The 57,358-nt window shown below is 66.9% G+C and carries 48 protein-coding genes and 2 tRNA genes (1 of these 50 cut by a window edge); 25 read left to right on the top strand and 25 right to left on the bottom strand.

The window, feature by feature from the left end:
* The 3 genes from CRM90_RS19940 to CRM90_RS19930 form a co-directional block, all read left to right on the top strand.
* Positions 1-150 carry the final stretch of an SDR family NAD(P)-dependent oxidoreductase gene (locus tag CRM90_RS19940; protein ID WP_102808669.1) on the top strand. Its footprint begins 588 nt before the window's first position, so 150 of the gene's 738 nt are visible here — the last part of the coding sequence; its start codon lies beyond the left edge, outside the window; its stop codon occupies positions 148-150.
* Between the two features lie 83 nt (positions 151-233).
* Entirely contained in the window at positions 234-1,223 is a 990-nt protein-coding gene (locus tag CRM90_RS19935) for an Acg family FMN-binding oxidoreductase (RefSeq protein ID WP_102808668.1), read from the top strand.
* A gap of 20 nt (positions 1,224-1,243) precedes the next feature.
* On the top strand, positions 1,244-2,125 hold the full coding sequence (locus tag CRM90_RS19930) for a universal stress protein (RefSeq protein ID WP_102808715.1): 882 nt from the start codon (positions 1,244-1,246) through the stop codon (positions 2,123-2,125).
* Between the two features lie 26 nt (positions 2,126-2,151).
* Here the strand turns inward: CRM90_RS19930 and CRM90_RS19925 are convergent, their stop codons facing one another.
* From CRM90_RS19925 to CRM90_RS19905, 5 genes are all read right to left on the bottom strand, one after another.
* Complete coding sequence (locus CRM90_RS19925) at positions 2,152-3,888, bottom strand: GAF domain-containing sensor histidine kinase (RefSeq protein WP_102808667.1); 1,737 nt, start codon at positions 3,886-3,888, stop codon at positions 2,152-2,154.
* Positions 3,889-3,914: 26 nt separating this feature from the next.
* A complete protein-coding gene (dosR, locus tag CRM90_RS19920; protein WP_102808666.1) occupies positions 3,915-4,562 on the bottom strand; it encodes a hypoxia response regulator transcription factor DosR/DevR in 648 nt (215 codons plus the stop codon).
* A 33-nt stretch (positions 4,563-4,595) separates the two neighbouring features.
* Positions 4,596-5,465: a universal stress protein gene (locus CRM90_RS19915; protein ID WP_102808665.1), complete on the bottom strand. Its 870-nt coding sequence runs from the start codon at positions 5,463-5,465 to the stop codon at positions 4,596-4,598.
* Between the two features lie 73 nt (positions 5,466-5,538).
* Positions 5,539-5,811 (bottom strand): dsRBD fold-containing protein, encoded by a 273-nt coding sequence (locus CRM90_RS19910; protein ID WP_233209407.1) that lies wholly within the window; start codon positions 5,809-5,811, stop codon positions 5,539-5,541.
* Positions 5,812-5,882: 71 nt separating this feature from the next.
* On the bottom strand, positions 5,883-7,274 hold the full coding sequence (locus CRM90_RS19905; RefSeq protein ID WP_102808663.1) for an acyl-CoA dehydrogenase family protein: 1,392 nt from the start codon (positions 7,272-7,274) through the stop codon (positions 5,883-5,885).
* A gap of 225 nt (positions 7,275-7,499) precedes the next feature.
* Here CRM90_RS19905 and CRM90_RS19900 point away from each other — a divergent pair, with 225 nt between their 5' ends.
* The gene (locus CRM90_RS19900; RefSeq protein WP_102808714.1) at positions 7,500-7,919 is read left to right on the top strand and encodes a ChaB family protein; all 420 of its coding nucleotides are present in this window, start codon (positions 7,500-7,502) and stop codon (positions 7,917-7,919) included.
* Here the strand turns inward: CRM90_RS19900 and CRM90_RS19895 are convergent, their stop codons facing one another.
* The 5 genes from CRM90_RS19895 to CRM90_RS19875 all read right to left on the bottom strand — a co-directional run bounded on the left by CRM90_RS19895 (position 7,920) and on the right by CRM90_RS19875 (position 13,151).
* Entirely contained in the window at positions 7,920-9,215 is a 1,296-nt protein-coding gene (locus CRM90_RS19895; RefSeq protein WP_102808662.1) for an MFS transporter, read from the bottom strand.
* A gap of 65 nt (positions 9,216-9,280) precedes the next feature.
* Entirely contained in the window at positions 9,281-10,081 is an 801-nt protein-coding gene (locus CRM90_RS19890) for an ABC transporter permease (protein ID WP_102808661.1), read from the bottom strand.
* On the bottom strand, positions 10,081-10,932 hold the full coding sequence (locus CRM90_RS19885; protein WP_102808660.1) for an ABC transporter permease: 852 nt from the start codon (positions 10,930-10,932) through the stop codon (positions 10,081-10,083). The genes CRM90_RS19890 and CRM90_RS19885 overlap by 1 nt, the downstream gene beginning before the upstream one ends.
* Positions 10,911-12,104 (bottom strand): ABC transporter substrate-binding protein, encoded by a 1,194-nt coding sequence (locus tag CRM90_RS19880; RefSeq protein ID WP_102808659.1) that lies wholly within the window; start codon positions 12,102-12,104, stop codon positions 10,911-10,913. Before CRM90_RS19880 ends, CRM90_RS19885 begins: the two co-directional genes overlap by 22 nt.
* 15 nt (positions 12,105-12,119) lie before the next feature.
* A complete protein-coding gene (locus CRM90_RS19875) occupies positions 12,120-13,151 on the bottom strand; it encodes an ABC transporter ATP-binding protein (RefSeq protein ID WP_102808658.1) in 1,032 nt (343 codons plus the stop codon).
* Positions 13,152-13,324: 173 nt separating this feature from the next.
* Here CRM90_RS19875 and CRM90_RS19870 point away from each other — a divergent pair, with 173 nt between their 5' ends.
* From CRM90_RS19870 to acpS, 3 genes are all read left to right on the top strand, one after another.
* Positions 13,325-14,068 (top strand): DUF1906 domain-containing protein, encoded by a 744-nt coding sequence (locus CRM90_RS19870; RefSeq protein WP_102808657.1) that lies wholly within the window; start codon positions 13,325-13,327, stop codon positions 14,066-14,068.
* A gap of 480 nt (positions 14,069-14,548) precedes the next feature.
* A complete protein-coding gene (locus CRM90_RS19865; protein ID WP_102808713.1) occupies positions 14,549-23,791 on the top strand; it encodes a type I polyketide synthase in 9,243 nt (3,080 codons plus the stop codon).
* Positions 23,792-23,800: 9 nt separating this feature from the next.
* Entirely contained in the window at positions 23,801-24,193 is a 393-nt protein-coding gene (gene acpS / locus CRM90_RS19860; protein WP_102808656.1) for a holo-ACP synthase AcpS, read from the top strand.
* A gap of 3 nt (positions 24,194-24,196) precedes the next feature.
* Here acpS and CRM90_RS19855 read toward each other — a convergent pair whose 3' ends face one another.
* Together CRM90_RS19855 and CRM90_RS19850 are read right to left on the bottom strand one after the other, a co-directional pair.
* The gene (locus CRM90_RS19855) at positions 24,197-24,586 is read right to left on the bottom strand and encodes a VOC family protein (RefSeq protein WP_102808655.1); all 390 of its coding nucleotides are present in this window, start codon (positions 24,584-24,586) and stop codon (positions 24,197-24,199) included.
* Positions 24,571-24,900, bottom strand: coding sequence for an ArsR/SmtB family transcription factor (locus CRM90_RS19850; protein ID WP_199189965.1), 330 nt, complete (start codon positions 24,898-24,900; stop codon positions 24,571-24,573). The genes CRM90_RS19855 and CRM90_RS19850 overlap by 16 nt, the downstream gene beginning before the upstream one ends.
* 38 nt (positions 24,901-24,938) lie before the next feature.
* Between CRM90_RS19850 and CRM90_RS19845 the strand changes: the two genes are divergently transcribed.
* The gene (locus CRM90_RS19845; protein ID WP_102808653.1) at positions 24,939-26,270 is read left to right on the top strand and encodes a dipeptidase; all 1,332 of its coding nucleotides are present in this window, start codon (positions 24,939-24,941) and stop codon (positions 26,268-26,270) included.
* 315 nt (positions 26,271-26,585) lie between these two features.
* Positions 26,586-27,734 (top strand): hypothetical protein, encoded by a 1,149-nt coding sequence (locus CRM90_RS19840; RefSeq protein ID WP_102808652.1) that lies wholly within the window; start codon positions 26,586-26,588, stop codon positions 27,732-27,734.
* Between the two features lie 28 nt (positions 27,735-27,762).
* Here CRM90_RS19840 and bcp read toward each other — a convergent pair whose 3' ends face one another.
* Positions 27,763-28,236, bottom strand: coding sequence for a thioredoxin-dependent thiol peroxidase (gene bcp / locus CRM90_RS19835; RefSeq protein WP_102808651.1), 474 nt, complete (start codon positions 28,234-28,236; stop codon positions 27,763-27,765).
* A gap of 87 nt (positions 28,237-28,323) precedes the next feature.
* Here bcp and CRM90_RS19830 point away from each other — a divergent pair, with 87 nt between their 5' ends.
* On the top strand, positions 28,324-28,551 hold the full coding sequence (locus CRM90_RS19830) for a DUF3618 domain-containing protein (RefSeq protein ID WP_102808650.1): 228 nt from the start codon (positions 28,324-28,326) through the stop codon (positions 28,549-28,551).
* Between the two features lie 156 nt (positions 28,552-28,707).
* Here the strand turns inward: CRM90_RS19830 and CRM90_RS19825 are convergent, their stop codons facing one another.
* Positions 28,708-29,799 (bottom strand): M42 family metallopeptidase, encoded by a 1,092-nt coding sequence (locus tag CRM90_RS19825; protein WP_102808649.1) that lies wholly within the window; start codon positions 29,797-29,799, stop codon positions 28,708-28,710.
* 136 nt (positions 29,800-29,935) lie between these two features.
* Here CRM90_RS19825 and CRM90_RS19820 point away from each other — a divergent pair, with 136 nt between their 5' ends.
* A complete protein-coding gene (locus tag CRM90_RS19820) occupies positions 29,936-31,663 on the top strand; it encodes an MFS transporter (RefSeq protein ID WP_233209415.1) in 1,728 nt (575 codons plus the stop codon).
* A 428-nt stretch (positions 31,664-32,091) separates the two neighbouring features.
* On the opposite strand, the gene CRM90_RS19815 is transcribed toward CRM90_RS19820, so the two are convergent.
* The 3 genes from CRM90_RS19815 to CRM90_RS19805 form a co-directional block, all read right to left on the bottom strand.
* A complete protein-coding gene (locus CRM90_RS19815; protein ID WP_102808711.1) occupies positions 32,092-33,291 on the bottom strand; it encodes a cytochrome P450 in 1,200 nt (399 codons plus the stop codon).
* Between the two features lie 89 nt (positions 33,292-33,380).
* Entirely contained in the window at positions 33,381-34,766 is a 1,386-nt protein-coding gene (locus tag CRM90_RS19810) for an FAD-binding oxidoreductase (RefSeq protein WP_102808648.1), read from the bottom strand.
* Positions 34,767-34,886: 120 nt separating this feature from the next.
* Positions 34,887-34,962 (bottom strand) — tRNA-Lys (locus tag CRM90_RS19805).
* Between the two features lie 165 nt (positions 34,963-35,127).
* On the opposite strand from CRM90_RS19805, the gene CRM90_RS19800 reads away from it, so the two are divergent.
* Positions 35,128-36,348, top strand: a complete 1,221-nt coding sequence (locus tag CRM90_RS19800) for a L,D-transpeptidase (RefSeq protein ID WP_102808647.1) — start codon at positions 35,128-35,130, stop codon at positions 36,346-36,348.
* Here the strand turns inward: CRM90_RS19800 and CRM90_RS19795 are convergent.
* The 5 genes from CRM90_RS19795 to orn form a co-directional block, all read right to left on the bottom strand.
* Positions 36,345-37,631: a hypothetical protein gene (locus CRM90_RS19795; protein ID WP_102808646.1), complete on the bottom strand. Its 1,287-nt coding sequence runs from the start codon at positions 37,629-37,631 to the stop codon at positions 36,345-36,347. The two genes, CRM90_RS19800 and CRM90_RS19795, sit on opposite strands and share 4 nt — an antisense overlap.
* 221 nt (positions 37,632-37,852) lie before the next feature.
* A complete protein-coding gene (locus tag CRM90_RS19790; protein ID WP_102808645.1) occupies positions 37,853-38,311 on the bottom strand; it encodes a hypothetical protein in 459 nt (152 codons plus the stop codon).
* Positions 38,312-38,602: 291 nt separating this feature from the next.
* Positions 38,603-38,938, bottom strand: a complete 336-nt coding sequence (locus tag CRM90_RS31025) for a hypothetical protein (RefSeq protein ID WP_233209414.1) — start codon at positions 38,936-38,938, stop codon at positions 38,603-38,605.
* Positions 38,939-39,193: 255 nt separating this feature from the next.
* A tRNA-His gene (locus CRM90_RS19780) sits at positions 39,194-39,266 on the bottom strand.
* Positions 39,267-39,309: 43 nt separating this feature from the next.
* Positions 39,310-39,945 (bottom strand): oligoribonuclease, encoded by a 636-nt coding sequence (gene orn, locus CRM90_RS19775; protein WP_199189964.1) that lies wholly within the window; start codon positions 39,943-39,945, stop codon positions 39,310-39,312.
* A 74-nt stretch (positions 39,946-40,019) separates the two neighbouring features.
* On the opposite strand from orn, the gene CRM90_RS19770 reads away from it, so the two are divergent.
* Positions 40,020-41,591 (top strand): helicase HerA-like domain-containing protein, encoded by a 1,572-nt coding sequence (locus tag CRM90_RS19770; protein ID WP_102808644.1) that lies wholly within the window; start codon positions 40,020-40,022, stop codon positions 41,589-41,591.
* A gap of 71 nt (positions 41,592-41,662) precedes the next feature.
* Here the strand turns inward: CRM90_RS19770 and cmrA are convergent, their stop codons facing one another.
* Positions 41,663-42,469, bottom strand: a complete 807-nt coding sequence (gene cmrA, locus CRM90_RS19765; RefSeq protein ID WP_102808643.1) for a mycolate reductase — start codon at positions 42,467-42,469, stop codon at positions 41,663-41,665.
* A 263-nt stretch (positions 42,470-42,732) separates the two neighbouring features.
* On the opposite strand from cmrA, the gene CRM90_RS19760 reads away from it, so the two are divergent.
* Positions 42,733-44,052: an MFS transporter gene (locus tag CRM90_RS19760; RefSeq protein WP_102808642.1), complete on the top strand. Its 1,320-nt coding sequence runs from the start codon at positions 42,733-42,735 to the stop codon at positions 44,050-44,052.
* Here the strand turns inward: CRM90_RS19760 and CRM90_RS19755 are convergent.
* Positions 44,049-44,810 (bottom strand): MmpS family transport accessory protein, encoded by a 762-nt coding sequence (locus CRM90_RS19755; RefSeq protein WP_102808641.1) that lies wholly within the window; start codon positions 44,808-44,810, stop codon positions 44,049-44,051. The two genes, CRM90_RS19760 and CRM90_RS19755, sit on opposite strands and share 4 nt — an antisense overlap.
* Positions 44,811-44,946: 136 nt before the next feature.
* Here CRM90_RS19755 and CRM90_RS19750 point away from each other — a divergent pair, with 136 nt between their 5' ends.
* The 3 genes from CRM90_RS19750 (at position 44,947) to CRM90_RS30735 (ending at position 47,299) form a co-directional block, all read left to right on the top strand.
* A complete protein-coding gene (locus CRM90_RS19750; protein WP_102808640.1) occupies positions 44,947-46,830 on the top strand; it encodes an alpha/beta hydrolase family protein in 1,884 nt (627 codons plus the stop codon).
* A gap of 63 nt (positions 46,831-46,893) precedes the next feature.
* Complete coding sequence (locus CRM90_RS31020; protein WP_102808639.1) at positions 46,894-47,103, top strand: hypothetical protein; 210 nt, start codon at positions 46,894-46,896, stop codon at positions 47,101-47,103.
* A gap of 40 nt (positions 47,104-47,143) precedes the next feature.
* Positions 47,144-47,299, top strand: coding sequence for a DUF6131 family protein (locus CRM90_RS30735; protein ID WP_165760857.1), 156 nt, complete (start codon positions 47,144-47,146; stop codon positions 47,297-47,299).
* Here CRM90_RS30735 and CRM90_RS19740 read toward each other — a convergent pair.
* Positions 47,296-47,919 (bottom strand): SACE_7040 family transcriptional regulator, encoded by a 624-nt coding sequence (locus tag CRM90_RS19740; RefSeq protein WP_102808638.1) that lies wholly within the window; start codon positions 47,917-47,919, stop codon positions 47,296-47,298. The two genes, CRM90_RS30735 and CRM90_RS19740, sit on opposite strands and share 4 nt — an antisense overlap.
* Positions 47,920-48,016: 97 nt before the next feature.
* On the opposite strand from CRM90_RS19740, the gene CRM90_RS19735 reads away from it, so the two are divergent.
* From CRM90_RS19735 to CRM90_RS19700, 8 genes are read left to right on the top strand one after another with little or no spacing between them, the layout of a single operon-like run.
* On the top strand, positions 48,017-49,561 hold the full coding sequence (locus tag CRM90_RS19735; protein ID WP_102808637.1) for a carboxyl transferase domain-containing protein: 1,545 nt from the start codon (positions 48,017-48,019) through the stop codon (positions 49,559-49,561).
* 2 nt (positions 49,562-49,563) lie between these two features.
* Complete coding sequence (locus tag CRM90_RS19730) at positions 49,564-51,537, top strand: acetyl/propionyl/methylcrotonyl-CoA carboxylase subunit alpha (RefSeq protein ID WP_102808636.1); 1,974 nt, start codon at positions 49,564-49,566, stop codon at positions 51,535-51,537.
* Positions 51,534-52,694, top strand: a complete 1,161-nt coding sequence (locus tag CRM90_RS19725) for an acyl-CoA dehydrogenase family protein (RefSeq protein ID WP_102808635.1) — start codon at positions 51,534-51,536, stop codon at positions 52,692-52,694. Before CRM90_RS19730 ends, CRM90_RS19725 begins: the two co-directional genes overlap by 4 nt.
* Complete coding sequence (locus tag CRM90_RS19720; RefSeq protein WP_102808634.1) at positions 52,694-53,182, top strand: MaoC family dehydratase; 489 nt, start codon at positions 52,694-52,696, stop codon at positions 53,180-53,182. Before CRM90_RS19725 ends, CRM90_RS19720 begins: the two co-directional genes overlap by 1 nt.
* Positions 53,182-54,000, top strand: coding sequence for an HpcH/HpaI aldolase/citrate lyase family protein (locus CRM90_RS19715; protein ID WP_102808633.1), 819 nt, complete (start codon positions 53,182-53,184; stop codon positions 53,998-54,000). The genes CRM90_RS19720 and CRM90_RS19715 overlap by 1 nt, the downstream gene beginning before the upstream one ends.
* A gap of 59 nt (positions 54,001-54,059) precedes the next feature.
* Positions 54,060-55,121 (top strand): pyruvate dehydrogenase (acetyl-transferring) E1 component subunit alpha, encoded by a 1,062-nt coding sequence (gene pdhA, locus CRM90_RS19710; RefSeq protein ID WP_102808632.1) that lies wholly within the window; start codon positions 54,060-54,062, stop codon positions 55,119-55,121.
* Complete coding sequence (locus CRM90_RS19705; RefSeq protein WP_102808631.1) at positions 55,118-56,170, top strand: alpha-ketoacid dehydrogenase subunit beta; 1,053 nt, start codon at positions 55,118-55,120, stop codon at positions 56,168-56,170. The genes pdhA and CRM90_RS19705 overlap by 4 nt, the downstream gene beginning before the upstream one ends.
* Positions 56,167-57,261 (top strand): dihydrolipoamide acetyltransferase family protein, encoded by a 1,095-nt coding sequence (locus CRM90_RS19700; protein ID WP_102808630.1) that lies wholly within the window; start codon positions 56,167-56,169, stop codon positions 57,259-57,261. The genes CRM90_RS19705 and CRM90_RS19700 overlap by 4 nt, the downstream gene beginning before the upstream one ends.
* Positions 57,262-57,358 lie beyond the last annotated feature (97 nt).

Below are 57,358 nucleotides of genomic sequence, written 5' to 3'. Positions count from 1 at the left end.
GAGGGTTTCGAGGCGGCCGCGCCGATCGGCAGGCTGGGGAACCCGGACGAGGTCGGCGCGGCGGTGGCGTTCCTGATGTCGCCGAAGGCGTCGTTCATCACCGGAGCCCACCTGGTGGTCGACGGGGGAGTGACCAGCAGACATCCCTGACGCTGGGATCAGCCCACTCAAGTCCCCACAGCTTGGGACTTACGCCCCTGTCAGATCCTGGGTGGCGCGGCGACAGTGGACGTATGAGCGTGCCGTTTCCCGAGCCCGAGACCATTCGGACTGTGCTGAGCCTGGCGATGCGGGCGCCGTCGGTGCACAACTCGCAGCCCTGGCACTGGCGGGTCGGGCCCAGCAGCCTGCATCTGTACGCGGACCCCAGCAGACACCTGCCGAACACCGATCCCGACCGTCGCGACATGCTCGTCAGCTGCGGCGCCGCGTTGCACCATTGCACCGTCGCATTGGCCGCGCTGGGGTGGCAGGCCACGATCCGGCGGTTCCCCGATCCGGCCGACAGCGCTCACCTGGCGTCGATCGAGGTGCAGCCGCTCGCCGCCGGTGAACTCGACGTCACCCTGGCCGCCGCGATCACCCGACGTCGTACCGATCGGCGCACCTTCAGCTCATGGCCGGTACCCGGTGGTGACATCGCGTTGATGGGTGCCCGCGCCGCACGGGCGGGGGTGATGCTGCGCCAGCTGGACCTGCTGCCTCATCTGACGGAGATCGTCGCCCGATCGGTGTCCAGGCACGCCGCTGACGCCGACTATCTCAGTGAGCTCAGCGCCTGGAGCGGCCGGTACGGGTCGCTGGCGGGAGTGCCCGCCCACAACACTCCCGCACCCGATCAGCACGCGACGCTGCCGGCCCGAGTGTTCGCAGGCCCGATCCTGGCGCAGCCGTCGGAAACGCCTGCCGCCGAGGACAACGCCGTCCTGCTCGCGCTCGGAACCGAGACCGACGACGACCTGGCCCGGTTGCGCGCCGGCGAGGCGACCAGCCTGGTGCTGCTGTCGGCCACCGCCATGGGGTTGGCGACGTGCCCGGTCACCGAGCCGCTGGAGATCAGCGAAACACGACAAGCGGTGCGCGAAGACGTCTTCGGTACCAGCGGCTATCCGCAGATGCTGGTGCGTATCGGCTGGGCGGCGGTGAACGCCGACCCACTGCCTGCCACCCCGCGCCGGCCATTCTCCGAAGTGGTCGACGGGCTCGACAGTCGTGTGGCATGACAACCCGGAAGGAATATCAAATGTCAACCTCTGCAACGAAATACGACATCGTCGTTGGTGTGGACGGATCCCCGGAGTCGAAGGTTGCCGTCGACTGGGCGGCACGCGACGCGGCGTTGCGTGGGGCACAGGTGCACCTGGTGCATGTGCTCAGCTCGCCCGTGGTGATGACCTTCCCCGAAGTGCCCGTTCCCAGCGGTTACCTTCAGTGGCAGGAAGATTCGGCTCGTGAGATTCTGGAGAGCGCGACTGAAACCGTCGCAGCGGCCGCCAAGGACGTGAAGGTCACCACCGAGATCGTGAGTGGCTCTCCGATACCGACGCTGGCCGACCTGTCCAAAGACGCCCAGCTGATCGTGGTCGGGTGCCGGGGTCGCGGCGCGCTGGCCCGCAGTCTGCTGGGTTCGGTCAGCACCGGCCTGGTCCACCACGCGCACTGCCCGGTGGCGATCATCCACGACGAGGACACGTTGACGGCCCGCCCGTCGAAGGCCCCGGTGGTCGTCGGCGTCGACGGTTCACCGGCCTCGGAGAAGGCGCTGGAAATCGCATACGAGCAGGCCTCGTTGCGCGGGGTGGAACTGGTCGCCGTGCACGCCTGGAGTGACACCGGGGTGTTCGAATTCCCCGGTCTGGACTGGTCGGCACTGCGGTCGATCGCCGAAGAGACACTGGCCGAGCGGCTGGCCGGCTGGCAGGAGCGCTACCCCGATGTCGTGGTGCACCGGCTGGTGGTGGCCGACCGGCCCGCGCAACAGCTCATCGAGCAGTCGGAGTCGGCGCAGTTGACCGTCCTCGGCAGCCACGGACGGGGTGGATTCGCCGGGATGCTGCTGGGGTCGGTCAGCACCGCGGTGGTGCACGGGTCCCGGCAGCCGGTGATCGTCGCGCGCAGCGGCTAGCCTCAAACGCCTTGGACGCCAAGGCCTTACGGCAGTGGTGCGCTCCAGCGAAGCACCGTACCGCCGCCTTCGGCGTTGTCGACGGTGAAGTCCCCGCCGACCTCGTACGCGCGGCGACGCAGGTTGATCAACCCACTGGGGTTGACCTCGGCCGGCATACCGCGGCCGTCGTCGATCACCTCGATCGCGAGTTCGTCCTCCACCCGCACAGTGACGCTGAGTGACTGGGCGTCAGCGTGGCGCACCGCGTTGCTGACCGCCTCGCGAACCACCGCCTCGGCGTGATCGGCCAGCCCCGCCTCGACGACCGACAACGGTCCGACGTACTGAATGGCGATCCGCGGCCCCGAACCGGCGAACGCATTGACCGCGTCGTCGAGGCGCTGACGCAGCTGTGTGGTGGCGCCCACCGACCCGCCGTGCAGGTCGAAGATCGCGGTGCGGATCTCCTGGATGACCTCCTGCAGGTCGTCCACGCTGCTCGTCAGGCGCTGGCGCACTTCGGGCAGCCGGCTGCGCGGGATCGTGCCCTGCAGGGAAAGGCCGATTGCGAACAACCGTTGGATGACGTGGTCGTGCAGGTCGCGGGCGATCCGGTCGCGGTCGGAGAGCACGTCGAGTTCGCGCAGGTGCCGCTGGGTCGAGGCCAACTGCCAGGCCAGCGTCGCCTGGTCGGCGAAGCCCGCCATCATGTCGAGCTGTTCGTGGCTGAACGTCTGCCTGCCGGTACGCCGCAGGATCACCACCACCCCGGCGGCGGTGTCGGTGGTGCGCAACGGCAGGACCAGCGCGGCGCCGATCCCGGGTATCGCGGGCAGCTCGTCGCTGATGTCGGTGAACCGCTGCGGTGCCTGCGCGGCGAAGGCGTGGCCGATCACGCTGTCCCGCACGGTGATTGGCGGCAATGATTCGGGCTGGCCGACCTTGCCCGCCGTCTCGACCACCAGCAATTCCTCGACCTGGTCGACGGGCAGCTGAATATCGCTGGGCACCGCGACCAGTACCACGTCCGCCGCGGTGAGTTTGAGCGCCTCGTCGGCGATGAGCCGGAACACCTGGGCCGGGTCCGCACCACCCAGCAACTCGGTGCCGATGTCGCGGGTCGCCTCGATCCAGGACTGCCGCGTGCGGGACTGTTCGTAGAGACGGGCGTTGTCGATCGCGATACCCGCCGCGGCGGCCAACGCCTCGACCAGGACTTCGTCGTCCTCGCTGAACGGCTGCCCGTCCGCCTTGTCGGTGAGATATAGGTTGCCGTACACCTCGTCGCGGATCCGCACCGGAACGCCGAGGAAGGTGCGCATGGGCGGGTGATTCGGCGGGAAGCCCACCGATGCCGGGTGCTGCGTGATGTTGTCGAGCCGGATCGGTTTCGGTTCGTCGATCAGGTGGCCGAGGACGCCGCGTCCGGAGGGCAGCGGGCCGATCAGTTCATGGGTTTCGGCGTCGATGCCCTCGTAGATGAACTCGACGAGCTCATGGTCGTGGCCGCGTACGCCCAGCGCTCCGTAGCGGGCGTCGACGAGGTCGATCGCCGTGTGAACGATGGTTTTGAGCGTGACGTCCAATTCCAGACCGGAGGTCACCACCAGCATCGCTTCGACCAGGCCGTCGAGTCGGTCCCGACCTTCGACGATCTGCTCTACCCGGTCCTGGACCTCGGCAAGTAGCTCGCGCAGACGAAGACCCGACAATGTGTCACGCAGCGGCGAACCCGCCTTGCGATTCCCGTTCGGTCCGACAGTGTCGGTCACCGCCCTCATGTTGCCACCAGAAGGCAACGGCCGCTTCAATCTTGGCTACGCTGGTTATGGTCGAGCTTCGAGATGAACACCGCCGCCTGGGTGCGGCGCTCCATCCCAAGTTTTGCCAGCAGACGCGATACGTAGTTTTTCACCGTCTTCTCAGCGAGGAACATTCGCGCGGCGATTTGCTTGTTCGTCAGGCCCTCGCCAAGTAAGCCGAGCAGGACCCGTTCCTGTTCAGTGAGACCCGACAGCGGATCGGAACGCTCAGCGGCACCGCGCAACTTGGCCATCAGCGCCGCGGCGGCACGATGGTCGAGCAGCGACCGGCCCGCGCCGACATCCTTGATCGCCTCGGCGAGCTCCATGCCCTTGATGTCCTTGACCACATAGCCGCTCGCCCCGGCGAGGATGGCGTCCAGCATCGCCTCGTCGGACGTGAACGACGTCAGCATCAGGCACCGGAGGTTGGGCATTCGGGACAGTAAGTCGCGACACAGCTCGATGCCGTTGCCGTCGGGCAGGCGTACGTCGAGCACCGCGACGTCGGGATTCAGCGCCGGAATCTGCGCCAACGCGTGGGCCACCGAACCGGCTTCACCGATGACTTCGAGATCGGGATCGGCGGACAGCAGGTCGATCAGTCCACGGCGAACGACTTCGTGGTCATCGACGAGGAAGACCTTGACCATGCCGCAACGATATCGGGAGTTCGCTGTCGAGTGTCACAACAATCGCTGACGGTCGACGACCAGAACCGAGCAATCGGTGTTGTGCAGGGCCGCCGACCCGGTCGGACCCAGCAGTTCTTCGATGCCCCGGGCGTTGCGCGCGCCCACTACGACGAGCTGGATGGACCCGGCGTGTTTGGCCAGATAGTTCAGCACGCTGCCGTGGATCGCGACCGGTCGGGCGTCCAGATCGGGATATTGGTTCTTCCAATGCGACAGCCGGCGGTCCAGCTGCGCGCGCACCATCCGATTGCCGTCGGAGACGGCGTGGGAGTCGTGGACGTCGGTGTAGCGCGACTGCCACGAGCCGAGAACCCGCAGCGGCGCGCCCCGTAAGCGCGCTTCGGCGACCCCGAACTGCAGGACCGCAGCGCTGTCGGGGGATTCGTCGAGCTCGACGACGATCCAGCCGGGATCATGGCCGGCGATCCGATCCTCGCCCCGCACGATCGCGACCGGGCAATGCGCCGCGGTGACCAGCGCGGTCGCCGTCGACCCGATGCGGTCGGCGTCGAAGTGCTTGAGGCCGACCTCGCCGACGCAGATCATCGCCGCCACCCGGGAGGCCTCCACCAGCGTGGCGATTGGTAGGCCCTGAAGGATCTCGACTTCGAGTTTGACCTGCCGCCCGGTGGCCTCGACCGCGTCCGCCGCGGAGCGGACCGCGAATTCCGCGCCGGCCAACAGGCGCGCTTCCTCCTGCGGGTCCACCGGGTCCGGGCCGGGCGGGTGGATGGCATAGACCAGCCGCAGGGGGATGTCACGGCTGACTGCTTCGTCGATCGCCCACAACGCGGCCCGCACAGCGCCCCGAGAACCATCGACGCCGACCACGATCGACGGCGGTGTGAACGATTCGGGCATCAGGGGCTCCCTGGGACGGCAGACTCCATTGTCGCCGACGGCGACATCAGCGCGCGGTGAAAACGCCAGGCCGCTAGCTGGCCGCGGCGTCGATCTCCGACATCGATGTCGCGAAGAGCTGACTGGCCAGGTTGGACAATGCCCTCGCGACCGCCACCTCGTCGCGCAGTTCCACCGCATGTTCGGTGCCGGCATCCATCCGGGCGGTCCCCGTGCCCACCAGGGCGGTACTCCGCCAGGACAGCAGCGCGGTGGCCCGGGTGCGATCGGCATCCTCGTCGACGGCGATCAACACGGCCGAATGCTTGGTCTGGTCGAGATCGTCCATGACATCCCCCTCAGTCATACCGATCCGACCATGTCGTCCGGTGTCGCTGATAGGGGCTGAAGTCCCATCGGCGTGGGCCGTTCGGCGGCTCAGCGCTTCGGTTTCGGTGGCGCGAGAACCTTCATGACCATCCGCATCGCCGGTTCGGGAACGCGGTCCTTCATGGCGAGGGCGGTTTCGGCGACACGACCGCGCGCCGGGGTGCCGCGGCCGAACAGCCGGTTGAACGGACCGCCTGAGGGTTCCAGCTCGACGTGCATCGGCGGCCCGCCGTCGGCCGCGCCGAGCGCCGAGGAGATCACGATCCGCTGAATCTCGCTGGTGCCCTCGAAGATGGTGTACAGCTTGGCGTCGCGGTACCACTTCTCCACCGGATGGTCGCTGATGTATCCCCAGCCGCCCATGGTCTGGATGGCCCGTTCGGTGGTCTTGACGGCGATCTCGCTGGCGGCCAGCTTCGCCATCGAGCCTTCACCGCGCTCGAACGGGACGTTGTTCGCGGCCATCCAGGACGCGCGCCAGGTCAACAGCCGGGCGGCGTCGATACCGGTGGCCAGGTCGGCCAGTGGGAAGGCGATGCCCTGATTGTCGATGATGGGAGCGCCGAACGCCTCGCGGCGGTTGGCGTAGGCGGTGACGTATTCCAGTGCGGCCCGGGCGATTCCGAGCGCCTGGGCAGCCACCATCGGGCGGGTCTGCTCGAATGTGCCGAGCGTGGCCGATCCGGAGCGCCGCCCGCCGGTGGCCATGGCCTCGCGGGTCTTGGCGAGTTTGTGCTCAAGCTTGTCCTGCCCGCCGAGCAGGTTCGCACCGGGCACCCGCACGCCGTCGAACTTCAGCTCCGCGGTGTGCGAGGCGCGGCACCCCAGCTTGTCGAGCTTGCGCACAAGCTTCAAACCCGGTGTGCCACCGGGCACTACGAACAAAGCCTGTCCGCGGTGGCCCAGCTCCTCGTCGACGACGGCGTTGACGACGTGCACGTTGGCGATGCCGCCGTTGCCGATCCACATCTTGTGTCCGTCGATGATCCAGTCGTCACCGTCGCGCCGGGCTCGGGTCCGCAGGTTGCGCACATCGCTGCCGCCCTCGGGTTCGGAGATCGCCAATGCGGCCAATTTCAGATCCCCCGGGGTGCCGAAGCACTCGGGCGCCCAAGTCAGCATCTGCTCGGGGGTGGCTGCCTGGCCGATGGCCGACAGCGCCAGCGCCGGCATGACCACGGCCAAACCGATTCCCGCGCAACCCCAGAACAGCTCCTCCATGAACATCGGCAGTGACAGGCCGGTCGGATCACCGATCAGGTCGCGATAGAACAGCGGACTATAGAACCCCCGGGCAGCCGCGTCCTCCAATACCGGCCAGGGAAACTCCTGGCGCTTGTCGTAGTCGGCGGCCACCGGCCGGATGCACTGTTCGGCGAATTCGTGTGTGCGGCGAGCGAGATCGTGTTGCGCCGTCGTCGGCGTGAGGTCCAGACCCATCGTGCGTCCCTTCGACGCTTGGGTGATACCTCCGGTACCGGATGATCAAACGTCGGGCCGACGGGCGGAAAAGTTGGAGCCCGGGCTGCCGCGGAGTCGGGTTGCACGGCAGCTCGGGGCTGACTGGGATATCGACCGCCGACCGGTGGGCGTTACCGACCGTTTTCACCGACGTTTTCCGCCCCTGATCGCCGGGTAGCCGACCCCGATACGGAGGTGATGTCGATGCCCAAGACAACCAAGCGCGGCGACGCCAAGAAGAGTGAGTTGCCCAGCACTCTGAAGAAATCCGACGCGAAGGCGCAGCGCACATTCGCCAAGGCGCACGACGCGGCGGCCGAGGAATACGGCGAGGGCGAGCGGGCCCACCGGGTGGCCTACAGCGCGCTCAAGCACAGCTACGAGAAGGTCGGCGACCACTGGGAGGCCAAGAGCTCCACGGGGCCCTCGGATTCCCGGGCCCGCAGCGGTGGTCCCAATCCCAAAGGCAAGAGCGCCGAAGGGGTGGACGCCAATGCGAGCAAGAAGCATCTGCTCGACGTCGCCAGACGGCTCGACATCAGCGGGCGTTCCGCGATGAACAAGGGCGAACTGGTCGACGCCATCATGAAGGCCAATCGCCGCGAGAGCAGCCGCAACCGCTGATCAACGGTCCGGACGAGGGGCGGCCGGCGCCGGCTCGGAGTCGCTGAAGAACTCCAGCAGGTACCGGCTTTCCTCGATCTGGCCGATCGTGCGCCTGGCTTTGCGGCGGGTGATCAGAATGCCTGCGATCGCGAACGCCCACACCGCGTATTGGACGCACCAGGCCACCCGGAACGATTCGAACGAGTAACCGCCGGTCGCACCGATGATCACGCCCATCGCCTGCATGACCAGCAGTGAGGCCAGGAAGCCGCCCATGTTCACCGCGCCCTGTGCGGTGCCCAGCGTCGAGCGCGGATTGAAGGTGCGGGCGAAATCGAAGCCGACCATCGAGCCCGGGCCGCCGAACGAGATCACCACGATCAGGAGCACCAGCAGCCAGCGCGGCGCCGCGGACGGCAACGCCAGCACCACTGTCCAGATGAGCGCATTGCTGATGACGATGCCCAGCACGATCCACGACCGCCGGTGCGGATGCCGCCCGGTGATGATGCCGATCAGCACCCCGAAGACGATCGCGGCGACCACCGAGATGGTCAGCAGCGTTCCTGCCTCGCCGCGCGAAAGATTTTGCGCCACCGTCAGATACGGGACCCCCCACATCAGCGCGAAGACGGTGACCGAGAACTGGGTGCCCATGTGGGTGAAAAAGCCGAGCCGGGTGCCGGGTCGCATCCAGACCGTCTTCACACTGGCCAGCGTCTCGCGAACGCTGGTCACGGGATCGTGGGCGGTCACGCCGCTCGGGGTGTCTTTCACCAGGGCCAGGGTCAGCACCAGGGACAGCACGCCGAACGCCGCGACGGCCAGGTAGGCCCGGGTCCACCCGGACCCGATGAGCAGCGACAGGAACGGCACCGCTGAAAGCACCTGTCCCAGTTGGCCTGAGATACCGGTCAGCTGAGTCACCAACGGGATCTGGCGCGGTGTGAACCAGTGCGGCACCAGCCGTAACACCGAGATGAACGTGAACGCATCGCCGAGCCCGACGACCGCGCGGGCGGCGATCGCGGTGGGCAATGACACAGTTACTGCCAGCACCAGCTGACCCGCGACCATCAGAGTCGCACCGGTCAGGATCATCCGTTTGGACCCGAACCGGTCGAGGAGCAGTCCGGCCGGGATCTGTGCGGACGCATAGACGATCACCTGCAGCACGACGAACGTCGACAGCAGGCCGGGGCTCGCCGAGAATCGCTTGGCGGCGTCCAGCCCGGAGACGCCCATCGTGGTGCGGTCCAGGACGGCCACGATGTAGGCCAACGTTCCTGTCGACCACACAATCCAGGCCCGCACTGTCCGTCACCCTTCGTCGATCCGCCCCACCAATCATCTCCCGGCGACGCAAATTGATTCCCGGGCTATACCCGTGTGGATGCGGGATCACCGCCGAAGCGTTGCGCCAGCCACACCGGGATGATCGCCAGCACGGTCAGCGTCGCGGCGACGACGTTGATCACCGGGGCCTGGTTGGGCCGGAACAGGTTGCCGAAGATCCAGATCGGCAGTGTCTGCACCGTCGGCCCCGCGGTGAACGTGGTGACGACGATCTCGTCGAAACTGAGCGCGAAGGCCAGGATCGCACCGGCGACCAGCGCGCCCCGCATCATCGGGAACGTGACGTAGCGAAACGTCTGCCAGCCCGAGGCGCCCAGGTCGGCTGAGGCGTCCTCCAGGCCGGTGCCGAGCCGGCGCAGCCGGGCCTGGGTGTTGTTGAACACGATCACGATGCAGAACGTCGCGTGCCCGACGATGACCGTCGCCAGCCCCAGCGTCATCCCCAGTGCCGAGGTGAACGTCGCGTTCAGCGCGATACCGGTGACGATCCCGGGCAGCGTGATCGGCAACACCACCAGGAAGCTGATGGTCTGCCGCCCGAAGAACTCGTAGCGCTGCACGGCGAACGCGGCCATGCTGCCCAACAGCAGCGCAAGAGCGGTCGCGCACAAACCCACCACCACCGAGTTCGCCAGCGAATGCCACATACCGTCGCTGGCCCATGCGTCGGCCCACCACCGCAGCGTGAAACCGCTTGGCGGGAAAGCGAACGTCTTCGACGAGTTGAACGCGTTGAGCAGCACCAGGAGCAGCGGCGCGTACAAGAAGACCAGCACGATCAGTGTCCAGATCCGGACCAGCCGGCGCAGGGTGGGCGACAGCATCAGACGTTCTCCAATGCACCGGTGCGCCGCATCGCGAGCAGGTAGAGCACGATCGCCACCAGCGGGATCAGCGACAGCGCGGCCGCCAGCGGTTGGTTGTTGGCGGTCACCAGCTGTCCGTAGATGATGTTGCCCAGCATCTGGGTTTTGCCGCCGACGATCGTCACCGCGATGTAGTCACCCATCGACAGCGAGAACGTGAAGATCGAACCGGCCGCGATGCCGGGAAACACCAACGGCGCCACGATGGTTCGCAATGTGGTGAGATCCGACGCGCCCAGGTCGGAGCTGGCGTCGATCAGCGGGTCGGGCACCCGCTCGAACGCCGCGAACACCGGGATCACCATGTACGGCAACCAGAGGTAGGCCAGCGTGAGCACCGTGGCGATCAGGCCGTAGCCCGGTGTGTACCCGGCCACCCAGTGCAGCGGACCCTCCGGCGACAGCAACATCCGCCAGGCGTAGGCCTTGACCAGATAGCTGGCCCACAACGGGGTGGTGACCGCGACCACCAGGGCCAGCCGCACGCGCGGTGAGGCGACCTTGGCCATGTACAGGCCGAGCGGCACGGCCAGCACGATGCAGATCGCGGTGACGCTCAACGCGATCCCGACCGTACGCAGGGTCGCTGTGCGGAACACCGCGTCGGTGAGCACCCGCACGATGTTGTCACCGGTGTAGGAGCGCACCACCGCACCGGTGAAGGTGTCGGTGCTCCAGAAGGCTGAAAGCAGCAGTACGCCAAGCGATCCCAGGTAGGCGACCACCAGCCAGGCCAGTGGCGGAACGAGCAGGAAGGCGAGACGCAGGCGCCGGCTCACCCCGTGGCTCAGCCCTTGATCTGCTGCCATTTGTCGACCCACTCGTTGTAGGCCGTGCAGTTGTCACCGCTGCCGTCCACGCATTGCTTCTGCGGCGTCGTCCAGTAGCTGATCTTCTCCGCGTAGGCGGAATCGGTGGCGTGGTAGGTGTCGCAGAACGTCTTGTCGCTGGTGAATTCGCAGGCCTTCGTCTGCGCGGGCGCCTCACCGAAGTACTCGGCGACCTGGGCGTTCACCTGGGGCGAGGTGATCCAATCCATCCACTGGTACATGCAATTGGGATTCTTGGCCTTCGACGAGACCATCCAGGTGTCCGACCACCCGGTCGCGCCTTCCTTGGGCAGCACGGTGGCGATCTTGACCTTGTTGTCGGACGTGATCATGTTGGCGATCACCTGCCAGGTGGTGCCGATCACCGAGGTGCCGGACTCGAAGGCCTGCACCGCCTTGGTGTAGTCCGACCAGTATTCGCCGATGTTGCCGTGCTGCGCCTTCAGCAGATCCACCGCGGCATTGAGTTGGTCCTCGGTCAAGGAGTACGGATTCTTGATGCCGAGTTCGGGTTTCGTCTTCGACAGGTACAGCGCGGCGTCGGCGATGTAGATGGGGGAGTCATACGCGGTGACCTTGCCCTTGTACTCCGGGGCGCCGGGGAACACCGCCCCCCAGCTGTCCGGGGCGCCCTTGACGACATCGGTGTTGTACATCAGCAGGTTGGCGCCCCAGCCGTGCGGGATGCCGTACATCTGGCCGTTCACCGAGTTCCACGGCTTGTCCTTGAGGAACGCCGAGATGGTCTCGTAGTTGGGCACCAGCTTGGTGTTGACCGGGGCGACGTCGCCTGCGTAGATCAGGCGCAGCGTGGCGTCACCGGACGCCGACACGCCGTCGTATTGACCGGTGCGCATCAACTGCAGCATCTCGTCGGAGGTGTTGCCGATCTTGACGTTGACCTTGCAGCCGGTTTTCTGCTCGAACGGGTGCACCCAGTCGACCTTGGGGTCGTTGGACCCGTCCTCGGCGTAGCCGGGCCAGGCAATGAGGTTCAGCTGGCCTTCGCCGCTGCCGAGGGCCGACAACGGCTCCATCTTCGGCGGCGCGGTGGTGCCGCCGCCACCGGAGTTGTTGGAACTCGAGCAGGCGGCGACCAGTGCGGCGCACACGGCCAGCGCAACGCCCAGGCGGCGGGTGGTGGTTCTCATGGCGAGCTCCTCTTCTCAGGCGGACAGGGATCGGACGGCGCTGTCTGGCCAGGCCAGGACGACGGTTGCACCGTGGGCGAGGTCGGTGGATGCCTCGGCCGACAGCAGGGTTGCGGTCAGACCGACCCCGGATGCGTCGACGGCCACCCGGGTGATCGGTCCCGCGTACACCACTTCGGCGACTTGGGCTGTGACACTGCGCATTCCGGCCGGGACGGTCTCCTCAGGTGCCAGCACGGCGATGCGTTCCGGACGGATCGCAACGGTGCCGGCCCGGCCGACCAGCGCTTCGGCGGTCGCACCGTCGACCACGTTGGAGGTGCCGACGAAGTCGGCGACGAACCGGTTGGCCGGGTTCTCGTAGACCTCGCGCGCGGCGCCGACCTGTTCGATGCGGCCCTCGTTGAACACCGCGAGCCGGTCGCACAGGGTGAGCGCTTCGTCCTGATCGTGGGTGACGATCACGAACGTGATGCCGACCTCGCGCTGAATCGCCTTGAGCTCCACCTGCATCTGCTCGCGCAGTTTGAGGTCCAGCGCGCCGAGCGGCTCGTCGAGTAGCAGCACTTTGGGCCGGCCCACCAGCGCGCGGGCCAGCGCGACCCGCTGCTGCTGGCCGCCCGACAACTGCGCGGGCTTGCGCGCCGCGTGCCCGGATAGCCGCACCATGTCCAACGCGGCTGCCGTGCGCTCGCGGCGTTCGGCTTTGGGTACGCCCTTGACCTTCAGGCCGTACTCGACGTTCTGGGCGACCGTCATGTGCGGAAACAGCGCGTAGTCCTGGAAGACGGTGTTGGTGTCGCGCTTGGCCGGCGGCAACGCGGTGACATCCGCGCCACCGAGATGAACCGTGCCGGCGGTCGGCTGCTCGAAGCCCGCGATCATCCGCAGCACCGTGGTCTTGCCCGAACCGGACGGACCGAGAATCGCGAACAGTTCCCCGTCGGCGACGGTCAGGTCGGCGCCTTCGACCGCGGTCACCTCGCCGAACACCTTTCGCACCCCGCGCAACTCGATCTGCGGTGCGCGAGAGGGGGCTGGCGGCATGGGTGGATCCTACGGATTGAGTTGTCCACCCGCAGCGTCATGGTGGACTTCGCCGGTCATCGACGCTCTGGGCCACCGGATTCGCGATCCACACCCTGGCTGCCGAAAGGTGATGCAGATGTGACCGGTGTCGTTGGTGTGGTCGTTGAGGCAACTGTCATATTCTGAGGCTCGTGTTCATGTCGCGACGCGACGTCCTCAAACTGGCCGCCACGACCCCGGCCGCCCTGGGTCTCGGGACGCTGGCGTCGACGCTCACGACGCCCGTTGCGGGCGCCGAGCCGGCCACCGCCGCCACCGGGTCCCTCGGCGTCCTGCTCGACTACGCGGCAGGCGTCATCAGCGGCAGTGATCTGAAGGCATCCGGTGCCGTCGGCGCCATCCGGTACGTCTCGGATCGGCGGCCTGGCGGGGACTGGATGCTGGGCAAGCCGATTCTGCTGACCGAGGCCCGCGATCTGTATCAGGCGGGTCTGAAGATCGTGTCCAACTATCAGTTCGGCAAGCAGGATACCGCCGACTGGCTCGGCGGCCAGCAGGCCGGCGTCATCCACGCCAAACGGGGCTGGCAGCTGCACACCGCCGCCGGAGGCCCGGTGGCCGCCCCGATCTACGTGTCGATCGACGACGACCCGACCCCGGATCAGTACAAAGCACAGGTCGCGCCCTACCTGAAGGCCTGGGAATCGGTGATCGGACATCAGCGCGTCGGGGTGTACGGGAACTCCAAGGTCATCGACTGGGCGCTGCAGGACGGTCTCGGGTCCTGGTTCTGGCAGCACAACTGGGGCTCGCCGAAGGGCTACACCCACCCTGCCGCGCACCTGCATCAGGTGGAGATCGACAAGCGCAAGGTGGCGGGTGTGGGCGTCGACGTGAACAACATCCTGAAGCCGCAATTCGGCCAGTGGGACTGAGTCAAGGCGAAAAACTTACCGGCTAGTAAGGATTTGCCAGCAAACTCGATGACGCCATTTTGGTGAACAATTGTGGACTGAAAAACCGAGCAAGTGCTTGGGTGGCGATCTCGGCCGCAGACGCGCGACAGAAAATCGTCAGGTAACGATTCGATAACAGTCGTGCTTTGAACAGCACTGTTTCGCCTACTCAACCGTAACCACCTGCATGCAGGACGTTTGTCCCGGATGGTCTGGGCGCCTGTTCGGCGCGGTGTTACCCAGCGTGCTGTTACCCGTCCGTAGAACTCGTCAGTAACCAATCTTGGGCGGAAAAAGGTGCTGGTTCTTATGCCACTCTTAGTACAGCAGAGATGTCAGCCGGCGCCCTCCAGGGGGAAGCGCGCGGCGGCCGTGATTCGACGGGGAATCGCCCACACCGACATACGAAAACGAAGACGCGACGACCGCGACGACGAGCACGACAGGGAGATACACAAGGTGACGATCCACGAGCACGACAGGCTTTCCACGGGCGACGGATCATGGCGCGGGGGCGCCAAGGAGACCACCACGCATGCGCTGGTCGATCGTCTCAACGCCGGTGAGCCGTACGCCGTGGCTTTCGGTGGACAGGGCAGCGCCTGGCTGGAGACCCTCGAAGAGCTGGTCACCTCGGCCGGTATCGAATCCGAGCTCGCGACCCTGGCCGGTGAGGCTGAGCTGCTGCTCGAGCCCGTCGCCGACGAACTCGTCGTGGTCCGCCCGATCGGCTTCGAGCCGCTGCGCTGGGTGCGCGCGCTGGCCGCCGAGGAAGCCGTGCCCTCGGCCAAGCAGCTGACGTCGGCCGCGGTGTCGGTCCCCGGCGTCCTGCTGACCCAGATTGCCGCCACGCGCGCGCTGGCACGCCAGGGCATGGATCTGGCGGCCGCCCCGCCGGTGGCCGTCGCGGGCCACTCCCAGGGCGTGCTGGCGGTCGAGGCGCTGCGCGCCGGTGGCGCCAAGGATGTCCAGCTGCTCGCTCTGGCCCAGCTGATCGGCGCCGCGGGCACGCTTGTCGCCCGTCGCCGCGGTATTTCGGTCCTCGGTGACCGCCCGCCGATGGTCTCGGTGACCAATGCCGAGCCGGAACGCATCTACGAACTGCTCGAAGAGTTTGCTCAGGACGTCAGGACCGTGCTGCCGCCGGTGCTGTCGATCCGCAACGGCCGACGCTCGGTCGTCATCACCGGAACCCCGGAACAGCTGTCCCGATTCGAGCTGTACTGCGAGCAGATCGCCGATGCCGAAGCCGCCGACCGCAAGAACAAGAACCGCGGCGGCGCGGTGTTCGCGCCCGTCTTCGATCCGGTCCAGGTCGAGGTCGGCTTCCACACCCCGCGGCTGGCCGACGGGATCGACATCGTCGGACGCTGGGCCGCTGCCGTCGGCCTGGACGTCGAGCTGGCGCGCGCCCTGACCGACGCGATCCTGGTTCAGCAGGTCGACTGGGTCGAAGAGGTCACCGCCCTGCACGACGCCGGAGCTCGCTGGATTCTCGACCTCGGCCCCGGCGACATCCTCACCCGGCTCACCGCGCCGGTCATCCGCGGCCTCGGCATCGGCATCGTGCCGGCCGCCACCCGCGGCGGCCAGCGCAACCTGTTCACCGTCGGGGCGGTTCCCGAGGTGGCCAAGCCGTGGTCGAGCTATGCGCCCTCGGTGGTCACCCTGCCCAACGGCTCGGTGAAGCTGTCGACGAAGTTCACCCGGCTGACCGGTCGCTCGCCGATCCTGCTGGCGGGCATGACCCCGACGACCGTCGACGCGAAGATCGTCGCCGCCGCCGCCAACGCCGGCCACTGGGCCGAACTGGCCGGTGGTGGCCAGGTCACCGAAGCCATCTTCGACAAGCGCGTCGCCGAGCTGGAGACCCTGCTCGAGCCGGGCCGGGCGATCCAGTTCAACTCGCTGTTCCTGGACCCCTACCTGTGGAAGCTGCAGCTGGGCGGCAAGCGCCTGGTGCAGAAGGCACGCCAGTCCGGTGCGCCGATCGACGGCGTCGTGGTCAGCGCCGGCATCCCCGAGTTGGAGGAAGCCGTCGACCTCATCGACGAGCTGAACACGGTCGGCATCGCCCACGTCTGCTTCAAGCCGGGCACCGTCGAGCAGATCCGCTCGGTCATCCGGATCGCCGCCGAGGTGCCCACCAAGCCGGTGATCGTCCACATCGAGGGCGGCCGCGCCGGTGGCCACCACTCCTGGGAAGACCTCGACGACCTGCTGCTGACCACCTACTCGGAACTGCGCGGTCGCGCCAACATCACGGTCTGCGTCGGTGGCGGCATCGGCACGCCTGAGCGCGCCGCGGAGTACCTGTCCGGCCGGTGGTCGGCCGTGTACGGCTACCCGCTGATGCCGGTCGACGGCATCCTGGTCGGCACCGCCGCGATGGCCTGCCTCGAGGCGACCACCTCGCCGGTGGTCAAGCAGCTGCTGGTCGACACCATCGGCACCGACCACTGGGTCGGGGCCGGAAAAGCCGTGAACGGCATGGCTTCCGGGCGCAGCCAATTGGGCGCCGACATCCACGAGATCGACAACGCCGCCTCCCGCTGCGGCCGTCTGCTCGACGAGGTGGCCGGTGACGCCGAGGCCGTTGCGGCGCGCCGCGACGAGATCATCGCCGCGATGGCCGTCACCGCCAAGCCGTACTTCGGCGATGTCGGTGAGATGACGTACCTGCAGTGGCTGCAGCGCTTCGTCGAGCTGTCCATCGGCGACAACGACTCCACGGCCGACACCAAGACCGACGACTCCCCGTGGCTCGATATCACCTGGCGGGACCGCTTCGCCGAGATGCTGCAGCGCGCGGAGGCCCGGCTCAACGCGAAAGACACCGGCCCGATCGAGACGCTGTTCGATGCGTCCACCGCCGACGGCGAGTGGCTGCTGGAGAACCCGGGCCAAGCTCTGGAGGCCCTGCAGGCCCGCTACCCCGACGCCGGGTCGGTGCTGCTGCACCCGGCCGACGTGCCGTTCTTCGTCCAGCTGTGCAAGACGCTGGGCAAGCCGGTCAACTTCGTCCCGGTCATCGACAAGGACGTGCGGCGCTGGTGGCGCAGTGACTCCCTGTGGCAGGCCCACGATGCGCGCTACACCGCCGACCAGGTGTGCGTCATCCCGGGCACGCAGGCCGTCGCGGGTATCACCCGGGTCGATGAGCCGGTCGGTGACCTGCTCGATCGCTTCGAGCAGGCCGCGGTCGACGAGGTGCTGGCCACGGGCGCACAGCCCGAGCCCGTCGCCGCCCGGCTGCGGGTGCGCACCGACGCGACCGGACCGCTGGCCATCGTGCTGGATTCGCCCGACGTGCTGTGGGCCGGTCGCACCGCCACCAACCCGGTACACCGCATCGCGGCTCCCTCGAATTGGCAAGTCCGCGACAACAATTCGGCAACCAATCATGACACCGGGGCGCGCCTGGAGGTCACCACCGACAACCGTGTGGTGCTCAGTGTCCCGCTGTCGGGCACCTGGATCGACATCGCATTCAGCCTGCCCGCCACGGTGATCGACGGCGGTATGCCGGTCGTTCGCACCGAGGATGCTGCCACCGCGATGCGCGCAGTGCTGGCCATCGCCGCCGGGGTGGACGGACCCGACGCGCTGCCGCCGGTCGTCAACGGCTCCACCACCGTCACCGTCGGCTGGGACCCGGAGCGGGTCGCCGATCACACCGGCGTCACCGCGACATTCGGTTCGCCGCTGGCGCCGACGCTGTCGATCGTTCCCGACGCGTTGGTCGGCCGCTGCTGGCCCGCGGTATTCGCCGCCATCGGTGGGGCAGCCACCGACTCCGGCTTCCCGGTCGTCGAGGGTCTGCTCAGCCTGGTGCATCTGGACCACGCGGCCCGCCTGCTGAAGCCGCTGCCCAAGGAACCGACCCAATTGACCGTCACCGCAACGGCTTCGGTCGCCACCGATACCGAGGTCGGCCGGGTCGTGCCGGTGACGGTGAACGTCACCGACGCCAGGGGCATGATCCTGGCGGTCCTCGAGGAGCGCTTCGCTATCCGCGGCCGCACCGGTGCCAAGGAGCTCACCGACCCGGTGCGCGCCGGGGGAGCGGTGTCGGAGAACGCCACCGACACCCCGCGCCGCCGTCGCCGCGACGTCACGATCGGTGCGCCGGTCGACATGCGTCCGTTCGCAGTGGTCTCCGGTGACCACAACCCGATTCACACCGACCAGGCCGCGGCGCTGCTGGCCGGGCTGGAATCGCCGATCGTGCACGGCATGTGGCTCTCGGCCGCTGCGCAGCACGTGGTCACCGCCACCGACGGCAAGCCCGCCCCGCCGGCCAAGCTGATCGGCTGGACCGCCCGATTCCTGGGCATGGTCAAGCCCGGCGACGACATCGACTTCCGGGTCGACCGGGTCGGAATCGATTTGGGCGCTGAGGTTTTGGAGGTCACCGCCAAGATCGGTACCGACCTGGTGATGAGTGCGACCGCCCGGTTGGCCGCGCCGAAGACGGTGTACGCCTTCCCCGGTCAGGGCATTCAGCACAAGGGCATGGGCATGGAGGTGCGGGCCCGGTCCAAGGCCGCCCGCAAGGTCTGGGACACCGCCGACAAGTTCACCCGCGACACGTTGGGCTTCTCGGTGCTGCATGTGGTCCGGGACAACCCGACCAGCCTGATCGCCTCCGGTGTGCACTACCAGCACCCCGAAGGTGTGCTCTATCTGACGCAGTTCACTCAGGTCGCGATGGCCACCGTCGCCGCCGCGCAGGTCGCCGAGATGCGTGAGCAGGGTGCATTCGTCGAGGGCGCGATCGCCTGCGGTCACTCGGTCGGTGAGTACACCGCGCTGGCATGCGTGTCCGGGGTGTATCCGTTGGAGGCGCTGCTGGAGGTGGTGTTCCACCGCGGCAGCAAGATGCACGACATCGTGCCGCGTGACGAGATGGGCCGCTCCAACTACCGGCTCGCCGCGATCCGGCCGTCGCAGATCGACCTTCCCGATGCCGACGTCACGGAGTTCGTGGCCGAGATCGCCGAGCGCACAGGGGAGTTCCTGCAGATCGTGAACTTCAACCTGCGCGGCTCGCAGTATGCGATCGCCGGCACGGTCCGCGGTCTCGAGGCGCTGGAGGAAGAAGTCGAGCGGCGCCGCGAGATCAGCGGCGGCAAGCGGTCGTTCATCCTCGTTCCCGGCATCGACGTGCCGTTCCACTCGGACGTGCTGCGAGTCGGCGTCGACGATTTCCGTCGCGCGCTGGAACGTGTCATGCCCGCCGATGCCGATCCGGCGTTGCTGATCGGGCGCTACATCCCGAACCTGGTGCCGCGGCCGTTCACGCTCGATCGCGACTTCGTCCAGGAGATCCGGGATCTGGTGCCGGCCGAGCCGCTGGACGAGATCCTCGCCGACTACGACACCTGGCGTAACGAGAAGCCGCGCGAGCTGTGCCGCAAGATCGTGATCGAGCTTCTGGCCTGGCAGTTCGCCAGCCCGGTCCGCTGGATCGAGACCCAGGACCTGCTGTTCATCGAAGAGGCGGCCGGCGGTCTGGGCGTCGAGCGCTTCGTCGAGATCGGCGTGAAGTCCGCGCCGACGGTCGCGGGCCTGGCCAGCAACACCTTGAAGTTGCCCGAATACGCCCACAGCACAGTGGAAGTGCTCAACTCCGAGCGCGACGCCCCCGTGCTGTTCGCCAGCGACGAGGACCCGGCCACCGACGACTCCGACGACGAACCGGCGGCAACGAGCGAGGCACCGGCCGAAGCCGTTGCGGTCGAGGCCGCCCCGGCAGCAGCGCCGGCGGCCGCACCCTCCGGTGGACCCCGCCCTGACGACATCGGATTCGACGCCGGTGACGCCACACTGGCGCTGATCGCGCTGAGCGCCAAGATGCGGATCGACCAGATCGAGCCGCTCGATTCGATCGAGTCGATCACCGACGGCGCGTCCTCGCGGCGTAACCAGCTGCTGGTCGACCTCGGTTCGGAGCTGAACCTGGGCGCCATCGACGGTGCCGCCGAGGCGGATCTGGCGGCGCTGAAGGGTCAGGTCGCCAAGCTGGCGCGCACCTACAAGCCGTTCGGCCCGGTGCTCTCCGATGCGATCAACGATCAGCTGCGCACCATCTTCGGCCCGTCCGGCAAGCGGCCGGCCGCCATCGCCGAGCGGGTCAAGAAGACCTGGGAACTGGGCGACGGGTGGGCCAAACACGTCACCGCCGAACTGGCTCTGGGCACCCGGGAGGGCAGCAGCGTGCGCGGAGGCGCACTCGGCGGCCTGCACGACGGTGCGTTGGCCGATGCCGCGGCCGTCGACAAGGCGATCGACGCCGCGGTCGCCTCGGTCGCCGCCCGCAAGGGCATTGCGGTCTCGCTGCCGTCGGCCGGTGGTGCCGCGGGCGGCGTGGTCGACTCGGCCGCGCTGACCGAGTTCGCCGAGACGGTGACCGGCCGTGACGGTGTGCTGGCGTCGGCTGCCCGCATGGTGCTGGGTCAGCTCGGGCTGGACACCCCGGTGACGGCCGCTCCCGCGGCCAGCGACGCCGAACTCATCGACTTGGTCACCGCCGAGCTCGGCTCGGACTGGCCGCGGCTGGTGGCCCCGGCGTTCGACGCCAAGAAGGCGGTGCTGCTCGACGACCGCTGGGCCAGTGCGCGCGAGGATCTGGTCAAGCTCTGGCTGGCCGACGAGGGTGACATCGACACCGACTGGCTGAAGCTCTCGGAGCGATTCGAGGGTGCCGGCAATGTCGTTGCCACCCAGGCCAACTGGTGGCAGGGCCGGGCTCTGGCGAGCGGACGCAACATCCATGCGTCCCTGTTCGGCCGGATCGCCGCAGGTGCCGAGAACCCCGACAAGGGTCACTACTCCGGCGAGGTCGCGGTGGTCACCGGTGCGTCGAAGGGTTCGATCGCCGCATCGGTGGTGGCGGGTCTGCTCGACGGCGGCGCCACGGTGATCGCGACGACGTCCAAGCTCGACGACGACCGGCTGGCGTTCTACAAGGCGCTCTACCGCGACCACGCCCGCTACGGCGCGTCGCTGTGGGTGGTCCCGGCCAACATGGCCTCGTACTCCGACATCGACGCCCTGGCGTCGTGGGTCGGTAGTGAGCAGACCGAAAGCCTTGGGCCGCAATCGATTCACCTCAAGGACGCGCTGACCCCGACGCTGCTGTTCCCGTTCGCGGCGCCGCGGGTGGCCGGCGATCTGTCGGAGGCGGGCTCACGCTCCGAGATGGAGATGAAGGTCCTGCTGTGGGCCGTCCAGCGCCTCATCGGTGGGCTGTCGTCCATCGGTGCCGAGCGGGACATCGCCTCGCGCCTGCACGTCGTGCTGCCCGGTTCACCCAACCGCGGCATGTTCGGCGGTGACGGTGCCTACGGCGAGTCCAAGTCCGCGCTGGATGCGGTGGTCAACCGCTGGAGCGCGGAGACGTCCTGGGCGCAACGGGTCAGCTTCGCGCACGCGCTGATCGGCTGGACGAAGGGCACCGGTCTGATGGGTCACAACGACGCCATCGTGGGTGCCGTCGAAGAGGCCGGCGTCACCACCTACAGCACCGAAGAGATGGCTGCGATGCTGCTCGACCTGTGCTCGGTGGAGGCCAAGGTTGCCTCGGCCAACGCGCCGCTGAAGGTCGACCTCACCGGTGGACTCGGCGACGTCCAGCTCGACATGGCCGAACTGGCTGCCAAGGCCCGCGAGGAAATGACCGCCGAAGCAGCCGGATCCGACGACGAGCCGACGGCGGGCACCATCGCCGCCCTGCCGTCGCCGCCCCGCGGCTATGTCGCGAACACGCCGCCGGCGTGGGCCGACCTCGACGTCGATCCGGCCGACCTGGTGGTCATCGTCGGCGGCGCCGAACTGGGCCCGTACGGCTCGTCGCGCACCCGCTTCGAGATGGAGGTCGACAACGAGTTGTCGGCAGCCGGCGTGCTCGAATTGGCCTGGACCACCGGGTTGATCAAGTGGGAGGACGATCCCAAGCCGGGCTGGTACGACAGCGCGACCGGTGAGATGGTCGACGAGGCCGAGCTGGTAGAGCGCTACCACGACGCCGTCGTGGAGCGTTGCGGCATCCGCGAATTCGTGGATGACGGCGCCATGGAGGCCGACCACACCACGCCGCTGCTGGTCAGTGTCTTCCTCGACAAGGACTTCCGGTTCGTGGTGTCGTCGGAGGCCGACGCCCGCGCGTTCGTGGAGTTCGACCCCGAGCACACCGTCATCCGGCCGGTGCCGGACTCGTCGGACTGGGAGGTGATCCGCAAGGCGGGCACCGAGATTCGCGTGCCGCGCAAGACCAAGCTGTCGCGCACGGTGGGGGCGCAGATCCCGACCGGCTTCGACCCGACGGTCTGGGGCATCAGCCCGGACATGGCCAGTTCGATCGACCGGGTTGCGCTGTGGAACATCGTCGCCACCGTCGACGCGTTCCTGTCGTCCGGCTTCACCCCGACCGAGCTGATGCGCTGGGTGCACCCCAGCCTGGTGGCCTCCACCCAGGGCACCGGTATGGGTGGTATGACGTCGATGGAGACGATGTACCACGGCAACCTGCTCGGCCAGGCCAAGCCCAACGACATCCTGCAGGAGGTCCTGCCCAACGTCGTTGCCGCGCACGTCATCCAGTCCTACGTCGGTAGTTACGGGTCGATGATCCACCCGGTCGGCGCGTGCGCCACCGCGGCGGTGTCGGTCGAGGAGGGGATGGACAAGATCCGCCTCGGCAAGGCCGAACTGGTGGTCACCGGCGGCTTCGACGATATGACGGTGGAGGCTGTCACCGGTTTCGGTGACATGGCGGCCACCGCCGCCACCGAGACGATGCGGGCCAAGGGCATCAGCGACTCGAAGTTCTCCCGCGCCAACGATCGTCGCCGGCTGGGCTTCCTGGAGGCGCAGGGCGGTGGCACCATCCTGCTGGCGCGCGGTGACCTGGCATTGAAGATGGGTCTGCCGGTGCTGGCCGTGGTGGGCTACGCGCAGAGCTTCGGCGACGGCGTGCACACCTCGATCCCGGCTCCGGGTCTCGGCGCACTGGGCGCCGGGCGCGGCGGCAGGAACTCGCAGCTGGCTCGTTCGCTGGCCAAGCTGGGCGTCGGCGCCGACGACATCGCGGTGATCTCCAAGCACGACACCTCGACGCTGGCCAACGATCCCAACGAGACGGAGCTGCACGAGCGGCTGGCCGACTCGATGGGCCGTGCGCCCGGGGCTCCGCTGTTCATCGTCAGCCAGAAGAGCCTGACCGGTCACGCCAAGGGCGGCGCGGCGGTCTTCCAGATGATGGGGCTCTGCCAGATCCTGCGCGACGGCGTCATCCCGCCGAACCGCAGCCTGGACTGCGTCGACGATGAGCTGGCCTCCTCGGGGCACTTCGTGTGGCCGCGCGAGACCCTGCGCCTGGGCGACAAGTTCCCGCTGAAGGCGGGTCTGGTCACCAGCCTGGGCTTCGGTCACGTGTCGGGTCTGGTCGCACTGGTGCACCCGCAGGCGTTCCTGGCCTCGCTGAGCGAGCAGGAGCGGGCGGACTACACCAAGCGGGCGCACGAGCGGGTGCTGGCGGGTCAGCGGCGGCTGGCTTCGGCCATCGCCGGTGGACGGCCGATGTACGAGAAGCCTGCCGATCGCCGGTTCAACCATGACGAGCCGGAGAAGCGCCAGGAGGCGGCGATGCTGCTCGATCCGGCCGCACGGTTGGGCGATGACGACGCCTACGTGCGATAAAGTCGCGCCGTGGCAATAGTCGGAGTGGGGATTGACGTGGTCTCCATCCCCGATTTCGCCGAGCAGGTCGACCAGCCGGGAACGGTGTTCGCCGAGACGTTCACGCCAGGTGAGCGCCGCGACGCCGCCGACAAGAGTTCGGTGGCGGCGCGGCACCTGGCGGCTCGGTGGGCCGCCAAGGAAGCCGTCATCAAGGCGTGGTCCGGCTCGCGGTTCGCGCAGCGTCCGGTGCTGCCGGAAGGCATCCACCGCGACATCGAGGTGATCACCGACATGTGGGGCCGGCCTAAGGTCCGCCTCACCGGTGACATCGCCAAGCATCTGGCCGAGGTGACCATTCACGTGTCACTGACGCATGAGGGCGACACCGCGGCGGCGGTGGCCATCCTGGAGACCGGCTAAGGCTCAGCCGGTCTGGTGGGCGATCTGAATCAGGTTGCCGCAGGTGTCGTCCAGAACGGCAACCGTCACCGGACCCATGTCGGTGGGCTCCATGGTGAAACGCACCCCGAGCGCACTCAGCCGCTCGAACTCTGCGTGGACGTCGCCGACAGCGAACGATGTGAACGGGATGCCGTCATCGGTCAGTGCCTGCTTGAACGGTTTGGCAGCGGGATGGCCGTCCGGTTCCAGGACGAGTTCGGTGCCGGCCGGCTCCTCCGGGGAGACGACGGTGATCCAGCGGTGCTCGCCCATCGGGATGTCGTACTTGGTCGTGAACCCGAGCACCTCGGTATAGAACTTCAGCGCCTTGTCCTGGTCGTCGACGAGCACGCTGGTCATGGTGATTCGCACGGTGATTCCTTTGTGTTCTGCAGCCACCGCTCGACGATCGGTGCCAGCGGCGCGGTGTTGATGTAGTGGAACTTGTAGCGACCCGAGCGCTTCGTCTCCACCAGACCTGCGGCCACGAGAAGGTCGAGGTGTTGCGAAATCGCTTGTCGTGACGAACCGAGACCGTGTTTGGTCGCCAGGCGGGCGCAGATCTCGAACAGCGTCTGCCCGTTGCGCTCGGTCAGCTCGTCGAGGATCGTCCGGCGTGTGGGATCCGCCAACGCCTTGAAGACATCACCCACAACTGGGCACAATAGGCAAGCATTTCCTTGCATGTCAATGCCTGCCGCCTGCGCCCGCTAACGTCGTCGGTATGAGTGATCTCGTCGAACGCGTGCAGGCGGTGTTGCCCTCGGTGCGGGCTGACCTGGAGGACCTGGTCCGCATCCAATCGGTGTGGGCCGACCCGGCCCGGCGCGATGAGGTGCATCGCAGTGCGCGGGCTGTGGCTGACCTGTTGAGCAATGCGGGCTTCGCCCAGGTCGAGATCGTCGCCGAGGGCGGTGCTCCCGCGGTGATCGCGCACCATCCCGCGCCGCCCGGCGCGCCGACCGTGCTGCTGTATGCCCATCACGATGTTCAGCCCGAAGGCGAAGCATCGCAATGGAATTCGGATCCCTTCGAGCCGACCGAACGGGATGGGCGGCTCTACGGCCGCGGTACCGCCGACGACAAGGCCGGCATCGCAACCCACCTGGCGGCGTTCCGTGCGCACGACGGCAGGCCACCGGTCGGCGTCACGGTGTTCGTCGAGGGGGAGGAGGAGTCCGGCTCGCCGTCGCTGGGCGCGCTGTTGGCAGCCCATAAGGACAAGCTGGCCGCCGACGTCATCGTGATCGCCGACTCGGACAACTGGACCTCCGAAATCCCGGCGCTGACAGTGTCATTGCGGGGACTGGCCGACTGCGTGGTCGAGGTCGCCACCCTGGACCACGGACTGCACTCGGGGCTGTGGGGCGGGGTGGTGCCCGACGCGCTCAGTGTCCTGGTCCGCCTGCTGGCCAGCCTGCACGACGACGACGGCAACGTCGCCGTGCAGGGCCTGTACGAGACGAGCGCTGCGGACGTCGACCGCGGCCCGCAGTGGGTGCGGGCCGAGTCCGGTCTGCTCGACGGGGTGCAAGAGATCGGCTCGGGCAGTGTGGCTCAACGGATGTGGGCCAAGCCCGCGATCACCGTCATCGGCATCGACACCACACCGATCGGCAAGGCGTCGAACACCCTGACGCCGCGGGCCCGCGCCAAGGTCAGCATGCGGGTCGCTCCCGGCGGGGATGCGGCTGCCCATCTGCATGCGCTGCGTCGCCACCTCGAGCAGCACGCCCCCTGGGGCGCGCACGTCAAAGTCATTCCGGGCGATATCGGCCAGCCGTATGCGATCGATGCCAGCGGCCCGGTGTACGACGCGGCGCGGGCCGCCTTCCGGGAGGCCTGGGGCGCCGACGTCGTCGACATGGGGATGGGCGGCTCGATCCCGTTCATCGCCGAGTTCGCCACCGCCTTCCCGGACGCCACGATCCTGGTGACCGGTGTGGAGGACCCGGGCACGCAGGCGCACAGCATCAACGAGAGCCTGCACCTGGGGGTGCTGGAGCGGGCCGCCACCACCGAGGCGCTGCTGCTGGGGAAGCTGGGGCAGCGCTGACAGCTGCTCGCGCGTAGCCCACTACCTGTGTTTGTCCGTCGATGGGGTAAACGCCGTTCAGGGATGGTCACGACTGGTATCTGTCACTAGCCTGTGAACGACACCTGTCGGTGCTCGAGTCACTAGCGTCGCTGTGCGGGGTTGGCAAAAGATCAAGCGATGGAGACTCATTAGATGCGTGCGCACCGAGACTCGGGCCGTATTTCGGTGTCTGGCAATCGGAACGAGTCGGCGCGCCATCGAGCGAGGGGACTGCTGACTGAGCCTCGCACGTGGCTGGGAGCCGGTGCCATCACGCTCGGTGTGGTTGGGGCGATGGCGGGCGGTGCCGGTTTCGCCAACGCCGATCCCGGTACCGAGAGCGGATCGTCGGCGGGTTCCTCGCGAAGTGCGACAAAGGACCATGCGCCGAGCAGTGGGCGGTCGGAGCGGGGGAAGAGCTCGGTCGGGGTCAAGCGCACGCGCACGCCAGAGCTGAGTCGCGTCAAGAGCGATGATGTGGCGGGCAGCAGCCCCACGACGACTGCGTTTTCCGCGCGTCGCATCAATGCGGGGGCCGTCAGCCATGTCGCTCCGGCTGCCACCGCGACGATCAGACCCGCCGCCAGTGCACAGGCTGTCGACACGTTGACGGCAGCCACATTGCTCGACGGGATTCCGGAGACTCCTGACACAATCAAGATCGATCTACTTGAATATCCACACGCAATTCCGCGTGTGGTCGTGTACATGTCCGGAATATCAGGGGACGGACCGCTGACGCAGTCGTCATTGAATGCGATAGTGGCAAATATCAGCGGCACGCAGTATTCGCAGGTTGGACAGTACATAGACAAATTCATCGAGGACCGGAACCTCGGTGGCGACGCCGTGATCATGTTGGTGGGTCTGAGCAACGGCGGACAGCAAATGCAGTTTTATGCAACCGGCGGAAAGTACAGGTCGCAAGTCACCACTGTCGTCACTTTCGCTTCTCCGCTGGTGAAAAAGGTTGGCGAGTATCCGGAGCAGGTCACGCCGTGGGTGGACAGTTCGTGGAGCGGCATTCCATACGTGATCAACATTCAGGCCAAGAATGACCCGGTGCCGTCGGCGGGCAACAAGCCGGGCACCGTTCCCTCGTATCAGGATGGGAATAGGACCGCTATTGACCTCGCCCGGGCGCGAGTCGCTGTGGCGAATTTCAGCATTTTCGGCTGGCGTCCTTTCGGTGGCTTCTTGGCACAAGCCAAGGCCGACCTCGCACGCGCTGAGAAAAAGGCTGCGGACAACCGCGCGACGAAGATTCTGTACATCGTGCCCGGAGACGGAACGCTGAGCGGCCTGGCCGCGCACGGCAAGGATGTTTACCTGCCGTACGCAGCGGCATTCGATGCGTCTGCGCTTGGCCAACAGTCCAGTGCGGCAATCAAACAGTACAAGGGCAGCCCGACGGAGTCAGTGACCTACACGCTGGTCCACTGAGCGCGCAGCTCCGCGCGACGGGCGAGCCCTAGACCGAGATGTCGCGGCGCAGTTTGGCGACGTGCCCGGTGGCCTTGACGTTGTACTGTGCCACCTCGATCTTGCCCTTCTCGTCGACCACGAACGTCGACCGGATGACGCCCTGCACGGTCTTGCCGTACATCTTCTTCTCGCCGTAGGCGCCCCACGCGGTGAGGACCTTCTTGTCGGGATCTGAGAGCAGGGGGAACGTCAGCTCGTCGCGCTCGGTGAACTTGGCCAGCTTCTCCGGCTTGTCGGGGGAGATGCCGACCACGTCGATGCCCGCGCCGTTGAGTTCGGCCAGGCTGTCCCGGAAGTCGCACGCCTGTTTGGTGCAGCCGGGCGTCATCGCGGCCGGATAGAAGTACACGATCACCTTGCGGCCTTTGAAGTCGGACAGCTTGACGATCTTGCCGCTGGCGTCAGGCAGGCTGAACGCCGGCGCCGTGTCGCCGACTTCGAGGCGTGCTGTGTCGGTCACCTAGTAGTCCCTTCCTCCACCGGTGCATCGGGGTTAGCCCGGGTTGATCTAGGGTAGTTCGGCAGAGCGGCGATTTGGAGGACGGAAGTGGCTGACCGGGACCCCGAGGTCATCAAGGCCGAGATCGACCAGGCGCGTGACCGGCTGGCGGTCACGGTGGACTCGCTGGCCGAGCGTGCCAACCCACAGCGCATCGCCGACGATGTCAAGGCCGCCGTGCTGCGCTTCGTCACGAAGCCGCCGGTGGCCGCGGCGCTGGCCGGTGTCAGCGTGGTGACCGTCGTCCTGGTGGTGCGCCGCATCCGTAACGGCTAACCGCGACCGCCGAACGCCGCTGCGTGGCGGTCGGCAGCGGTGCTGCTCGCATAGCACTTGAACCCATTGTGCCGCAGTCCCTTTCGCATGACCCCGGCAGCCGGTACGCTTCGGTCTTCGGTGGAGTCGACCGGCTCGTACCCGGGCGGAACTGCGTTACGCAGTTGGGGCGAGCACGAACTCGACGAGGACGTCTGTCATCCCCGGAATCGCGTCTGCCGGGATGACCTCGTAACCGTGTGTGCTCAGCGTGGGCAGACACAGCAATCCCGACCGGGCGGTCTGCCCTACTGCGACGGAGTGCGACGCGTCGGATTCGAATGCCCCGAGAACAGCCGCTTGCGGGGATAAGTCGAGCTTGGTGGCGATGTCCATCAGCCGATCGGCGATGTTCTTGTCGTAGATGGACTTCTCGTCGCTGTAGGCAACGATGGGCCCGCCCCCGACGGTGGTGGAGTACTCCGCTTCGGTCGGCCCGACCTCGAGGGCCAGGGTCATGTCGCCCGGCAGCGCGTGGCTGGCGTAGGTGCCGCCGATGCCGCCGATCTCCTCGCTGACGGTGAAGACGAAATAGACGTCCGCCGGTGCGCGGCGGCCATCCGCGTGCAGGCGCCGAGCCGTTTCCAGCAGGGCCGTCACCGAAGCCCTGTCGTCCATGAAGTAGCAGCCGAGATATCCGCCCACCTCCACGAGACGGCGCTTGCTGCGGTCGATGCAGACCCGGGTGCCGGGCCGGACGCCCGCGGCGGCGAGTTCCTCGGTGGTGCGGCCGGTGAATACGTAGACGTGGTGCCAGTCCAGTGACTTGTCACCGCGGTCCGGCTTCGTCTGCCAGATCCGCCAGCTCTCCGTAGTGGTGTGCTCCGAGCCCAGGGTCAGCACCGCGGGCACAATGCCGTGGTTTCCCAGCACCGCCACCGGACCCAACCCGAAGTTGCCCGGATACATGGTTCCCAGGGGCGTCAGGTGCAGTGTTCCGTCCGGATTGATGCGTTTGACGAGCATCGAGAGTTCGTCCATGTGTGCCATCACCCGAATCGGAGAGTGGCTCTCGTCACCGGACCCGCGGAGCAGCCCCACCAGGTTGCCGGCCTCGTCCACCCAAACCTCGTCGACCAGCGGCGTGAGTTCGCGACGGCAGATGTCGCGGACGGCATCCTCCTGACCGACCGGCCCGTAGGCGGCCAGCAGCTCCTGCAACAACGGACGATTCAGGTCCCGGACTGAGTGGTGTGGATCGTGGGTCATCGAAAGTGAGTAACCGGTTATCGGTCCGATAATCGCGGTGGCGGAACACACAGGAAGTCATTTACATAGTTAATGAATGTTTTGGTTATCCCTGGACTGGAGCGAAGGGAAGCCGACAGTGACGACTACAGACCCGATGACCGACGCGCCGGTGGTCGATACCGAACTCGACGCAGTTGCCGAGACCACAAGCCGGCGGCAGCGGATGGACCGGGAGCATCCCCGCTACAAGTGGGTGGCGTTGTCGAACACCACGCTGGGTGCACTGCTGGCCTCGATCAACTCCTCGATCGTGCTGATCTCGCTGCCGGCGATTTTTCGCGGCATCGGGCTCAACCCGTTGGCGCCCGGAAACGTGGGCTACCTGCTGTGGATGCTGATGGGATATCTCGTCGCCACCGCCGTGCTGGTGGTGCCGCTGGGCCGGCTGGGCGACATCTTCGGCCGGGTCCGCATCTACACCCTGGGCTTCGTGGTGTTCACGATCGCGGCGATCGCCCTGTCCTTCGACCCCTTTCATCTGGCGAGTGGCGCGGTGTGGCTGATCGGCTGGCGGGTGGTCCAAGGCGTCGGCGGCGCCATGCTGATGGCGTGTTCGGCGGCGATCCTCACCGATGCCTTTCCCAGTCGCCAGCGGGGGATGGCCTTGGGCGTCAATCAAGTGGCCGCGATAGCCGGCCAGTTTCTCGGGTTGCTGATCGGCGGTCTGCTGTCGCAATGGGATTGGCGGGCGGTGTTCTGGGTCGGCGTGCCGCTCGGGCTGGCCGGAACCATCTGGAGTTTCCGGTCTCTGGTGGAGGTCGGTGTCCGTACCCCGGCCAAGCTGGACTGGTCGGGTACCGCGCTGTTCGCTGTCGGATTCACTGTGCTGCTGGCCGGCATCACCTACGGCATTCAGCCCTACGGGGGGCACCCGACCGGCTGGACCAATCCGTGGGTGCTGGGCGCCATCGGGTCGGGCGTGGTGCTGCTGGCGGTGCTGTGCATCGTCGAGCTCCGGGTTCGCGCTCCGATGCTCGACGTCCGCCTGTTCACGTCCAAACCGTTTGCCCTGGGCAACCTCGCGGGTTTGATGGCGGCGGTCGGGCGCGGGGGACTGCAGTTCATGCTCATCATCTGGCTGCAAGGGATCTGGTTGCCATTGCACGGCTACAGCTTCGAATCGACTCCGTTGTGGTCGGGCATCTATCTGCTGCCGATGACTCTCGGCTTCCTGGTGGCCGGCCCGCTGTCGGGCACGCTATCCGACAAGTTCGGCTCGCGTCCCTTCGCCATCGGCGGCATGTTGTTGATGGCCGCGACTTTCCTTGCGCTGATGGTCATTCCGGTGAACTTCAGCTTCTGGGTGTTCGGGGCGTTGATCTTCCTCAATGGTGTGGGAGGCGGCGTCTTCACCTCGCCGAACACGGCAGCGATCATGTCCAGCGTGCCGGCGTCCGAGCGCGGTGCCGCCTCGGGCATTCGGGCCACGTTCACCAACGCCGGCATGTCGCTGTCGATCGGCATCTTCTTTTCGCTGATGATCGCCGGCCTGGCCAAGTCGTTGCCGGGCACGCTGAGCGCCGGGCTCCAGCAGCAGGGCGTCTCGCTGGCCGACGCACACCGCATAGCGGAGCTGCCGCCGGTGGGCAGCTTGTTCGCGGCGTTCCTGGGCTACAACCCGATCGGCGAGCTCATGGGTGACACGCTGCAGCAGCCGGGCGTGAATGCCTCGGTGCTGACGGGCAAGGAGTTCTTTCCGAACCTGATTTCGGGGCCGTTCCACGCCGGACTGACGGTGGTGTTCATCGCGGCGGCGGTGATGATGGTGATCGGGGCGGCCGCGTCGTGGGTCAACCCGGGGCGCGTCGCCGAGAGTGACTAGCGGCGGCGAAGCCAGTCCCCGAACGAGCGGCGGAAGCCCGGGGGATTGGCCGTCAGACCCAGCCGGCCGCAGCTGTGCACGTGCAGTGGCGTCACTGGTGCGGGTGCCTGCGGAGCTACCTCGCCCTGAGGGTGGGAAACGAGGTTTTCCGGCTTCATGCGGCTAAGTCCTCACTACGTCACTGGACACGCGGTCCGGGGGCGGCTGTTGGTCAGTACAGCTAACGCCGACTATAACACCGCATCTTGCATAAGTGCAGCACAAAGCACTACTTCAGATCGCGGATAACCCTTCCGGTTATCTTCATGTCGACATTTTTGCTGGTCAGTAGACTGTCCCGGCGTTTTGCCCAGCAGATTCACAGCGATGCATCTCGCAGGCGTCGCCGACTGGTACACCCGCAACCTCGGGCAACGTCGAAGTCGTGATCAGGGCAGGACGATCGGCAGCCGTTCCCAGCCCCGCACGGTCGAGGTCGGTGCCAGTTTGGCGTTCGCGTAGTCGATGTCCCACTCGGGGAAGCGGTTGAGCAGCTCGTCGAGCGCAACCCGCCCCTCGAGGCGGGCCAGGTTGGCGCCGAGGCAGTAGTGAACACCCTTGCCGAAGGTCAGATGGCTGATGGTGTCGCGGTGGATGTTGAAGCTGTCGGGGTCGTCGTAGCGGCGCGGATCGCGGTTGGCGGCGCCGAACAGCAGCAGCATCGCGCTGCCGGCGGGCACCGTTGTGCCGTAGCACTCGAAGTCTTTGAGCACATAGCGCCCGACGTGCGGGCCGGTGGGTTCGAAGCGCAGTGTCTCGTCGATCGCCCGGTTCAGCAGCGAGCGGTCGGCGCGGACGTCGCGGCGCTGATCGGGGTGCTCGGCCAGGACCTTGGCCAGCCAGCCGATCAGCCGCCCGGTGGTCTCGTTGCCTGCGCCGGCTACCACCTGGGTGTAGTGCAGCACCTCTGTCCGGGTGAGTTTGCGGCTGACCCCGTCGGAATCGACGAACTCGACGTTGAGCAGTGCCGTCATCAGATCGTCGGAGGGGTTGTTCGCCCGCCATTCGACGTAGTCGGCGTAGATCCGGCCGTCGGCGATGCGGTCGGGGTCGGCGACCTTCATCGGCGTTCCGGGTTTGGTGCGCAAGTTGGCGTCATTGGCGTCGCGTACCGAAACCTGTTCTGATTCCGGGATTCCCAGCAGCATGCCGATGACGCGCATCGGCATCATCGAGGCCAGTTCGGCGATGATGTCGAACCCGCCGGAGCCGACCAGCGGATCGAGGCAGCCGATGCAGTACCGGCGGATCTGGTCTTCGATCTCAGCCATCCGCCGCGGTGTGAACACCCGCGACATCAGCCCGCGCAGCTGGGTGTGAGCGGGCGGATCCTGGAACATCATCACGCCGCCGGGCATGTCGAAGTCGGACTTGATCAGCTCCAGGATGTCGCTGCGACTGTTGGAGAACGTTTCCCAGTCCGACAGCGCGGCGTCGACGTCGGCGTGCCGCGACAAGGCCCAGAAGTCGTAGCGCTCGTTGTGGTAGATCGGCGCCTCGTCGCGCAGGCGGGCATACACCGGATACGGGTCGGTGACGATGTCGACGTCATACGGGTCGTAATAGACGGTGTCGTTCGCAATCGCCATATCCATCCCCGGTCCTGGCCCCGTTGCGTGCTGAGCGATCGCTCAAACTCTCGGGTGGTGCCATGTTTAGCAGCCCCGGTGAGTACCGGTCAAGGACGTTGCTGGACGAAAACGACGCCAGGGTTGAGGATTCCGGCCGGGTCGAAACTGTGCTTGATCCGCTGCATCAAGGCCAGTTTGGCGGGATCCTCGAGCTCGCAGAAATAGTCGGCCTTGGCCCGCCCGACGCCGTGTTCGCCGGAGATCGCCCCACCCAGCGACATGCCAAGAGCGAAGATCTCGGTGAGCAGCTTCTTGCGGGTTCTCGGGTCTTTGCAGAACAGCACGCCGTGCACGTTGCCGTCGCCGGCATGCCCGCACCCGCTCATGCCGACACCTTCGGCCATCGCGATGTCGCGGGCCTTGCGCAGGAACTCCGGCATCGACGCCCGGGGCACGACGACGTCGATGATGTCGTCCGCGCCGATCGCCTTCGCGGTCCAGAACACGTTCTCCCGTGCCACGATCAACCGGCGCGCTGAATTGCCTTGCAGTACATAGGCATCCAAGGCGCCCCAGTCGGTGAGCAGCGCGCCCAGCGCGGTGGCGTCCTCGTCGAGGCGGTCGGTGTGGTTGTTCTCCAGGGCGACGACGAGGTAGGCCGCGCAGGTCTCGCGGATCTCCTCGGGGATGCCCAGCTCCAGCTTCTCGGCGTTGACGATCGCGGCCATCACGACGTTGTCGATGTACTCGACGATCGTGGGGTTCAGCCCGCTCGAGATCAGCTTCGGCACGGCGGCCATGACCTGGTCGAAGTCGTCGAACGGCGCCAGCACGGTGACACTGTGCGCCAAGCGGGGCACCAGCTTGACGGTGACCTCCGTCGCCAGCGCCAAGGTGCCCTCGGAGCCGATGATCAGCTGCGTGAGGTCGTACCCGGTGGAGATCTTCGACATCTTGCCGCCGGTACGGATGATCTCGCCGGTGGGCAGGACGGCCTGCAGGCCGAGCACGTTGTGGCGGGTCACCCCGTACTTCACCGCCCGCATACCGCCGGCATTGGTCCCGACGTTGCCGCCGACGCTCGACGACAGCTCGCCCGGGTACACCGTGTAACTCAGCCCGACGCGGGCGGTCTCGGCATCGAGCTCGGTCAGGGTGACACCGGGCTGCACCACGGCGACGTGATTGTCGGTGTCGATCTCGACGATGGCGTTCATCCGCTCGAATGAGATCAACAGCCCGTCGGCGACCGGCTGGGCGGCACCGGACAGCCCGCAACCCGACCCTCGGGCGGTCACCGAAACATGGTGTTCGCTGGCGGTTTTCAGCAGCGCGGCGACCTCTTCGGCGGTGGCTGGCTTGGCGAGGTAGGCGGGACGTTGCGGCGGGATGGTCAGCGCTTCGTCGTGGCCGTAGTCGTCGGAGATGGCGTCGCCGGTCAGCAGGTGGGTGCGCCCGACGATGTCGGAGAAGAGTGCCGCCAGATCGGCCATTGGCCAAACCCTAGTCAGCAGGGCTCAGGATCGACAGGTCTGCGGCTCTGGGGAGCGAGGGAATTCGGTGGCGTCGCTACACATGACAAGAGCCCCGCCCGAGGGGCGGGGCTCTTGCTGTGGTGCGCCGTCAGGGTTTCGAACCCCGGACCCGCTGATTAAGAGTCAGCTGCTCTACCAACTGAGCTAACGGCGCGTAACCGCGTCGCCGACTTTAACAAACACCACTGCCGAACATGAAATCCCGTTGGTGGACTCGGCCGGGCCGCTGATCTGCATGGTCGCCACCAGTCTGGAAGTTCCCTTAGACTATTGCCAAACATTCCCAGCGTTCGCACAGCTAGCAGGATTTGAGGGCGGTATGTGGCAGGTCGGCTCGCTGTACCGGCCGGGGCGTCGAACCCGGCTGGCGGCCCTCGCGATCATCCCCGCCCTGCTCATCGGGCTCAGCGGGTGCAGCAGCGGTGAGTCGGCGCCCCCGCCGGTCAAGGTCATTGCGGACAAGGGCACACCCTACGGCGACCTGCTCGTGCCGCAGCTGACGGCGTCGGTCAAGGACGGAGCGGTCGACGTGCCGCTCGACCGCCCGGTGACGGTGCGCGCCACCGGCGGGGTCCTGGGGTCGGTGATGATGGTCAACGAGTCCGGCAAGCAGGTGGCCGGCACGCTCAGTCCGGACGGCGTGACGTGGTCGACCAGTGAGCCGCTGGGCTACAACAAGAGCTACACGCTGAGCGCGCAGTCGATGGGTCTCGGCGGCGTGACGACCGAGAAGCTGACCTTCGAAACGCAGTCGCCGGAAAACCTGACAATGCCCTACCTGTTGCCCGGTGACGGCGAGGTCGTCGGCGTCGGACAGCCGATCGCGGTGCGCTTCGACGAGAACATCCCGAATCGCCTGGCGGCCGAGCGGGCGATCAAGGTGACCACCAACCCGCCCGTCGAGGGCGCGTTCTACTGGCTGAACAACCGTGAGGTGCGCTGGCGCCCAGAGAACTTCTGGAAGCCGGGCACCACGGTCGACGTCCAAGCCAACACCTATGGGGTCGATCTCGGTGATGGGTTGTTCGGCCAGCAGAACTTGTCGTCGCGCTTCACCATCGGGGACGAGGTGATCGCGACCGCCGACGACAACACCAAGCAGCTGACCGTCCGGCGCAACGGCGAGGTCATCAAGACCATCCCGATCTCGATGGGCAAGAACAGCACCCCGACCAACAACGGTGTCTACATCGTCGGCGACCGGTTGTCGCACATGATCATGGATTCGTCGACGTACGGCGTTCCGTCCAACTCGCCCAACGGCTATCGCACCGAAGTGGATTGGGCCACCCAGATGTCCTACAGCGGCATCTACGTCCACTCGGCGCCGTGGTCAGTGGGCGCGCAGGGATACTCCAACACCAGCCACGGCTGCCTGAACGCCAGTCCGAGCAATGCGCGGTGGTTCTATGACAACACCAAGCGCGGCGACATCGTCGAAGTCCGCAACACCGTCGGCTCGACGTTGCCGGGCACCGAGGGGCTCGGTGACTGGAACATTCCGTGGCAGCAGTGGAAAGCGGGCAACGCCAACGCTTAGTTGCGGTCGTCGAAATTGCGGACGAACGACAGCACGCGGGGCGACAAGTGCGGGGGAGTCCACGGTTCGTGGGTTGATCCAGGCGCCGACTTCACAGCGTGCAAACCCTTCTCGCCGCCGAATCGGCCGATCAGCTCTCTGACGGCGGCGACGTCCTCAGCGACAGTCGGATACAGGATGTTGTCGATCTGCTCCTGCAAGGCCGTCAGTTTCGGCTGAATCCCCTTGACCATGTCCAGCACGCTGGGATCGCGGCTCAGCGTGGCGAGGTCGCCGGGCGCCAGCCACCGTTTGCCCGGCTGATTCGCGCGTGCTGCCATGCGCTCCCGGTCCAGGTGAACGTCCACATACGGCTCGCCATGTCGGCGCGCGGTGAACTGGTACCGAAGCGCGCTGCTTTCGTCGTGCTGCAACCACTCATTCAGCTCGCTCAGCCATCGGTAGTCGAACGACGATTCCGTGAGGTCGTCGAACAACGCATCAACCGCCCGGGCCTGAGGGCTGTTGTGGCCGAACACTTTCGACGCGGTAGCGACCGACCGTTGTCGATGGCTCTGTACGGCGGCGGTGACGGCGACCAGAGCCGACCCGATCTTGCGTCGACGTCCGTCGTTGATGCGCTCGTCGAAGGTGGAACCGTGGGTCGTCTGCAGGTCGAGAACGATGCCGGTCACGACGTCAGATAACGTGTCGCTCTCAATTATTATGTGCTGCAACCACTCTCGGTTCACCATTGCTCGAAGCCGGCCGTAGGCCTCGCGATAGCGCTTGTTCTCGGAATCCGTGAGCGCGCACACCTTGTCGAACGTGATCCCGGTGTCCACCGTCGGCCCGGCGCCCGATGCCTGCAGGCTGGTCACCAGCGCGACGGCGCGGGCGTTGATCTCGTCAACCGGCGGACCGCCCTGGTGCCGCCAGCGGTCGCACTCGCGCCGCAGTGTGCCCAGGCAGCGCGTTATCGAGGTGTGCATCGCTGATGCGGTCATCCGGTCGCGAACGTCGGCGGTGCGGTAGTAATCAAGGGTCGCCGAGGTCATTGCATGTGCCAGGGCTTGGAGGGTTCCGAGAACCACCAGGATGGCCGGGTCGTCGTGCGGCGGGGGATCCGCGGCTGCGGCACCCTGCCATATCTCCCAGGCGTCGGCGCAATAGTCGAATGGGTCGTCAGCGTCGATGGCGTCTAGGGCTGCGCGGAAGGCGTCGAGGCGATCGGTCCAGACACCGAGAGGGCCGGTGTCCCCGGCGAACCCGCTCGATTCAGTGGTTATGTCGTGGCCTTGCATGCTGCAACCTCCCCCAGCTAAGCGCTGCAGTTATTACCAGACGGTAGCTCATGCTCGGATGTTTATGTCAGTTAACTGCGACGAGCGGACGGAATCTTTACCATTTCGGTGTCCTGGGCGACCGGATCAGCCCTCGTGAGCCGCGCAAAGGCGGTATTTGAACCGGTAGCCTCAGATGGACACCTGTCCGGTTCGCCGGGCCGGGGAACAAATCGTTGGTGCTACGCGGAGAGTTGGTTGCCAAACTTGGTGGCAACCTCTAATCCGGCCATCGCGGCCGTACTGCGGGACGTGACCGTGGCGGGCCCTGGCAAACCTTCGTGCTGCCACCGCTGGCATTGGAGACGTACTGCGTTCAGCTCATCGATCAGTGAGGCGTGGATGGCGGAGAGCGTCAGCGGATGCGCGCCTCTCGCTGTGCTGTGGTGATCGCGAGCAGTCGACGTGATCGCCGCCGCCAACACCTCAATCACGCCCAGAACTAGAAGCATTGCCGGATCGGTGGCCGAGGGGGGATCGGAGATGGCTGCGCTTTCCCAGATGTCCCACGCGTCCTCGCAGAACGTGTAAGGGTCGTCGGCATCGATTGAGTCGAGCGCGGTGACGAACGCCGCCAGGCGGTCCTGCCAGGCGGCCAATTGCTGGGAACCGTCGATTTCAGCGAATTCGTTAGTGGTCATTACTTGGGTCCCTTCGCGATATGCGTCCCCCCGGACGCGAAGCCGTTGTGTTGCTCTTTACCCCGTTGTGAAGATTTTGAATCATCAATCTTTGCCAGGGGCCACCTGGACGCAGTGAGTCTGGCCACAGCGTGCAGCCGTCCGTCCGGGCAATAAGGGCTCGCGCCGGCCGCTCCGAAACCATGCTTCGTGATAAGTGAACTATTAGCTCGCTCGTAACCGGTCGGCCAACGCTCCCGTAACTAAGCGGCCGGGAGTGAATGTTCATGGCGCGGCCGAAACCTTGCGGCGTCAGGGCTGATAGCCGGGAACGAGCAGCTGCCCCGGGTAGTTGACGTACAGGGCCAGGCAGGCGAGGTTGTGCCTGCAGCCGATGATTGCCCCGGCGTCGGGTGCGGCGCCGACGACTTGGTTGCCCCGCGACGGCAGGTTGCAGTTCACGACGTAGGGGTTCAATGGGACGATCCCGTTGACACACGGTTGCGGGCCACTGGCAATCTGGCTGGCCGGTGGGTTGAACGAGCTGAACCCCAAGCCCAGCATGGCAGTGCCGATTCCGAGGACGGCCACCGCGAGCGCACGTCCAGATCTGCCGCAGTTGTTCTTCTTCACCTGGTTTGACTTCATCGTCACGACTCGCTCTCTACGGGGTGAGCACCTGATCACGCTGACCGGACGCTCAGTAGCTATTCGGAGCCGCATGACCGCCGGATTGGTCCGAGACGGATTGCGAAGCGAGCACTGCGCCACACGGCTTCGGCGGGCTGCCCGCAGTTCGGGGTCATGCGGAACGGCTGTAGGGCTACAGCAATGTTGCGATAAGAGCGCAAGCTCCTTGGGCGCAAAAAAGTCAGGCCCCGAAAATCGGGGCCTGACCTGCAGGGTGGCTGACGGGACTCGAACCCGCGACAGCCAGGATCACAACCTGGTGCTCTACCAACTGAACTACAGCCACCATCGCTGCGAACCGTCCGAAGGCGGCAGCAGCGTCGTCGATACTAGCTGTTATCAGCCCCTCCAGCCGAATCCGATTCGCCCGGGGCGTCGAGCTCAGCCGCGGCAGCGGCAATCTCGCTGGTAGACGGCCCTGGCTGGGGGACGAACGCGGTGCGTCGGTAGTACTTCAGCTCGCGGATCGACTCCTGGATGTCGGCCAGCGCGCGGTGGGCGAGCCCCTTTTCCGGCTGTCCGTAATAGATCCGCGGATACCAACGCCGGCACAGTTCCTTGATCGAGCTGACGTCGATCATCCGGTAGTGCAGGTAGTTGTCCAGCGTGGGCATGTCCCGCGCGATGAACCCGCGATCGGTGGCGATCGAATTGCCGGCCAGTGGCGCGGTCTTGGCCTGCTTCACGTGGGAGCGGATGTACTCCATCACGAGTTCCTCGGCGGCCGGCACGTCGATGACCGACGCGCGGACTTCCTCGGTGAGGCCGGACCGGCTGTGCATCTGGGTGACGACCTCGACCATTCCGTCCAATGACTCGTCGTCGGCATGGATGACGACGTCAATGCCCTCGCCGAGGACGTTGAGCTCGGCGTCGGTCACCAGGGCGGCGATCTCGATGAGCTTGTCGGTCCGCAGATCGAGGCCGGTCATCTCGCAGTCGATCCACACCAATTCTTCACGCACAGCGCTCAACCCTAAGCCCCCGCCGGCTTGTAGTGTCGTAGCGGCCATCACCCGAGCGACCACGGAGGCGGCCGATGAGCAGCGAATCGACGACGACCCCTGCCCAGCAGATCGCCGCGGGGTACGCGACAACAGGGGCAACACTCGATCTCGGCTCGGTGGTCATCGACGGCGCAGTCGATCCGGCGGCGCAGGTCCGCATCCCGCTTGCCATGATGAACCGCCACGGCCTGGTCGCCGGGGCCACCGGCACCGGTAAGACCAAGACGCTGCAGGTGATCGCCGAGCAGTTGTCGGCCGCCGGGGTACCGGTGATGATGGCCGACGTCAAAGGTGACCTGTCTGGTTTGTCGCGGCCGGGGGAGTCCAGTGACCGGACCCTGCAGCGCGCCAAGGACACTGGCGACGACGGCTGGGTGGGCGCGCCGTTCCCCGTCGAGTTCCTTTCACTGGGCACCGGCGGAATCGGCGTCCCGGTGCGCGCCACGATCTCGGCGTTCGGGCCTATCCTGCTGTCAAAAGTCTTGGGCCTCAACGCCACTCAGGAGTCCACGCTGGGGCTGATCTTCCACTGGGCCGACCAGCAAGGGCTGCCGCTGCTGGACCTGAAAGATCTGCGGTCGGTGATCACCTATCTGACCAGCGACCAGGGCAAGGAGACGCTGAAGACCATCGGCGGGGTGTCCGCCCAGACCGCGGGTGTCATTCTGCGCGCACTGGTCAACCTCGAGGCCGAGGGCGGCGACACCTTCTTCGGGGAGCCCGAGATCGACCCCGCCGATCTGCTGCGCGTCGACGCGCAGGGCCGCGGCGTCATCACCCTTCTTGAGCTCGGCGACCAGGCCGCGCGACCGGTGATGTTCTCCACGTTCCTGATGTGGGTGCTCGCCGACCTGTTCACCTACCTGCCTGAGGTCGGTGACGTCGACAAGCCCAAGTTGGTGTTCTTCTTCGACGAGGCGCATCTGTTGTTCACCGATGCGTCCAAAGCGTTCCTGCAACAGGTCGAGCAGACGGTCAAACTGATCCGCTCCAAAGGCGTCGGGGTGTTCTTCTGCACCCAGCTGCCCACCGACGTGCCCAACAACGTGCTGTCGCAACTGGGTGCCCGCATCCAGCACGCGCTGCGGGCGTTCACACCGGACGACCAGAAGGCACTGTCGAAGACGGTGCGTACCTATCCCAAGACCCAGTTCTACGATCTGGAAACGGATTTGACGTCATTGGGCATCGGCGAGGCCATCGTCACGGTGCTCTCCGAGCGCGGCGCTCCGACTCCGGTGGCGTGGACCCGGCTGCGCCCGCCGCAGTCGCTGATGGACACCATCGGCCCCGATGCGATCAAGGCCGCGGCGCAGTCGAGTTCGCTGTTCGCCAAGTACGGCCAGACCGTCGACCGCGAATCCGCCTACGAGATGTTGGCGACGAAACTCGCACCGCCTCCGGCCGAGCCCGTCGACCTGCCGCCGCTGCTGCCCACCGGAATCGACCTGCCGCCGATGCCCAAGCCGCAGAAGGCCGAGCCCGGCGTGCTCGATCAGGTGATGAACAGCCCGGCGTTCAAGAGCGCGATGCGCTCGGCGGGCACCGTGATCGGCCGCGAGATCACCCGCAGCATCTTCGGGACCGGCCGCCGGAGGCGCTAGGCGCCGAGATCGACGAAATGCGGCCATCTACTCGCACTTCTGCTGCCAAGTGTCGGTTTGGGCGAGAGGGATCAGTCGCCGCCCAGCTTCTTGTAGACCGCGCCGACGATCGGCGTGACGATCGAGCGCGGCGCGTACCCCGACGCCACCGACATCGCCTTGGACGTCAGCCCGGGCACCACCCGCATCTTGTTGTGCTCCAAGCCATCCAGCGAGATCCGTGCCGTGTACTCGGTGTTGATCCACAGGAAGTCGGGGATCAATCGCTCGACCAGTGACTGCTCCGCCTCGTCGGGCAGCTCGGTGCGCACCGGCCCCGGCGCCAGCACGGTCACGTGCACTCCGGCACCCTTCAGTTCGCCGCGCAGCGACTCACTGAACGTGTTCGCGAACGCCTTGGTCGCGGCGTAGGTGGCGTTGTTCGGGATCGGCGAGTTACCGGCGGCCGAGCCCGAGATCAGGATGCCGCCGGCCTTGCGGGCGACCATCCGCGGCAGCACCGCGAGCACCAGATCGTGCACACCGAGAACGTTGAGCTGGACCTGCGCCCGCTCGGCCGCCGGATCGAGTTTCGCAACGGGTCCGAACGTCGCGGTGCCCGCGTTGGCGCACAGGATCGAGATCTCACGGCCGGCCAGCTCGTCGGCGAACGCGGTCCGCGCGTCGGGATCCGCGAGATCGACCGCGCGCACCTCGACGTTGACGCGGTAGCGCTCGGTGAGTTTCGCGGCCAACTCGGCCAGCACCTCGCCGCGGCGCGCGGTGATGATCAGGTGGTGGCCGCGGGCGGCGAGTTCGGTGGCCAGTGCCTCACCGATGCCTTGCGAGGCACCGGTGACGACGGCTCTGCTGTCCGGGGAAGGTGCGGGTACTGGCATGCGGCAATCGTAGGGGGCTTGGTTCCGGCGGGCAGGAGCGCCAGCGACTCGGGGAATGGGTTCCGGCGGGCAGGAGCGCCAGCGACTCGGGGAATGGGTTCCGGCGGGCAGGAGCGCCAGCGACTCGGGGAATGGGTTCCGGCGGGCAGGAGCGCCAGCGACTCGGGGAATGGGTTCCGGCGGGCAGGAGCGCCAGCGACTCGGGGAATGGGTTCCGGCGGGCAGGAGCGCCAGCGACTCGGGGAATGGATAGGGTGGCCCGCATGACCAGGCCCCCGTCGGTTGCCCAGACCGCCGGGCGGTCAAAAGTTGTGGCGTGGGCGCTGTGGGACTGCGGTTCCACCGGCATGAACGCCATCGTCGCGACGTTCGTTTTCGCCGTGTACCTGACCAGCACGGTCGGCCAGGGCTTGCCGGGCGACACCTCGCCGGCGAGCTGGCTGGGCCGGGCCCTGGCACTCGCCGGCCTCACCGTCGCGGTTCTCGCGCCGCTCACCGGCGTGCTGGTTCAGGCGCCGCAGCGGCGTCGCGCCGCCCTGATGCTGTTGACCGGGTTGGCGGTGCTCTCGACGACGGCGATGAGCCTCATCCACGCGGAGCCGGCCTACTTCGCGATGGGTCTGGTGCTGCTGGCCTTCACCGCCGCATGCGGCGACCTGGCCAGCGTGCCGTACAACGCGATGCTGCGGCAGCTCACCACCCCGCAGACGTCCGGGCGCATCTCAGGAATCGGAGCGGCCGCCGGATACTTCGGCAGCGTCCTGCTGCTAATGATCATCTACGTCGCGTTCATCGCAGGCTCTGGACCGGACCGAGGCCTGCTCGGAATCCCGGTCGCCGACGGCCAGAACGTGCGCGCGGCGATGCTGATGGCCGCCGCCTGGTTCGTCGTGCTGGCGCTGCCCCTGCTGATCACCGCCCACACCCTCGTCCCGGCTCCTGACCTGGAGCCGATGCCGCCCGGTCAGGCCGGCGGCTACCGCGGGCTGTGGAACGATCTACGCTCCGAGTGGCGGCGTGATCGCAACCTGGTCTACTACCTGGTCGTCAGCGCGATCTTCCGCGACGGCATCGCCGGCGTCTTCGCGTTCGGCGCGGTGCTCGGCGTCAGCGTCTACGGCATCTCGCCGTCCAACGTGCTGATCTTCGGGGTGATCGCCAGCACCATGGCCGCGCTCGGCGCGGTGCTCGCCGGACCGGTCGATGACCGGATCGGCGGCAAACCGGTGATCGTCGCCTCGCTGACGTTGATGATCGTCGTCGGGCTCACGCTGTTGTCGCTGTCGGGGCCTGTGGTGTTCTGGATCTGCGGGCTGTTGTTGGCGCTGTGCGTCGGACCGGTCACCACGTCCGCGCGCACCGTGCTGCTGCGGATGGTCAGCGACGGCAAGGAAGCCGTCGCGTTCGGGCTCTACACCACCACCGGACGGGCGGCGTCGTTCCTCGCGCCGTGGCTGTTCTTCGTCTTCGTCGACGCCTTCCACGCCGACCGCGCCGGGCTCGGCGGCCTGTGCGTGGTACTGGCGGTCGGTCTGCTGGGCATGCTGCTGGTGAAGGTGCCCAACAACCACCGGGCGGGTTAGCCCGCTCCGGTGCAGATCGTCAGGCCGCGGCCGGTGCGTTCGCGGACCTGTGAGCCGTTCACCGACACGCTGCAGGTCACGTCACGCCCGACATTGACCACCGCGACGCTGGCCGAGGTCCGCGCCGGCGACGACAGGCTGACTTCCTTGCTCCACGGCAGCAGCACGTTGAACTCGGTCTGCATGATGCCGCCGGTGTCGACATAGGTGATGTTGATCGCGCGGCCGTCGCCGGAGACGGTGTAGACGACGGTGTCGGTGCCCGTCGGGCTGGTGGAGTCGGTGGGTGGCGGCGCTGCGGTGCTCGGTGCGCCGCTGGTCGTCGGCAGCGTGGGCCGCGTCGTCGACGGCACCAGGGTGGTGGCCCGCGGCGCGGTCGTGGTCTCCGACAGCGATGGCAGCGGCGCCACCACAGTGGACTCCCTGGCCGAGCTGGTCACGATCACCAGGGCGATCACCAGTCCCACCACCAGCAGCACCGCGACCGCGGCGGCGATCCACAACCACTTCGGCGACTTGGGTGGGCCCGGTGGCGGTGTGGGTGGCTCGCTGGGCGGATAGCCGCCGCCTTGATGCCAGTAGGACGGCAGCTGTTCGGTGGGCTGCATCGTCGGCGGCACGCCGCCCTGACCGTAACCGGGGCTGCCGTAGCCGGGTCCGTAATACTGACCGGAGTAGGCGGGATCGGTGCTCGGCGGATAACCATTGCCGGCCGACTGCGTCGGGTCAGACCACTCTGGTCGACGCGGATCGTTCATTCCCACCTCATGCTTGCAGGCTACCTGCGAGTGGCAGCGCGGGGTTGAAGGCCTGTTGCTCAGCACCGTGTTTACCACCGGTGGGCGACGTGGAACGTAGTACTCCGGTAAGAGGAAGCAAAGAAAGTGAGGTGGCGTGGAACCCGACGTGCGCGCGACGTATGGCGCATCCCTGTCGCCGGACGCGACGGCATTCGCCCATATCGTCGACGACGGCGGATATCCGCGCGCCGTCCAGCGTTTCCTGCGGGGCTGGCGGGCGAGTTCGTCCCGTGACGTGGAATTGCCGGTGGAGGGGCCGGTGACCAAGGTCATCCATTCGGCCGACGGGCACTGGTTGGCGTGCCAGGTCGCCCCCGAGGGCAGCACCCGGAGCCAGATCTGGGTGGTCACCACCGACCCCGACGACCGGATGGCCCGCCGGATCGACGGCATGGGCTTCGACGGCATGGCCGGTACAGCCGAGCTGATCGCGTGGGACGGCACCCGGGTGTGCGCGATTCTCACCGGTGAGGACGGGGTCGGCCAGTCCAGCCTGATCGACCCGGCCGACGGCGCCGTGACGGTGCTGGATCGGCGTTCCGGTGGCCGGCTGGTCGACGCCTGGGCGGGGTCAGCGTTGATCCGGGTCGGTCCGCGCGGCTATCGCGAGCTGATCATGCTGACCGGTCCGACCGAAATCGCCTTGCTGCCTTCAGATCCCGGCTCGTCGACGGATCTGGGCGTGATCTTGGACGATCATCATCCGCGGCGGCTGCGCTCCGGCCCGGACGGTGAGCACACCACGCTGTACCACCCGGCCTACACCTACGGGCCCGATTTCGTCGACGGTTACGTGCGCGCCCTGATCCGTAGCGACAACGGCTCGGACAACAGCCGTCTGCTCGAGGTCACGGTCACCCCCGACGGCGTGGCCTATCACGTGGTCGCCGAGCGCCCGGGCCACGACCTCGACGAGTTTGTGGTCAGCGATGACCTGTCGACTGTCGCGCTGTTGTGGAACATCAACGGCTGCAGTGAATTACAGATCCTCGAGTATGTCGACTACACGGTATCCGAGCCGATCCCGCTGCCGAATCTGGTGGCGAGCGAACTGTCCATCAGTGCGGGCGGATCGATGGTCGCGATGACGATCCAGGGTGCCGATCTTCCGCGCACCGTCGAACTGGTCGATCCGCGGTCGCGGGAATGGGAGCGCATCGATCGCAAGCCCAGCATCGGTCCGGTGTCGGACCGGCCGAGGCTGCACTTCGTGACCGCGCGAGACGGGCGTTCCCTGACGGGCTGGTTGTATTGCCCGCCGCCCGGCGTCGAGCAGACCGGCATGATGATCTACCTGCACGGCGGGCCGGAAGGTCAGGCCCGCCCCTCGCACAGCGAGATCTTCCCGGGATTGCTCGATGAAGGGATCGCCGTCTTCACGCCCAACGTCCGGGGTTCGGGTGGGCAGGGCCGGGAGTTCGTGCACGCCGACGACAAGGACAAGCGGTTCGCCGCGATCGACGACGTGGCCGACTGCGCGCGCTACCTTGCGGAGCGTGGTCTGGCCGATCCCACGCGAATCGCCTGCGCGGGTTGGTCTTACGGTGGCTACCTCACGATGGCGGCGCTGGCGTTCCATCCCGATCTTTTCGTCGCGGGCGTCAGCATTTGCGGGATGAGCGATTTGGGGACGTTCTATCGCACCACCGAGCCCTGGATCGCGGCGGCGTCCTATGCCGAATACGGCCACCCCATCGCCGATCGGGACCTCCTCGACGAGCTCTCTCCACTGCAGCGGGTGGACAAGTTGACCGCGCCGTTGCTGGTGGTGCACGGCGGCACCGACACCAACGTTCCGGTCAGTGAATCAGAGCAAATGGTCGAGGCGTTGCGTGCCCGCGGGCGCACCGTGCGCTATCTGCTCTTTGCCGACGACGGCCACGAGATCGTCAAACGCGAGAATCACGCCGCGCTGGCCCGAGCGGTCGCGGATTGGCTGGCCATGGCGTTTGAGCGCAGCGAAATCCGGAAGGTTTAGGAAACTTTCGGGCGGGTAAACCCTTGTCCGCCAAGTCCTGCGGACCATCAAGGAGGCCAACCAATGCGAGGCCGCGGAATCATAGGCGTGATCGTAATCGTGTGGCTGCTGATCGGAGTTTTCGCTACCTGGCAGCGCGGTTACTTCTCGAATAGTGAAGCCAATTGCGCTACTGCGGGGTCCATCGCTCTGACGGTGGTTGCGGGACCGCTCAATTACGGCGGAGTCAATCCCAAGGTTGCCAGCTGCGACCTGCCGCAACCCAGTCAGTAGTGGCGAAAACAGTTCAGCACGTGAGCATCTGGAGGAATAAATGATCATTCTGGGAGCAATTCTGCTCATCTTGGGGTTCGTCCTGAAGATCCAGATCCTGTGGACCATCGGGATCATTCTGCTGGTGATCGGCGCGGTCCTGTGGCTGCTCGGCGCAGTCGGCCGCCCGGTCGGCGGCAGACGTTCGTGGTATTAGCCCGAGCTGCGGGCGTGACGGTCGGCGGACGCTAGCGCCGCCACCGTCATCGCCCGGAGTACATCGCGTGAACGCCCCTGGTCGGCTCCCCGTGCCGCCAGGGGCTTCATGCTGTGTGGGGTCGAGTTCAGCAGACCGAACACCGCGTGGGCCATCAACCGGGCGTCCGCCTCCGCGGTGTCGGGGTGTACTTGGCGTAGCACCTCGACCCAGACCTCGACGTAGCTGCGCTGCGCCCGGCGCACCTGCCGCTGGGCGGAGGCCGGCAGGTGGGCGAGATCGCGATCCTGGATGCGGATCAGGTCTGATTCACCAAGTGCGAAGTCGAGGTGGAATTCGATGAGACCGGCGAGCGCGGCCTCCGGCTCGGCCGCCTCGGCGACGACGGCCCGTGCGCCGGCCAGAAGCCGCGTGCTGATGCCGACCAGGAGTTCGACCAGCAGGGCTTCCTTGTTGGGGAAGTGCCGGTACACGGCCGGCCCGCTTACTCCCGCCGCGGCGCCGATGTCCTCGATCCGAACGGTCTGAAAGCCCTTGTCCGCCATCAACCGCTCCGCGGCCGTCAACAGGGCAGACCGACGATCCGATTTCTGCCTGCTTCGACGGGTCGACGTGTCGATGGGACCCTCCTGGAATGACTCTGGACGTTTCGGTTAATCTTCACTAACGTTACATCAGTTAGTCGTCATTAACTCAATTCGGGACGGGACATCGACGATGGCATCGCCCAACCGTGAGGCGCATCTGCAGCTTGTCGAACAGTTGCGCGGAAAGCTGGCCACCGCGGCGCTCGGTGGGCCCGAACGCGCCCGCGAACGACACGTCGCCCGGGGCAAGCTGCTGCCGCGCGATCGGGTCGACGGCCTGCTGGATCCCGGCAGCGCGCTGCTCGAGGTTGCTCCGCTGGCCGCCGACGGCATGTACGACGACGACTGCCCCGCGGCCGGGATCATCACCGGCATCGGCCGGGTGTCCGGGCGGGAGTGCATGGTCGTCGCCAACGACGCGACGGTCAAAGGCGGCACCTACTACCCGGTGACGGTCAAAAAGCACCTGCGCGCTCAGGAGATCGCGCTGCAGAACCGCCTGCCGTGCATCTACCTCGTGGATTCCGGTGGCGCGTTCCTGCCCCGCCAGGATGAGGTGTTCCCCGACCGCGACCACTTCGGCCGGATCTTCTTCAACCAGGCCACCATGAGCGCGGCCGGCATCCCGCAGATCGCCGCCGTGCTCGGCAGCTGTACCGCCGGCGGCGCCTACGTTCCCGCGATGAGTGACGAGGCGGTGATCGTCCGCAACCAGGGCACCATCTTCCTGGGCGGCCCCCCGCTGGTGAAGGCGGCCACCGGCGAGGTGGTGACCGCTGAAGAACTCGGCGGCGGCGACCTGCACTCCAAGACCTCCGGCGTGACCGACCACCTCGCTCATGATGACCGGGACGCCCTGCGCATCGTGCGTCGCATCGTCGCCACCCTGGGTCCGCGTGAGCCGCGGCCATGGGATGTGCGTCCCCCCGTCGAGCCGATCGCCGACCAGCACGAGCTCTATGACGTCGTCCCGGTCGACGCACGGGTGCCCTACGACGTGCACGAGGTCATCACCCGCATCGTTGACGGCGGCGAATTCAGCGAATTCAAGGCCGAGTACGGCACCACGTTGGTCACCGGATTCGCACACATCCACGGTCATCCGGTCGGCATCGTCGCCAACAATGGTGTGCTGTTCGGTGAATCCGCCCTCAAGGGAGCCCATTTCATCGAACTGTGCGACAAGCGGATGGTGCCGCTGCTGTTCCTGCAGAACATCACCGGTTTCATGGTCGGGCGCGATTACGAGGCCGGCGGCATCGCCAAGCACGGCGCGAAGATGGTGACGGCGGTGGCCTGCGCCCGGGTGCCGAAACTGACCGTCGTGATCGGCGGCTCCTACGGCGCGGGCAATTACTCGATGTGCGGGCGGGCCTACTCGCCGCGGTTCCTCTGGATGTGGCCGAATGCCCGGATTTCGGTGATGGGCGGCGAACAGGCCGCCTCGGTGCTGGCCACGGTGCGCGGTGACATGACGCCGGAGGAATCCGAGGCCTTCAAGGCGCCGATCCGCGAACAGTACGAACATCAGGGCAACCCGTATTACTCGACCGCACGGCTGTGGGACGACGGCGTCATCGATCCTGCCGACACCAGAACTGTTCTGGGACTGGCACTCTCGGTGACCGCCAACGCTCCCGTCGAGGCCGTCTCCTACGGCGTCTTCAGGATGTGACGATGTTCAACACTGTGCTGGTCGCCAACCGCGGCGAGATCGCCGTGCGGGTCATCCGCACCTGCAAGGCGATGGGCATCCGGTCGGTGGCTGTCTACAGCGACGCCGACGCCGGGGCCCGTCACGTCACCGAGGCCGACACCGCCGTCCGCATCGGGCCGCCACCGGCCCGGCAGAGCTACCTCGACATCCAGGCCGTCGTCGACGCGGCGCTGCGTACCGGTGCCCAGGCCGTCCATCCTGGATACGGCTTCCTTTCGGAGAACTCAGAATTCGCAGCGGCGCTGGAACGGGCCGGGCTTGCGTTCATCGGACCGCCGTCGACCGCGATCCGCACCATGGGCGACAAGATCGCCGCTAAGGCGACGGTGTCGAAGTTCGGGGTCCCGGTGGTGCCGGGTATCGCCCGGCCCGGCCTGACCGACGCCGAACTCGTCGACGCCGCCGGCGACATCGGATTCCCGATCCTGGTGAAGCCATCCGCAGGCGGGGGCGGCAAAGGCATGCGACGCGTCGACGACGCGGCCGACCTGCCGGCGGCGCTGGCCGCCGCGCGGCGGGAATCCGCGGCGGCCTTCGGCGACGACACGCTGTTCTTGGAGCGGTTCGTGTTGCGGCCCCGGCACATCGAAGTCCAGGTTCTCGCCGACAGTTTCGGCAACGTCGTGCACTTCGGTGAGCGCGAGTGCAGCCTGCAGCGCCGCCATCAGAAGGTCATCGAGGAGGCGCCGTCGCCGCTGCTGGACCCGCCGACCCGCGCGCGCATCGGCGCGGCGGCCTGCGATACCGCCCGCAGCGTGGACTATGTCGGGGCGGGCACCGTCGAGTTCATCGTCTCCGCCGACAAGCCCGACGAGTTCTTCTTCATGGAGATGAACACCCGCCTCCAGGTGGAGCATCCGGTCACCGAATTGGTCACCGGGTACGACCTCGTCGAGTGGCAGGTGCGCGTCGCCGCGGGGGAGAAGCTGCCCTTCACGTCCGACGACATCACGTTGACCGGGCACGCCATCGAAGCGCGCGTGTATGCCGAGGATCCCGGTGCCGGCTTCCTGCCGACCGGAGGGCCGGTACTGGGATTGGTCGAACCGGACGGTGTCCGGGTGGATTCGGGTTTGGCGCAAGGGATGACGATCGGCAGTGACTACGACCCGATGCTCTCGAAGGTCATCGCCCACGGCGCCGACCGCGCGGCCGCGTTGCGCACCTTGGATCGGGCGCTGTCGCAGACCGCGGTACTCGGCGTGGGAACCAACATCGAGTTCCTGCGTTTCCTGCTGGCCGATGGCGATGTGGCCGCGGGCCGGCTCGACACCGGCCTGATCGACCGGACCCCGTTCGTTCCCGCCTCGGCCGGCGATGACGCGTTCGTCGCCGCGGCGGCCTACCGCTGGCTGACGCGCTGGCCGTCGGCTCCGGCGGACCCCTGGGATGTGCCGTCGGGCTGGCGGGTCGGTGCGCCGGCGCCCACCAGCATTCGACTGCGATCTGGCGACCGCACCGACCACGTCCACATCACCGGAATTCCCGCCGGGGCTGTCGCCCGCATTGAGGATGGTGAAAGTCGTTCACTGTCAGCAGAATTGGACTGTGACGAGCTAACCGTCACAGTCGACGGCATCCGCAGCCGGTACACCGTGGCTGTCGACGGCGACCAGATCTGGCTGGCCGGTGGTGGTCGTTCGCTGATGCTGGAGGAAGTGCGGGAGGCGCCGGTACGCCCGGACGATGAGCACAGCGGCGACGCTGAGCTCGTCAGCCCGATGCCCGGTTCGGTGGTGGCGGTGGGTGTTTCGAATGGTGACGAGGTCACCGCGGGCACGGTGGTGGTGGCCGTCGAGGCGATGAAGATGGAGCATTCGCTGACGGCGCCGGTCGACGGGGTGGTCGAACTCCATGTCGCCGTCGGCGATCAGGTCAAAGTGGGGCAGCTGCTGGCCAAGGTCACAGCCAGAGAAGAGAAAGCACAATCATGACTGACTTCCTGTCCACGGGAACACTTCCCGACGAGTACGCGCAGCTCGCCAAAACGGTGCGCGACTTCGCCCAGACCGTGGTGGCCCCAGTGGCGGCCGAACACGATGCCCAGCACACGTTCCCGTACGAAGTGGTGGCGGGGATGGCCGAGATGGGTCTGTTCGGCCTGCCGTTCCCCGAGGAGTACGGCGGCATGGGCGGTGACTACTTCGCTCTCTGCCTGGCACTGGAAGAGCTCGGCAAGGTTGACCAGAGCGTCGCGATCACACTGGAGGCCGGAGTTTCGCTGGGCGCGATGCCGGTCTACCGGTTCGGCAACGAGGCGCAGAAGCGGGAGTGGCTTCCGCAGCTGACCAGCGGTCAGGCCCTTGGGGCGTTCGGGCTGACTGAGGCCGGCGGTGGTACCGACGCCGGCGCCACCAAGACCACCGCGAAGTTGGACGACGGGCACTGGGTGATCAATGGCACCAAGCAGTTCATCACCAACTCCGGCACCGACATCACCCGGCTGGTGACCGTCACCGCGGTCACCGGCGGCTCCGGCGACAACCGCGAGATCTCCTCGATCCTGGTGCCGGTGCCCACTCCCGGTTTCACCGCCGAGCCGGCCTACGACAAGGTCGGCTGGAATGCCTCCGACACTCATCCGCTGACCTTCGACGACGTTCGGGTGCCGGAGGAGAACCTGCTCGGTGAACGCGGCCGCGGTTACGCCAACTTCCTGCGGATCCTCGACGAAGGCCGGATCGCGATCGCCGCGTTGTCGGTGGGCGCGGCGCAGGGCTGTGTTGACGAGAGCGTGAAGTACGCCGGCGAGCGGGCTGCCTTCGGCCAGCCGATCGGGAAGTTCCAGGCGATCGAACACAAGATCGCCCGGATGGAGGCCCGCGCGCACGCGGCCCGCGCCGCCTACTACGACGCGGCGGCGCTGATGCTCGCCGGTAAGCCGTTCAAGAAGGAGGCGGCGATCGCCAAACTCGTCGCCAGCGAGGCGGCCATGGACAACGCCCGCGACGCGACCCAGATCCACGGCGGCTACGGTTTCATGAACGAATACCCGGTCGCCCGGCATTACCGGGACAGCAAGATCCTCGAGATCGGGGAAGGGACAACCGAAGTGCAGCTGATGGTCATCGCCCGGCAGATGGGACTGTAGTGAGCGAGTCGCCCGAGGAGAAGGTCGTCGTTCAGCGCGGCCTGTGGTACGAGGAGTTCGAACTCGGGGTGCGCTACGTGCACGCCCCCGGGCGCACCATCACCGAGGCCGACAACGTCCTGTTCACCACGCTGACGATGAACACCCAGGCGCTACACCTGGATGCGGCGTTCTCCGACGCTCTGCCACCGTTCAACCAGCGGCTGGTGAACTCGATGTTCACGCTGTCCACGCTGGTCGGCTTGTCGGTCACGCAGCTGACGCAGGGCACCATCGTCGGCAACCTCGGTTTCTCCGACATCGCTTTCCCCAAGCCGCTTTTCCACGGCGACACGATGTACGCCGAGACCGTCGTCACCGACAAACGCGAATCCAAGAGCCGTCCCGGAGAGGGCATCGTCACGTTCGCGCACACCGCGCGCAACCAGCACGGTGACATCGTCGCCACAGCCAGTCGCAAGACCATGGTCCGAAAGAAGCCCGCCTGATGGCACTGGACAATCCAGGGCCGGCCTGGCTGTTCTGCCCCGCGGATCGTCCCGAGAGGTTCGAAAAGGCAGCCGCCACAGCCGATGTCGTGATCCTCGACCTCGAAGACGGGGTTGCGGCCAAGGACCGCGAGGCCGCGCGTGAGGCCCTGGTGTCCGCCCAGCTCGACCCCGGCCGCACCGTGGTCCGGGTCAATCCGGTGACCACTCCCGATCATCCGCGGGATCTCGAGGCGCTGGCCCGCACGCCGTACACCACGGTGATGCTGGCCAAGACCGAGTCCGCCGAGCAGGTCGCCGCACTGGCTCCGCTGGACGTCGTGGTGCTGATCGAAACCCCGCTGGGTGCGCTCAACGTCGTCGAGTCCAGCCGACCGGACAACGCGTTCGCCGTCATGTGGGGTGCCGAGGATCTGTTCGCCGTCCTCGGTGGCACCGCCAACCGCTATCCGGACGGCTCATACCGCGAAGTCGCACGGCACGTGCGGTCGCAGAGCTTGCTGGCGGCCAAGGCATATGGCCGCCTCGCGCTCGATTCGGTGTACCTCGACATCAAGGACCTCGACGGCCTCGCGGCCGAGGTGGACGACGCTGTGGCTGTCGGTTTCGACGCGAAAGTGGCCATCCATCCTAGCCAGATCGCGGTGATCAGGAAGGGCTACCTTCCTGGCGCTGAGCAGGTAGCTTGGGCGCGACACGTGCTCGAGGCGGCCCGCGATGAACGCGGTGTCTTCCAATTCGAGGGCATAATGGTGGATGCCCCGGTGCTTCGGCGAGCAGAGCGCATAGTCCAGCTGGCGCCCGACCCCGGCCGCTAGCTGGAGCCTGCTACAACAGGTTTGCTCCGACCGCCTCCGCACCGGTAGAGGAGGCGGTTATGGATCAACCGGTTCAACTCATCGGGCCCGACGGAACAGCGACGGCCGAAAGCCGATATCGCCGTGATCTGGCGCCGGAGACCCTAGCGTGGCTCTACGAGAATCTGGTTGTCGCGCGCGATCTCGACGTCGAGTTCGTCAATCTGCAGCGTCAGGGCGAATTGGCCCTGTACGCCTCGTGCCGGGGCCAGGAGGCCGCACAGATCGGCGCGGCAGCCGCACTGCGGAAAACCGACTGGCTCTTCCCGCAGTTCCGCGAACTCGGTGTCTTCCTGGTTCGCGGGATCCCGCCCGCGAATGTCGCCGCCCTCTGGCGCGGCGCCTGGCACGGCGGGCTGGATTTCACCGGCAAGTGCTGCGCACCTGTCGCCATTCCCATCGCCACCCACACCGTGCACGCCGTCGGCGCGGCGATGGCTGCCCAACGGCTGGACGAGGATTCGGTGACGGTGGCGTTCCTCGGCGACGGCGCCACCAGTGAAGGTGACACCCACGAGGCGATGAACCTGGCTGCCGTCGAAAAAGCGCCGTGCGTCTTCTACATCCAGAACAACCAGTGGGCCATCTCGGTTCCGGCGAGCCGCCAATACGCCGTGTCCACCCTCGCGCAGCGCGCGGCCGGCTACGGAATGCCCGGAATCCGGGTGGACGGCAACGACATCCTGGCCTGCTTCGCGGTGATGAGTGAAGCCGCCGAACGGGCGCGGGCCGGGGACGGCCCCACGCTGATCGAAGCGGTCACCTACCGGATGGAACCCCACACCACCTCCGACGACGCCACCCGATACCGCAGCGCCGAGGAGATCGCCTACTGGTCGGCCCGGGACCCGATCGCCAGATACCGCGCCTATCTTCAACACCGCGGGATCCTCACCGAGCGGATCGAGCAGCGGGTGCACGCGCGGTCGACGCGGCTGCGGACCGAACTCCGAGACGCGGTGGTCGGCTCCCCGGATCCGGACGTGGACGAACTCTTCGATCACGTGTACGCCGAGATCACCCCCGAATTATCCGCGCAGCGAGAACAATTGCGCGCCGAGTTGGCGGGAGGCACGCGATGACCCAGATCATCGAGCGACCGCCGATGCGCGGTGATGACACACCGGAACCTGACGGCCCGATCCTGACCGAACTGCCCACCGTCAGCACCCTGACCATGGTGCAGGCGATCAACCGCGCCCTGCACGACGCGATGGCAGGTGATGACCGGGTACTGGTGTTCGGTGAAGATGTAGCCGACCTGGGTGGGGTCTTCCGAATCACCGAGGGCCTGGCGGAAACCTTCGGAACCCAAAGATGTTTCGACACACCCCTGGCCGAGTCGGCGATCATCGGTGCCGCTGTCGGCCTGGCGATCCGCGGATTCGTACCCGTCCCGGAGATCCAGTTCGACGGGTTCTCCTACCCGGCGTTCGACCAGGTGGTCAGCCACCTCGCCAAGTACCGTAACCGGACCCGCGGCCAGGTCGACATGCCGGTCACCGTCCGGATCCCGTCGTTCGGGGGCATCGGCGCCGTCGAGCATCATTCGGAATCCACCGAATCCTATTGGGTGCACACGGCGGGCCTGAAAGTTGTTGTGCCGTCGACTCCTTCGGATGCCTACTGGCTGCTTCGGCATGCCATCGCCGCCCGCGATCCGGTGATCTATCTGGAACCCAAACGGCGGTACTGGGCCCGCGAGGCCGTCGACCTCGCTGTGCCGGGGCCGCCGATAGGCGCGGCCGTGATCCGTCGGCCCGGCGATGACGTCACCGTGCTCACCTATGGCGGATTGGTCGGCACCGCGGTGAATGCGGCCGAGATCGCCGAGTGCAGCGTCGAAGTGATCGACCTGCGCTCGCTGAGCCCCCTGGACTTCGACACGGTTGCCGCGTCGGTCCGCAAGACCGGCCGCGCGATCGTCATGCACGAGGGACCCCGCACACTGGGGTTCGGAGCCGAGCTGGCCGCCCGGATATCCGAGGAACTGTTCTACGACCTCGAGTCACCGGTGCTGCGGGCCACCGGATTCGACACGCCCTACCCGCCGGCGCGGTTGGAGAAGCTCTGGCTGCCCGGTGTGGACCGGCTGCTCGACTGCATCGAGAAAGCGATGCGACGGCCATGAGCGACTTCCTGGTGCCCGACCTGGGGGAGGGCCTCGAGGACGCGACCATCACGAGTTGGGCCGTCGCCGTCGGGGATGTCGTCGAACTCAACCAGACCCTGTGTACGGTCGAGACCAACAAAGCCGAAGTCGAGATCCCCAGCCCGTATGCCGGGCGGGTGGCCGAACTCGGTGGCGCCGAGGGGGAAACTCTGGGTGTGGGAACGCTGTTGGTGCGCATCGAGACTTCAGCGCGCGCACCGGTTCTGGTCGGTTACGGCATCGACGACGGCATGGACCGCAGTCGGCGGGCGCGTGCTGCTCCGAAAACGCGCAAGCTGGCCGCCGACCTTGCGGTGGACCTGAACGGGCTGCGGCCTGGTTCAGGGACCGACGGCGTGATCACCCGCGACGATGTGCTCGACGCGGCCGGGGCTGTGTCACACAGCATTCCGGTGCGCGGTGTGCACGCCCGGATGGCCACCCATATGTCGTTGTCCCGCAGCCGGATTCCCGACGCCCACGCCAGCGTCCAGGTGGACGGCGCCGCGCTGCTGCGGATCCGGGATCAGCTCGATGTCACGCCGTTCGTCCTGACGTTGCGGTTGCTGGTGATCGCGTTGGCGCGCCACCCCATGCTCAACGCCACCTGGGTGGAAGCCGAAGCGAGACCAGAGATCCGGATGCACCCCGACATTCGACTGGGTGTTGCGGTAGCCACCGCGCGAGGTCTGGTGGTTCCGGTCGTCGACACCCGCGGACGTTCCACCCGGCAGTTGGCCGCCGCCGTCGACGATGTGATCGAGCGGGCCAGGGCAGGCACCGTGGCGCCCACTCAGCTCAGCGGCTCGACGTTCACCGTGTCGAACTTCGGTGCGCTGGGCCTCGACGACGGTGTTCCGGTGATCAACTATCCGGAGGCCGCGATCCTCGGGATGGGCTCACTGAAGCCGCGGGCCGTGGTCGTCGACGGCTCGGTGGTGGCGCGGCCGACCATGACGCTCACGTGCGCGTTCGACCATCGAGTCGCCGATGGGGCGCAGGCGGCGGCGTTCCTGACCGATCTGCGCGGACTCATCGAATCCCCGGAGACCGCGTTGCTCGATCTCTGAGCCGTTGGCGCCCAGCGTGGGCGTTGTCGTCGACGAATCGACCTTGGGTTCAGGGGTCTAGTGCAACAGCTCCTAGCTGAGGAGTTGTTGCATGCGT

Source organism: Mycobacterium sp. ENV421 (genome assembly GCF_002887815.1).
GTDB lineage: Bacteria > Actinomycetota > Actinomycetes > Mycobacteriales > Mycobacteriaceae > Mycobacterium.
The sequence above is the reverse complement of the archived record's forward strand: the minus strand, read 5'-3'. Positions and strand labels throughout refer to the sequence as shown.

What these genes read in the sequence shown, in the direction of transcription:
- CRM90_RS19935 (WP_102808668.1), top strand. Translation starts at nt 234, where the DNA reads ATGAGCGTGCCGTTTCCCGAGCCCGAGACCATTCGGACTGTGCTGAGC.
- CRM90_RS19930 (WP_102808715.1), top strand. Translation starts at nt 1,244, where the DNA reads ATGTCAACCTCTGCAACGAAATACGACATCGTCGTTGGTGTGGACGGA.
- CRM90_RS19925 (WP_102808667.1), bottom strand. Translation starts at nt 3,888, where the DNA reads ATGAGGGCGGTGACCGACACTGTCGGACCGAACGGGAATCGCAAGGCG.
- dosR (WP_102808666.1), bottom strand. Translation starts at nt 4,562, where the DNA reads ATGGTCAAGGTCTTCCTCGTCGATGACCACGAAGTCGTTCGCCGTGGA.
- CRM90_RS19915 (WP_102808665.1), bottom strand. Translation starts at nt 5,465, where the DNA reads ATGCCCGAATCGTTCACACCGCCGTCGATCGTGGTCGGCGTCGATGGT.
- CRM90_RS19910 (WP_233209407.1), bottom strand. Translation starts at nt 5,811, where the DNA reads ATGACTGAGGGGGATGTCATGGACGATCTCGACCAGACCAAGCATTCG.
- CRM90_RS19905 (WP_102808663.1), bottom strand. Translation starts at nt 7,274, where the DNA reads ATGGGTCTGGACCTCACGCCGACGACGGCGCAACACGATCTCGCTCGC.
- CRM90_RS19900 (WP_102808714.1), top strand. Translation starts at nt 7,500, where the DNA reads ATGCCCAAGACAACCAAGCGCGGCGACGCCAAGAAGAGTGAGTTGCCC.
- CRM90_RS19890 (WP_102808661.1), bottom strand. Translation starts at nt 10,081, where the DNA reads ATGCTGTCGCCCACCCTGCGCCGGCTGGTCCGGATCTGGACACTGATC.
- CRM90_RS19885 (WP_102808660.1), bottom strand. Translation starts at nt 10,932, where the DNA reads ATGGCAGCAGATCAAGGGCTGAGCCACGGGGTGAGCCGGCGCCTGCGT.
- CRM90_RS19880 (WP_102808659.1), bottom strand. Translation starts at nt 12,104, where the DNA reads ATGAGAACCACCACCCGCCGCCTGGGCGTTGCGCTGGCCGTGTGCGCC.
- CRM90_RS19875 (WP_102808658.1), bottom strand. Translation starts at nt 13,151, where the DNA reads ATGCCGCCAGCCCCCTCTCGCGCACCGCAGATCGAGTTGCGCGGGGTG.
- CRM90_RS19850 (WP_199189965.1), bottom strand. Translation starts at nt 24,900, where the DNA reads ATGCAAGGAAATGCTTGCCTATTGTGCCCAGTTGTGGGTGATGTCTTC.
- CRM90_RS19845 (WP_102808653.1), top strand. Translation starts at nt 24,939, where the DNA reads ATGAGTGATCTCGTCGAACGCGTGCAGGCGGTGTTGCCCTCGGTGCGG.
- CRM90_RS19840 (WP_102808652.1), top strand. Translation starts at nt 26,586, where the DNA reads ATGGCGGGCGGTGCCGGTTTCGCCAACGCCGATCCCGGTACCGAGAGC.
- CRM90_RS19825 (WP_102808649.1), bottom strand. Translation starts at nt 29,799, where the DNA reads ATGACCCACGATCCACACCACTCAGTCCGGGACCTGAATCGTCCGTTG.
- CRM90_RS19820 (WP_233209415.1), top strand. Translation starts at nt 29,936, where the DNA reads ATGACCGACGCGCCGGTGGTCGATACCGAACTCGACGCAGTTGCCGAG.
- CRM90_RS19815 (WP_102808711.1), bottom strand. Translation starts at nt 33,291, where the DNA reads ATGGCGATTGCGAACGACACCGTCTATTACGACCCGTATGACGTCGAC.
- CRM90_RS19810 (WP_102808648.1), bottom strand. Translation starts at nt 34,766, where the DNA reads ATGGCCGATCTGGCGGCACTCTTCTCCGACATCGTCGGGCGCACCCAC.
- CRM90_RS19800 (WP_102808647.1), top strand. Translation starts at nt 35,128, where the DNA reads ATGTGGCAGGTCGGCTCGCTGTACCGGCCGGGGCGTCGAACCCGGCTG.
- CRM90_RS19795 (WP_102808646.1), bottom strand. Translation starts at nt 37,631, where the DNA reads ATGCAAGGCCACGACATAACCACTGAATCGAGCGGGTTCGCCGGGGAC.
- CRM90_RS19790 (WP_102808645.1), bottom strand. Translation starts at nt 38,311, where the DNA reads ATGACCACTAACGAATTCGCTGAAATCGACGGTTCCCAGCAATTGGCC.
- CRM90_RS31025 (WP_233209414.1), bottom strand. Translation starts at nt 38,938, where the DNA reads ATGAAGTCAAACCAGGTGAAGAAGAACAACTGCGGCAGATCTGGACGT.
- CRM90_RS19770 (WP_102808644.1), top strand. Translation starts at nt 40,020, where the DNA reads ATGAGCAGCGAATCGACGACGACCCCTGCCCAGCAGATCGCCGCGGGG.
- cmrA (WP_102808643.1), bottom strand. Translation starts at nt 42,469, where the DNA reads ATGCCAGTACCCGCACCTTCCCCGGACAGCAGAGCCGTCGTCACCGGT.
- CRM90_RS19760 (WP_102808642.1), top strand. Translation starts at nt 42,733, where the DNA reads ATGACCAGGCCCCCGTCGGTTGCCCAGACCGCCGGGCGGTCAAAAGTT.
- CRM90_RS19755 (WP_102808641.1), bottom strand. Translation starts at nt 44,810, where the DNA reads ATGAACGATCCGCGTCGACCAGAGTGGTCTGACCCGACGCAGTCGGCC.
- CRM90_RS31020 (WP_102808639.1), top strand. Translation starts at nt 46,894, where the DNA reads ATGCGAGGCCGCGGAATCATAGGCGTGATCGTAATCGTGTGGCTGCTG.
- CRM90_RS30735 (WP_165760857.1), top strand. Translation starts at nt 47,144, where the DNA reads ATGATCATTCTGGGAGCAATTCTGCTCATCTTGGGGTTCGTCCTGAAG.
- CRM90_RS19735 (WP_102808637.1), top strand. Translation starts at nt 48,017, where the DNA reads ATGGCATCGCCCAACCGTGAGGCGCATCTGCAGCTTGTCGAACAGTTG.
- CRM90_RS19730 (WP_102808636.1), top strand. Translation starts at nt 49,564, where the DNA reads ATGTTCAACACTGTGCTGGTCGCCAACCGCGGCGAGATCGCCGTGCGG.
- CRM90_RS19725 (WP_102808635.1), top strand. Translation starts at nt 51,534, where the DNA reads ATGACTGACTTCCTGTCCACGGGAACACTTCCCGACGAGTACGCGCAG.
- CRM90_RS19715 (WP_102808633.1), top strand. Translation starts at nt 53,182, where the DNA reads ATGGCACTGGACAATCCAGGGCCGGCCTGGCTGTTCTGCCCCGCGGAT.
- pdhA (WP_102808632.1), top strand. Translation starts at nt 54,060, where the DNA reads ATGGATCAACCGGTTCAACTCATCGGGCCCGACGGAACAGCGACGGCC.
- CRM90_RS19705 (WP_102808631.1), top strand. Translation starts at nt 55,118, where the DNA reads ATGACCCAGATCATCGAGCGACCGCCGATGCGCGGTGATGACACACCG.
- CRM90_RS19700 (WP_102808630.1), top strand. Translation starts at nt 56,167, where the DNA reads ATGAGCGACTTCCTGGTGCCCGACCTGGGGGAGGGCCTCGAGGACGCG.